Origin of the sequence: Youngiibacter fragilis 232.1, from assembly GCF_000495435.3 — a bacterium.
Lineage (GTDB): Bacteria > Bacillota > Clostridia > Clostridiales > Clostridiaceae > Youngiibacter > Youngiibacter fragilis.
In genome coordinates this window covers 1-56,090 of sequence record NZ_AXUN02000068.1, presented here as the reverse complement: position 1 = coordinate 56,090, position 56,090 = coordinate 1, and the positions used below count along the sequence as shown (strand labels likewise).

The window sequence follows — 56,090 nt, the reverse complement described above, 5'->3', positions numbered from 1 at the left end:
GAGCTGATTATGCAGGAGGAAATCATCTATGGCAGATAAAAAGTTCTCGGCTGTCTATCCATACTCATTTGCAGAAGCCAAACAGCTTGGCGAGTTAAATGACTGGAGGGCAAGCCACAGGGAAAATATCTCCTGCAAGAATGCCATCGAAGAAGCGATTCGCCGGGATTTTGACGGAATGCATCTGAACAGTGACTGCGCCCAAAGTGTCATTAACCAGTTCGGCTACCACCGGGTGTCTTATGTTCTGGCAAACAGCTTGCAGTGCAAGGATTATGACGGGCGCTTTTCCCGCGGTAACCACGATTGGGCAAAGCAGACTTATATCCCAGTCGACAAGGATTCGTACAGTAACCGCAATCTGGAGTTTGCCGTGGACAGCCACCCGGCCGTGCTGGACGGCTTTGTCAACCAGTACCGCAGAGCATATCAGGCGCTTGGGCTGTTTGACCATACGCACTGCCTGACTGACACGGAAAAGCAGGATTTTGAGGGAAGGGTGATTGTACTTTCACCCAAAACGCTGAAAGAAAGCTGCCTGACTGTACAGGATCAGCTCTGGCTGTGTACCGGGGGCTTCGGCGCTCATGCCGGAGCCAACGGCCGTGCTGTCTTTGCCGTAAACCTTGCGGACGGCGAGGAAACCCGCTGGAACAGAACGGATTTTACCGGAGTTCTTTCCGAAAGCCATCTTCCCGATTGGGCAAAGGAAAAGCTCTCGGAAATACAGGAGCAGAAGCAGGCATCCTCCGCTATGGGAGGGATGACAATGCAGTAAGGAGGCGGTACCATGCCGGGAATCACCCTGAAAAACGGCCTCATTTCCTACTATGGAAACCCGGCCGGATATACAGAAAAAGAAAAGGCGGTGGTGGACAGCATCTTCCAAAATGACGAGCTGACCGCATGGCTGAAAAGCCGCAGCTTGACCCCGCAGTGGACGGACGGCGTGATGGAGCGCCTTGCCGCTGGGGAACGGATGGGCGGCATGGACGAGTCCGCCGCACCGCTGAAAAATGTGCGCATCTGGCAGCTGAAGCCGGAGACGGACGTGTATATGAAGTTTATCTCCTATGAGGAAACGGTGCGGCAGTTCGGAGAGCCGTCCCCGGAGTATTACCATGTCGCCTATGACGGGCAGCTGGATACAAACGACCTCGAAGCTATCTACACAAGGTGCAATGTGAATCACCCGCCCGGCTATGGCGGACACTCCCTGTCCATGTCCGATGTGGTGGAACTGTATGATGAAGGCGGCAGCGAGTTCCACTACTGCGACCGCTTTGGATTCCAGAAAATCAGCTTCGGTGAACCGGAGCAAACCCAAACCATGGGCATGCGTATGTAGGCAGCCGTCGGCTGTCTTTTCTCATGCCCTCACTTTATGAAGGAGGCCAAAATGAAAAATCTATTTTGCAAGCTGAAGAACAAGCTCGGCGCGGCTGCTGTCAAAAGCCGCTCCATCCTCACGGAGAATGCCGGGGAAGGCTACATTGACACCGCAATCAAGATCCTGATTGCCGTGGTTTTGGGCGCGCTGCTCCTTGCGGGGCTGTACGCCCTGTTCGGGGAAACGGTGCTGCCCACCCTGGTACAGCGCATCAAGGAGATGTTCAACTACGCCGGTTAACAGTGCCGGACATTTTGAGAAGGAGGAAAAATCATGCCTAATAATATGACACCGGCTGTCCCCAAGTACGATGTGAAAATCCATTCCATCCGCCCGGAGGGAAGCTGCAGGGCCACCGCCTCGGTCAATGTCTACGGCGATTTTGCCGTGCGGGGCATCAAAATCATGGAGGGCTCCAAGGGGCTGTTTATCTCCATGCCCAGCTATAAAGCCGGAAACGGTGAATACAAGGATATCTGCTTTCCCTGCACCAAGGAGGCCAAGGCGGAGTTTGACAAGACGGTCCTCGGAGCTTACCAGCAGGCGCTGACCCAGGGGCAGACCGCCGCACAGAAACAGGAATCCCCCACCCAGCAGCAGGAGCAAGGCCAGCCCGTCATGGGTGGGATGTAGGAGGTAGGCCGATGAACAAGAAAATGAAACGGCCGCTGGGCCTCGCCCTCACTGTCTGCCTTGTGCTTTCCCTGCTGGCAGGCAGCGCCTATGCGATAAACCGGTATTTTGAGGACGCCAAGGGGCATTGGGCGGAGGAAGCCATTCAAATCCTGACGGAAAAAGGCGTCATCAGCGGCTATCCCGACGGGCTGGCACACCCGGATGAAATCATTACCAGAGGGGAATTTGCCGCTCTGGTTGCCAGAACCATGGAGCTGCCGGAGCCGGAGGAAAGTGAGGTCACCATTCACTTCACCGACATTGCCGGTCACTGGTCTGAGCCGCACATTGAGGCGCTCATCATCGCTGGAATCATCCAGAAGGACGATTTCGGCACAGAATTTCAACCGGATCAGCCCATCACCCGTATGGAAATGATCCGTATGCTGGTGCGCGCCATCGGCAAGGGTGACCATGATGCCTCCTGCCCCTGCGTCACCGGATTTTCCGACGACGGCACACTTTCCGAGGTGGACAAATCCAGCATCTGCACCGGCAAGGAATATGGAATTGTAGACGGCTACCCGGACGGCACAGTCAAGCCGGACGGCAAGGCCACCCGCGCCGAAGCCTTTGAAATGCTGGTGGATACGGAAAAAGCCAAGGAGCAGATCAAGAAGGAAGAACCGCCCAAGCCGACTGTTCCTGCCAAGCCGGAGGATCAACCCTCCGATGGGAATTCCGGCGGAGGCAGCTCCAGCGGCAGCGGTTCCGGTGGGGGCGGGTCTTCCTATGTTCCCGCCCCGCAGTTTTCTTTTACCTTGCCAAAAACCGCCTATACCGCCGATGAAATTGAGATCAAGCCGGAAAGCCATTCTGTCAGTAGCGTAACATGGTCAGCCCTGAAAAACGGTCTGCCCACGGGGCTTTCCGAGCTGACAGACGGTACCCTTGACCACAACGGCGGCAAGGTGAAATTCACACAGACCGGCAGCATCACCCTGATTGCCACAGCAAAAAACAGCCGGGGTGTCACGGTGACCCATGAGCAGACCATCAGCATCTATCCGGTTGTAACAGCTGCTTTCACACTGCCTGAAACCACTCACACCGACAAATCCGTGGCGGTGGAGCTTTCCACCGAAAACCTCGGTTCCAATGCGGTGGTGTGGTCGCTGGAAAAGGACGGTTCCGCCGTCGATGTCGAAACGGCTCTCGCCGGAACGCTGGATTCCACCGGCGGCACGGTGCTGTTCAAGGAAAAGGGCAGCTATACGCTGACGGCCTCTATCACAGACGAGCTGGGTAAGGTTATCACCGCACAGGATAGCATCACGGTCTACCCGGTAGCGGAGGTCAAGCTGACACTCCCAGCCGTCTCCCATACCGATAAAACCGTGGCGCTCAAGACAGAAACAAAAGAAACGGACGGCCTCACAGTGGCCTACACCCTGACCCGGAACGGCGAGCCTGCCGAAACCGACACATGGATCGAAGGAAATCCTGCTGACGGTAGCATCCGATTCAAGGAAAAAGGTGTGTATGCGCTGACCGCCTCTGTCACCGATGATACCGGCAGAGTGTTTGCCGATACCGTAAATATTACCGTTTACCCGGTAGGCTCTGCGGGCTTCTATCTGCCAGAAATCTTCCACACCGACAGCACCGTGATGGTGGAGGCAGTGTTCGGGGAAATCGGCAGCCATACCGCAAAATGGACGCTGCTCCGTGACGGAAAAGAAGTATCCCTCACCGATACGGTGGAAGGCACGCTGGGCAACAACGGTGGGGAGCTGAAGTTCCGCACCAAGGGCAGCTATGTCCTGAAAGCGGAATTCACCGACGATGGTAGCAGAACCTACCATTACGAGCAGGGTTTCAAGGTGTATCCTGTGCCCGCCGTCCGCTACAGCCTGCCGGAGTATGTCCACACCGATACGGATATTGCGGTCAAGACCGAAACCGCTGATTTGGACGGACTCACCGTTGAATGGCTGGTGGACAACACCTACGGATTTCAGGACTGGCCGACCTATGTGGACGGAACGCTCACGAACGGCGGCGGCACGATCCGCTTCAAACGGGCCGGTGTCTATGAGCTGGCCGCCAGAGTCACCGATGAAACCGGCCGGGTGTTTCTGTACGAAAGCCATGACAAATGCGAGGTTCTGCCTGTGCTGACCCTCGGCTTTGAGCTTCCCGAATTTGCCTATACCGATACTGCCATCGACCTCAGAACCCACGGCAACAATCAGGTTCTGCCGGTGGAGTGGTCCGTGACAAAAGACGGCAAGAGCATTCCGCTCTCCGAGGCGTTTAGCGGAGAACTCACCGCACAGGGCGGCAAAATCACCTTCAAGGATGACGGCGAGTATGTCCTCACCGCAACTATGACCGATTACCTGAAACGCAGCTATTCTCACAGCGAGAGCATTCGCATCCTTCCTGTGGTGCAGTACGCATTCACCATGCCGCAGACTGTTCACTATGGCACAGAATTTGAGGTTGCCGCAAAGGATGTTCAGTATCTTGGCAGCTATGCCGTGGTTTGGACGCTGGAAAAGGATAAAAACGCCGCATCGTATCAGGGAAGCCTGGGCAATGATGGTGGGAAAATCGCTATCCGCGACACCGGGGCATTTACTCTGACCGCCTCCGTAACTGACCGCGCAGGGCGTGTCACCACCTATTCGGAGCGCATCACGGTCACCAACACCGCGCCGAATGCTCCTGTGGTAGAGGCCGTTCCCACCCGTACTGCCAAGGACGGCAAGTTTCTTGTGAACATCACCGCCAGTGCCACAGACCCCGATGGGGATGCGGTGACCTTGGAGTATGCGGATACTGCGGCCGACAGCTATTATGCGCCGGGTACTCACACCATCCGTGTCCGGGCAAAGGATATCGCCGGAGCATATTCGCCATGGACAGAAAAGACCTTTACCGTGACCAATGCCGCGCCCACCGGGACCCTGACCGCCGAACCGACCCGTACCGTCAAGGACGACAAATTCCTTGTAAACATCAGTGCGACAGCTACCGATGCGGATGGCGATGCCACCACGTTGGAGTGGGACAACAAGGCGGCAGACGGCTACTATGCCCCAGGCACCCATACCGTAAAAGTCCGTGCGAAAGACATTGCCGGGGCGTATTCTCCTTGGGTGGAAAAGACGTTCACCATCACCAGCTCCGCGCCCACGGTCACCTTGACTGCCACCCCCACCCGCACAGCGAATAATGGCAAATTCCTTGTGAATATCAGCGCAACAGCCGCTGATGCGGATGGTGACGCCACCACGCTGGAGTGGGACAACAAGGCGGCAGATGGCTACTATGCCGTTGGCACGCACACTGTCCGAGTCCGTGCCAAGGATGCTACCGGGCTGTATTCGGAGTGGGTGTCCAAAACATTCGCCATCGCAAACTCCGCCCCGACAGCGCCAGTCATTACCCGAACGCCAAACGGCAACAGTGTGGCACCCGGAACGCCGGTTACGATTACGGCAGCCAGCTCCGACCCGGACGGCGACCCCGTCGCCCTGATTTGGGAGGGCAGAAACGCCGAAACCCAGACCTACCCTCGCGGAAAGAACGTAGTCCGTGTCAAAGCGGTGGATTCCACAGGAGCCGAGTCGCCCTGGGCCGCTATCGTTTTCTTTGTGGCGGATTCCAACGGCGGCGGTGGCATGACCCTCACCGGTCCCGATTCCGTCATCATGGAAAACGGCATCGAAGGCGCCACCATCACCGAATATACCTTTACCGTACCTCCCGTCAGCGGACACAGCGGCTCCGATTTCGGCAGGGTGCGCGGCTACAACAAGCTGACCGGACAGTGGGATCAGCTGGACTACGGCACCACCTCCAATGGCATCACCTTCACCCGTACTCTCGGCGCAGGCGTGTATACGCAGCTGGAGTTTTATTATTACACCAATCACAACTGCATGTACAACAAATCCAACATCACCTACTCAGTGACCTACCATTTTGAATAAGGAGGGAATCCATGAAGCATCTCATTTGCAAGCTGAAAAGCAAGGCTGTCATGACTGCCGCCAGAGCCCGCCACATCCTTTCCGGGAGCCGCGGGGAAGGCTACATTGACACCGCGATCAAAATCCTGATTGCCGTGGTTTTGGGGGCTCTGCTCCTCGCGGGGCTGTATGCCCTGTTCGGAGAAACCGTGCTGCCCACCCTTGTGCAGCGCATTAAGGAAATGTTCAATTATGCAGGCTGATAGCATCGCTGGGGCGGTGCTTTTTTTCTGTCTGCTGCTGGCGGCTTCTGTGTGGGATCTCCGCAAGCGGATTATCCCGGACAGCATCTGCCTCCTGATCGCATTGACGGGGCTGATGGATTTCAGCCCCGTCAGGCTTTGGGGCGCCCTTGCGGCACTGCCGCTTTTGATTGCCGCCCTCTGCAAGCCGGAGGGCATCGGCGGCGGGGACATCAAGCTCACTGCCGCCGCAGGGATTGTTTTGGGATTTTGGGGATGCACGGTCGGGCTGCTGCTCGGTCTGACAGCGTCCCTCTTTTTTTATCTCACAAACCAGCTAATCAAGAGGCTCTGCAAGCTGGAGCCGCAGAAAGCGTCGCAGGCGTCCCTGCCTATGGCGCCGTTTTTGTCCCTCGGCTTTTTTGCCGTAACCATTTCAAAAATTTTAGGAGGAATGATCTCATGAAAAAAATCCATATCAGCAGAAAAAAGGCCCTCGTCGCTGCCGGGATCGCTACCGTTGCGCTGGCTGCCACCGCCCTGATCCCCAAGGCCGTGAAAGCGGTGAAACACCGCAGATACAGCTCCAGCTTCTAAAATCACAAAGAAATCAATCAGGAGGAAAAATCTATGAGCCTTTTCAAAAACCGCACGGTGGTCGGCGTGATCTGCATCCTTTTGTCCTTGCTCATCTGCTTCGGTGTAACACCGCTGTTCAACAAATCCGTCAGCCAGAAAACCGAAATTGTCCGCGTCGTGAAGGAAATCAAGGCAGGCGAGGAAATTACCAAGGAGATGGTGCAGACCGTGGAGGTGGGCGGCTTCGGACTGCCCGAAAATGTTCTTCACCAGAGCGAATCCGTTGTGGGCAAGTACGCCACCGCCGACCTTTCCGTTGGTGACTATATCTTAAATACCAAGCTGTCCGATACCCCGGCTGCGGAAAATACCTACCTTTACAATCTGGACGGCACCAAGCAGGCCATGTCGGTCACCATCAAGAGCTTTGCAGACGGTCTTTCCGGCAAGCTGGAAAGCGGCGACATCGTGTCGGTGATTGCCCCGGACTACAAAAAGCAGGGTTCCACTGTTATCCCCGCCGAGCTGAAATATGTGGAGGTCATCGCCGTCACCGCAGGCAGCGGCTATGACGCCAACCAGCGTGACGCTGGACCCGATTCGCCTTCGGCGGAGAATGAAAAAGAACTTCCTGCAACCGTGACCCTGTTGGTGTCCCCGGAACAGAGCAAGGCGCTGGCGGAACTGGAGTCAGACGGCAAGCTCCACCTGTCCCTTGTTTACCGCGGCACGCCTGCCAACAGCGCCAAGTTTATCGAGGCACAGGACAAGGTGGTGGCGGCGTTGTATCCCACAGAACAGCCCGGCTCCGCTGAACCCAAGTCTCAGGGATCGGAGGAAAACACGGCATCCGAAGCGACTGCGGAAAGCGGGGTGCAGTGATGCTGAACTTCAAGAAAAACGGCATCTTCACCCGCCAAGCCCCAAGGGAGGATGCCCCGCCGAAGCAGGAGCCGCAGGGCGGCATTCTTGCCGTTTGGGGCTCCCCCGGCAGCGGAAAGACCGTCACTGCCGTAAAGATCGCAAAGCACCTTGCCGACCGGAAGAAAAACGTGGTGCTTCTGCTCTGCGATATGACCGCGCCCATGCTGCCCTGCATCTGCCCGCCCTCCGATTTGGAGAGTGAGCATTCGCTGGGCAGTATTCTTGCCGCCGCCCATGTGACGGAGCCTCTCATCAAGCACAATCTGGTGACGCTGAAAAAGCACAAACACCTCACCATCCTCGGCATGAAAAAGGGTGAGAACGAGTACACCTACCCGCCCTATGAGCAGCTACAGGCGCAGGAGCTGATGGATGGGCTGCGGGAAACTGCTCCCTTCGTGGTGGCGGACTGCGGCAGCTATATTGCCAACGATATTCTCTCCGCCGTGGCGCTTATGGAGGCTGACAGCGTCCTGCGCCTTGCAAACGCCGACCTGAAATCGGTGAGCTATCTTTCCAGCCAGCTCCCATTGCTCCGGGATTCCAAATGGGATGCGGAGAAGCAGTACAAGGTTGCCGGGAACGTAAAGCCCCGGCAGGCCGGGGAGCAGATCGGGCAGGCGCTGGGTTCTGTGGCCTTTACTCTGACCCACTCGCCGGAACTGGAGGAACAGTACCTTGCCGGGAATCTGCTGGCAGATTTGTCCTTAAAGGACAGCCGTCAGTTTAGAAAAGAAATAGAAAAAATCGCAAAGGAGGTATTTGGCGTATGAGTTTGGGTAAAAAACGAAGCGCACCGGCATTTCAGAATAAGGCGGCATGCACAGAAAAAAACGGCGGTCAGCCGCTATCCACAGAACCGGAGCTGATCGCCGAAATGGGCAATATCTCCGAAACCACAGCCGAGAGGTTTGCAAACTTGCAGTTCGGTCCCGATGTGGATATTTTGAATCCGCCGGATGAGCAGGACGCCGCGCCGTTGCGTGACAACCGCACACTGCGTGCCCACGGACTGTTCTTTACCCCGGAAACGGAGGGAAAGGACTTCTCCTCAGTGCTTGCCGAGGTACAGGCGTATATTTCCGAGCATTACAGCACCCTCATCACCGAGGGCGGTGAGGACGCCAAGGCGCAGATGAAGCGGTATATCCAAAAATTTCTGCAGGACAACCGCATTTCCGTGGGTGGCATGAGCGGCGACAGGCTGGCGGACGCCCTTTACACCGAAATGGCGGAGTTCGGGTTTCTGACCAAATACATCTTCGGCACCGGGATCGAGGAAATTGACGTCAATTCATGGAAAGACATTGAGGTGCAGTATTCGGACGGCCGCACCGTGAAGCTGGAGGAACGCTTTGAAAGCCCCCAGCACGCCGTGAATGTGATCCGCAGGATGCTCCACATCAGCGGCATGGTTTTGGATAACGCCAGCCCCATTGTGCTGGGACATCTCAGCAAAAATATCCGTATCGCCGCCCTGAAAAGCCCTATTGTGGACGAGGATGTGGGTGTGGCGGCCTCTATCCGTATCGTAAACCCGCAGAGCATGAAAAAAGAGGACTTTGTCCGAAGCGGCACGGCTACAGACCCGATGCTGGATTTTCTGTCCCTCTGCGTCCGCTACGGGATTTCGGTCTGCGTGGCGGGCGCCACCAGCTCCGGCAAAACCACTGTGGCAGGCTGGGTGTTGACCACCGTCCCCGACAATAAAAGAATCTACACCATTGAAAACGGCTCCCGTGAGCTGGCTCTCGTCAGAGAAAAGGACGGTAAGGTGGTCAATTCGGTCATCCACACCCTGACACGCGACAGCGATAACGACCGCCAGCGCATCGACCAGACCAACCTTTTAGACTATGCACTCCGCTTTAACCCGGACATCATTGTGGTGGGCGAAATGCGCGGCGCTGAGGCAAACGCGGCACAGGAGGCTGCCCGAACCGGCGTGGCGGTGCTGACCACCATCCACTCCAATTCTTGCGAAGCTACCTATCGCCGCATGGTGTCCCTGTGCAAGCGCGCCGTGGATATGTCCGATGCGACCCTCATGGACTATGTCACCGAAGCCTATCCCATTGTGGTGTTCTGCAAGCAGCTGGAAAACAAGCAGCGCCGCATGATGGAGATTCAGGAATGCGAAATCCTGCCCGACGGCACAAGGCGTTTCCGTTCGCTGTTCCAGTATGTCATCACCGAAAACCGCATGGAGGACGGAAAATTCATCATTGAGGGGCACCATGAGCAGGTCAATACCATCTCGGGCAGCCTTGCCAAGCGGCTTCTGGAAAACGGGATGCCGCAGGCGGTCATTGAGAGCTTGCGGAGAAAGGAGGAACAAATCGCATGACGACGGTACTGTTAATCGCCTGCATCGGCATGATTGCAGGATTTTTTATTTTATTGGGCATCACCCCTATGGAGTTCACCAATTCGGTATTTGAAAAGCTTACCGACAGGCCCAAGTCTCTTCGCGATGAAGTGGGTGAATTTACCCGCAGGAAAAAGCAGTCCTATCTGCGCCGGGAGCTTGCCGAGGTGCAGTCTATTCTCAAGGTCACCGGCAGATCGGCGCGCTTTCCTATGCTCTGCGCCTTGTCCCTGCTGTTCTTTGCCGTGGGGGCGTCGGTCGCCGTGATGCTCTCGAACTTTTTTCTGGTTCCTGTCATGGCGGCGGGCTGTATGCTCCTGCCGTTCTGGTGGGTAAAGCTCACAGCCAGCCACTTCAAAAAGGACATTGCGGCGGAGCTGGAAACGGCGCTCTCCATCATCACCACGGCCTACCTTAGAAACGAGGACATTTTGACAGCGGTGGAGGAAAACCTCCCGTACCTGAACCCGCCGGTGCTGTCGGTATTTCAGAGCTTTGTATCCCGCGTCCGGCTGGTGGACCCCGATGTGACAGCAGCGCTCCATGATGTGAAAACGAGAATTGAAAATGCTGTGTTTCAGGAATGGTGCGACGCCCTCATTGCCTGCCAGCATGACCGCAGCCTGAAAACCACCCTGACGCCCATTGTCAGCAAGCTCAGTGATATGCGGGTGGTCAACGGCGAGCTGGACACCATGGTGTTTGAGCCGAGAAAAGAATTCATCACCATGGTGGTTCTTGTCATAGGCAACATTCCGCTTCTCTATTTCTTGAATCAGGACTGGTACCATACGCTGATGCACACCCCGCTGGGGCAGATCATCCTGACCATCTGCGCCGCTGTGATTTTCATTTCCACGGCGTTTGTCATTAAACTCACCCAGCCTATCGAATACAGGAGGTAGCCGATGACAATCTATTTGTTCTTATTCGGAGTTCTGCTGACGGCGGGGCTCTTTTTTGTTGCCGCCGATCTGCTGCGGCTGCCCACCCTTGCGACCCAAAAGGCGATGCTGGCGGCGGGAAAGCAGGCCAAGGCAAAGCCGAAAACCACCGATGCTCTGCTGCGGAACGCCGCCGTCCGGCTCTCCCGGTATATCCGTATGGACGAATATAAGAAAAGCCGGATGGCAAATGTGCTGTCGGCGGCGGGGCTTTCCGACTCGCCGGAGCTGTTCGCGGCAACGGCTATTACAAAAGCGGGGGCTATCGGGCTGTGTATCATTCCCTGCCTGATTGTTCTGCCGCTGCTGGCGCCCATTGTGCTGTTTACCGCCGTGCTGGTCTATTTCAAGGAAATCCGTAAGGCAGATGAAGCACTGGCAGCCAAGCGTGGGAAAATCGAACAGGAGCTGCCCCGTTTCGTTGCGACCATTACCCAGGAGCTGAAGGCCAGCCGGGATGTTCTGTCCATGCTGGAGAATTTCAAGAAAAACGCAGGGGAGGACTTTGCGGCGGAGCTTGACATCCTCACGGCGGATATGCGCTCCTCCAGCTATGAGGCGGCGTTGACCCGTTTTGAGGCAAGGTTCAATTCACCCATGCTCTCGGATATTACCAGAGGGCTGATTGGCGTACTGCGCGGGGACGACGGCGGAATGTATTTTCAGATGCTGGCCCACGACATGAAGCAGCTGGAGCTTCAGCGGCTGAAAGCGCAGGCCATGAAGATCCCGCCTAAAATCCGGGTGTTCTCCTTTGCCATGCTCATGTGCTTTCTCATGACCTACATGGCGATTATTGTCTATGAAATCATCACATCCCTCGGTGGGATGTTTTAGGGAGGTGTAAGCCAGATGACAGAACAGGAAATGATGACGCTTCTGCGTAAAAAGCTGGACAGAGGCATGGCGCAGTATCAAAAGGAATGGCAGCAGAAACCGGCCTCCGAGCTGGTGGAGCTGGCGAGTGAAATTGCCGCTGTGAAGTTTGTGTATGGAGAATTATCCGCAGGCGGCTATTACGCCGAATATATGGAGTATCTGCTCCGCTTTGAAAATCCGCTGGAGGTGGTAAAGGATCAGTGGATATCTGAGCAGAACGTTGATTTCAGCGAGGAACTCACCCATGCGCTCTGGACGCTGTGGGACAAGGGCGAATCGGAATCAGAGTATACCCTCGACCCGGAATATGCGCCTGTTTCCGCAGAGGAAGTGAGAATTACCGTGCGGGAATTTATCGAGGCGCACCCGAACGCATCGTTTGATATGATGACGCCCGGCGGGTATGTGTACCTGACGCCGGAAACCGCACAGCTTCTGCTCTCCGGCCAGAGTGTGAAAGGGAATCCCGGCAGTGCTGAATTTGCCAGAGATGTCCCCGCGGAGGAACTGCTGGATCAGGAAATCTGTACCGCTGATTTCAGTAAGGGCGCATGGCGTGTGTTAAGTGACCACAACCCGGAACCGCAGCAGGAGCAGGGACCCTTTGAGCAGGGGGTGACCCTGTGCTGAGAAAAATCCTGAGAAGCAAGCGCGGCGAGGGCTATATCGACGTGGCGGTGCTGGTGCTGTGCGCCATGCTGGTCATTGCTCTTGCCGTGAAGGTGTTCCCCGTCTACATCCAAAAGCAGCAGCTTGACACCTTCGCCACCGAGCTCATCCGGGAGGCCGAAATCGCCGGACAGGTGGGCAGCGAAACCAGCCGCCGGGAACAGCTTCTGCGGGAAAAGACCGGGCTTTCCCCTGCGGTATCGTGGTCTGAAACCGGCAGAATCCAGCTGAACGAGGAAGTCACGGTAACGGTCACCTACCAGACCAACATCGGACTGTTCGGCGGCTTCGGTTCATTCCCCATTACGCTGAGATCGGACTCGGCGGGAAAGAGCGAGGTCTACTGGAAATGATGGATAAAATCAAGCAAATTTTACGGGGAAAAGGCGGCACAGGCTTTCCTCTCATTATCGCAATCACTCTGTCTCTGGTCATGATCTTCACCGGCATTTCGGAATATTTCCGGCTGATGATTGTGGCGCAGGGTGTGCGGGATGCGGTGCAGGCAGCGGTTATTTCCACCGTGGTGGAGAATTACGATGATGTGTACCACGGTGTGCGGGAGGGCTATTCGGGCGCTTACCAGCCCTATGCCGGAGATTTTGAGGAAAGCCTCGATTACGGCGATATTTATGAACGGCTGGACGGCATCCTTGGACTTTCCTATAGCAACGGATATCATGAAAAGCGCACGCCGGACGGCAAGCTGGAATTTAAGGTCTGGAATCTGGATGTGGACATTCGAAACGCGCCCCTTGCATCGGGCGACCAAGCCTCCGCCCGCTTTGAAGCGGACAGCACCATCCTGCTGGAGGTTCCCGTATCCTTTGGCGGAAAGCTGCTGCCGCCCATGACCATCAAGGTCAAGACCAGCGCCGGATACACGCCAAGGTTTTGACTGTTATCAAAAGTTTTTCTATCATATAGATAGACTTTTTGAAAACTTCGTGGTAGGGTGTGAAATAACAAGAGGCTTATCAAAATATGGTAAATAGGAGGATACTCTTATGAAAAATATGAATCCCAAAATGAAGAAGTGGCTGGCTGTCGCTGGTGGCCTTGCCCTCTGCGTGATACTGGTGGTGCTGATCGGGCAGCGGTTTCAGACGCCCAAGCCGGTGGATGCGCCCCTTTCGTCCCAAAGCTCCGAGGTAAGCAATGTGACGGTAGACCCGTCCGAGCCGGACAGCACAGAGAAAGAAAAAGAGGTCACCGTAACCCCGCCTGATACCAGCCAGCCGGTGAGTACCGACAACGGCGCGGTTTCCAACGGTACCGAACAGACCATTCAGGGTGATGTGAGCAAGGAGGAATATACCGAGAAACAGCTCCAAGACCCCACGCAGAAGCCCAACGGCGAAAAGGTCACTGAGCCTCCCACGGCTGTGGATCATGACAAGGTGGAACAGCCAAAGGAAACGCCGAAGCAGGAAGCCTCATCTAAAACCAGCAGTGGTGGAAACAGCATCCCTGGCTTTGATAATGTGCCGGATGGCGGTGCAAACACAGTTATTGAAGTGGATGGAGATGGTGATATCAACAAGCAGGTCGGTATCATGGGCGAATAAGAAAATGCTTTTTAAGGGCACGGTTGAAAGATACCGTGCCTTTTTCTTTTGCAAAAAAAGGAGGTCAGGATGAAAAAAATACTTCTACGGGCCCTGCCGCTACTCCTCATATTTTGCCTGCTTTGTCCGATGTCCGCTTTTGCGGACACGGGCGGCAGTGGAAACATTGACGGCGGTGGCGGTGGGATGGGTCAGGGAACCAGCACCAATTCATGGAATAGCGGCAACGAGGGTGTGCGGGTTACTGTGGTTCGTGCAAGCGACCATACGGTAGTTACCACACCCTTTGACTTTACAAATAAAGCTCCTTCATCCTCAATTTATAATTTTGGAAAGGTCAGCAAACTGCAATATAACAGCGGAACAAACCTAACTCCTATAAAGGGTGGTTATACCGCTATTAAACCAGCTCAAACCATGCCGCGCATCATCAGTACCAATGGCAGCAACAACATTGAGGCCATCAAAAAATACTTATGCTCCGAATACGTGGTCAAGCGCATAGCGGATATCACAGGCATGGACTATGATGTTCTCATCGGCGGTGAGTATAAAATCCTTTTGGAGCCGCTGGCTTACTACAAATTTGAAGGAAATATGTTTGCCACCACCGCCACAGAAGCGGCGCTTTATGATGAGCAGACAAGCGGCCTACTGCGAAAAAGGATGGTATCCCTCACCCACAAGAATCTCCCTCTGGCCATGTTCTTGGAAGTAAGCGATCTCGGCTATCCCGCATGGGGAGGCAGCAAAACCAGCGCCGCAACCAATGCGGATATCAAATCCAGCCTTGGGCTTGGCATCGTCCGCTTTGAAGAAAAGCCGGAGGAACCGCAGATTGAAGCCTACGACTATGAGTACCGGGTCAACACCGACGTCATCACGGCGGCGCGGATCAGCGGCGGACAGTCAGATCCCGACAGCCCCACCCGTGTCAGCTTTAACATTGGCGGCCAGACCTACAGCGTGGGCAATGTTTATTACCCTGAAGGCGACAGCCAGCTTGCGTGGGTGAAATGGAAAACCCCGAATACCGAGCAGAATATGACCATTGAAGTGACGGTGTCCGGTCCCGGCAGCACGGCGAAAACGACCCTCAACGTGAAAATCGTTGACCTTGATAAGAACCCGCCGCCAAATCCTGTAGCTGATGACCGCAACGACAGCTTCTCCTGTGCTTCCGTTCCAAGCAGAACGGTGAAAAGCACAGCAAGCTGGAGCATTTGGCGTCCGTGGTGGCAGGAATATTGGGTATGGCACGGAGATGACGAGGACGGATATTGGTGCGATCACGGGTGGTATGAATTTGATCTGGATCGCTACAGCGCCAGTCTGACCGCCGATATGAGCATCATGTGCGACAGCAAAAATCCCACCGCCAGCGGAACGGTAATGAAGTCCGGGTACGGCATCAATCAGACCGTCACCGGGAGCATCAGCTCCAGCCAAAGCTCGGCGGTAACCCAGCCGCAGAATGCGGTCAGCTATTTCCCTGAATTCGGCTACGAAACCTACTGGCGGCTCTTGGAACGGATGGGATCGGGACGGTTTGAGTTTCAGAAAAATCCCTATTCTACCTACAAGAATCGGACTCATTTCAGCCCCATCTGGATGCCGGACGGCGCCTATACCGTCAACACGTGGCTCATAGATGCGTGGACCCCCGATGGAATGCTGTCCGCCAACCTTACCGCCAGCCTGACCATTCGCGGCAATCTGTGGCAGGATTGGCATGCCGGTCCCATTCAGCCGTAAGGGAGGGACGAGGATGGCATATGAACGCATTGAGGCTCCCAAAGGCAGCCTGTACCACTACACGAAAACGGATCGGCTGGAGGCAATTTTCAAGGATGGCCGCATCCGGCGGTTCGGAGATCGGGAGTGCTGGTTCTGTACCTCTCTTGCGGATACCCTGCGGCTTATGGAAATGACCGTCATGCTGGAGGGGCATCCTTACGTTGATACACAGGGCATCTGGCGGAAATATCCCGCTTTCGTGCCGGAGGATTATGTGATCCTCCAGCTGGAGCCGCGCTATCAGAACGGAGATTGGGTGCGCTGGAATCAGGAGCTGCCGCCCGGCAGTTCCGCTGAGCTCCTTGCGCAAGCGAAGGAATTCAGCGAGCTGAAAAAAGGATTCCGGGGCGACCTGAAATTTTACCAGAATCCGCAGGTGCTTGCGGTTGCTCCGCTTTTGGAGCAACAGACTCCGGGCATGGACATGACCATGCAGCTATAAAAGCAGAAAAAGAACAAGGCCGCATGGGGTAAACTCTGCGGCCTTGTTCCTCATTTCGGAAAGGTGGTTTTTATGAAAAGATGTAAAAAAATCGCGCTGGCGCTCACGCTCGTTCTCATGGTAAGCCTGCTGTTCAGCACAACTGCTTTTGCGGCAAACGGCGACGTGGCCGGGGCAATTGAGGGAACATGGAACGACGCCTCCGGGCAGATCAAGACGGTGGTCAACAAGGTGGTGTTCCCTGCAATCGACCTGATTTTGGCGGTGTTTTTCTTCGCAAAATTGGGGACGGCGTATTTCGACTATAGAAAACACGGACAATTTGAGTGGGCCGCGCCAGCGATTTTGTTTGCCTGTTTGGTGTTCACCCTGACGGCGCCGACCTATATCTGGCAGATACTTGCATAAGGACGGTGAAAATAGAAAGAGGGCAACTAAGCCGATAATGGCGAGGTTGCCCATACTTTCGTAGTAATTAAGCTTGGCTTTAGCAAGAGCTACAAGGCTCATATCAATCACATGCTCATAAACTCATTGGCAAATTGGAATTTTGAAGTATGACCTGTACCCAAAAATCAGAGCCGTTTTATACTTTCTTTCGTGTCAAGAAAATTCCGACGATTGCCCCTATAAGGACAATTGGTGCTAATCTGACAAACAGCCATTCAAATGCGTGAAAAACAACTCCGACAACGGCAGTTTCAGGAGCACTATAATCCCATCCTAAGTAAGGACTGTTTAATGCAATTAAAACTGCAGAAATTGTTACTATGACCACACACAATGAGATAAGTAGCCAATGAAGCGTTTTTCGTTTCGTAGTATTCCTTTGTGCGAGCTGTAAGTTTATAATCTCCAGTTTTTCAGAAATCACTTTCAAGTCATCGACCTTCGACTCAGTAACAGTATCTCCAAGCAAAGTGCTTACAGGTATTTCAAACACTTCCGATATGGAGATTAACATTTCAGAATCAGGAACTGACAATCCTTGCTCCCATTTAGAAATGGTTTGTCGCACCACATTCAGCTTGATAGCAAGTTCTTCTTGTGAAAGTCCTTTTGATTTTCTAATAGCTTTAATGTTTTCGTTTAACATAGCAAATACCTCCTTTGATTGCCATTTAATTATAATAGATATTTGCCCGTTGCCACAAGCAACGCAAATTAACAATGACTGTTTTTATGCTAAAGGGTATATAAATTGATTGGACGATTTTAGGGATGTAGTGAAACAAACTATTTTTTACACACAGCTCCCAAACAGAGAGAAAACATTTTGCAGCAGCAAAACAAGGAGGGCGGCAGAACCGCTCTCCTTGCTTTTTGCAAACGGGCTATGCTATTTATCGTTGTCGTCGGGCTCCGAATCTCTTTTGAGCTCCACAATAACGCCGTCATCGCCGGAGATAAAAAGCTCCTCCGTCTTTTGCTGCGCACGCTGAAGCAGCGAGATGGCATCCGTCACATCGTTGAACAGCGAATCATACATTTTTTTGTAATCTGCCACGCAATTGACCTCCTTTTCCTTATTTCGGCGGCCACCGTTGTGTGGTATTGAAGCTCTGAATGGGCGGATTGTCAAGTCGTTTTTGAAGTTTTCTAAATCTTGGCTCTCTGCCCGAAATCCGTTCAACCAGATACGCAGGCACACCGCATTTTATTTCATTGTGTGCCTTTTTATTTCCACGGAAAGGGGTGAGAATCCAATGTTCATATGGGACTTTGTCCTTGGAACCGTCATGGATCAGATCATCGAATGGCTCTACGGACAGGTGGTCGGCTTTCTGGCCGACTTTTTTGCACAGATGGGAAACATGGGCGTGGAGCTGTTCGAAATGAGCTGGGTGCAGTCCATTGTTCTGTTTTTTTCCTATCTGGCTTGGGCGCTGTACGGAACCGGGCTGGTGGTGTCGGCATTTGAAACCGGCATCGAGTACCAGCACGGCCGGGGCAGCATCAAGGATACCGCCTTAAACGCCATCAAGGGCTTTATGGCGGTGTCCCTTTTTACCACCGTGCCGGTGGAGCTGTTCAAGCTCTCGGTCGATCTCCAGAGCAGCCTCACGGCGGGCATCACCGGCTATGGAACCAGCTTCGGCGACCTTGCCGGGAACATCATTTCCGAGCTTGGCAGCTCGCCTGATATGGTTGGCGCCATGGGCTCCGGCGTGTTCGGAGGGCTGGCTGTCATTACAAGCCCCATCCTGCTGCTATTTATGATCATCATGATGGGGTACGCGGTCATTAAGGTGTTCTTTGCCAACCTGAAGCGCGGCGGCATCCTGCTGATCCAGATTGCCGTAGGCAGCCTGTATATGTTTTCCGTTCCCCGCGGCTACATCGACGGCTTTACCCAGTGGTGCAAACAGATCATCGGTCTGTGCCTGACCACGTTTTTGCAGGCGACCATCCTTGCGGCGGGGCTTATGGTGTTGCGAACCCATGCCCTGCTGGGGCTTGGTCTGATGCTGGCCGCAGGAGAAGTGCCGCGAATTGCCGGAGCCTTCGGACTGGACACCAGTACAAAGGCCAATGTGATGAGCGCCGTGTACACCGCACAGGCAGCTGTCAACACCACCCGCACCATCGTACAGGCGGTAGCGCCGAAATAATCACGAAAGGAATTTGCCCATGAAATTAATCTATGTGGCGTCCCCTTATGCCGGGGACATCGAACAGAACACCGCATTTGCCAGGAAAGCGTGCCGCCATGTGATGAACGAGGGGCACGCTTTTTTTGCGCCCCATCTGTTATACCCGCAGCTCCTTGATGATTCCAATCCGCAGGAGCGTCAGGCGGGTCTGGATATGGGGCTTGCCATGCTGCCCCGCTGTGATGAGCTGTGGTGCTACGGTGACCGCATCTCCCATGGAATGCACCTTGAAATCGAGGAAGCGGCCAGAATCGGAATCCCGGTTCGCCGGGTAATGGAACAGGAAAACGGCTTTGTTATCGGCAGGGCCAAAGGCACCGAACCGGCCGAAGCTCCCCAGCAGGCGATGAGGATGGCCTGATGATGACGATGGGGAGCCTCTTTGATGGGATCGGAGGTTTTCCATTGGCGGCTATCCGCAACGGTATCACTCCCGTATGGGCCAGTGAAATCGAAGCCTTTCCCATTGAAGTGACGAAAATCCGATTCTCAGAAATGCTCCATGTCGGGGATATTACAAAGCTGGACGGAGCGAAGCTGCCGTCTGTGGACGTCATTTGCGGCGGCAGCCCGTGTCAGGATTTGTCGGTTGCTGGCCAGAGGGCTGGCTTGGCGGGAGCACGTTCCGGCTTGTTTATGGAGCAGACCCGAATTGCAAAGGAGATGAGAAAAGCCGATGAGCAACGAAACGTACCAGCTCACCTTGTTCGACCTCGATACCTCGTTTGGGAGAATGTCCCCGGAGCCTTCAGCTCCGCAGAGGGGGAGGACTTCCGGGCGGTCATTGAGGAAATTGTCCGCATTAAGTACAGTGCCTGTGATGTGCCTCGACCTGAGTCCGGGCGCTGGGAATCTGCTGGGGCTGTCCTTTTGGGAGATGAATTCAGCCTGGCTTGGCGTGTCATGGACGCTCAATTCTGGGGAGTCGCCCAGCGCCGCCGTCGCATCTTCCTTGTCGCAGATTTTGGAGGCACAACCGCACCCGAAATACTATTTAAGCAAGACAGCCTGTTTGGGAATATTGCGCAGAGCGGAGGCCCGCGGCAAGGAACTGCCGCCCCAACTGAGGGATGCCTTGATGATACAGGCGGGGCTTGCCTGACCCCATGGGACGTCCAAAGTCGCCGCATTTTTGAGGAAGCCGGAACTTGGCTCGCCCTCTACGGTGGTGAAGGCGGCGGGCACGGATATATCCAGACAGAAGAAAAAACACCGATTGCTTTTGCCGCCAACCAGCGTGATGAAGTGCGGGATTTGCACGATATTGCAGGGGCGGTACAGGCCCAGCCGGGGATGAAGCAGCAGACCTTTGTGGCACAGCCGCTGTTCTGTTTGAACGATCAGGGCGGCGAACGGATGGATGTCACCGAGGATGTGACGTCCACGCTGCGCGCCGGTATGGGCGGACATCCGCCACTTGTATCCCAGCCCAATTGTATGAACGGCTGGGATACCCAGCAAAGCCGTGTGTTCACGCCGGAGGGTGTGGCACCGACTCTTTCCGGTGCAGACGGCGGCGGGGGCAGAAACCCGGCGGGCCTACTGCTTACCGCAGGCTTCTGCGGTAATGCCAGCGCCGAGGCCAGAGGAATCGGCTACCAGATGGAGTGCTCACCCACCATTAAAACGGGCACAGCGCCATCGGTGATCTGCCTCAATGATCAGGGCGGTAGCCAGATGCACTGCACCGAGGATATCGCAGGAACACTCCGCGCGCAGGAACACGGACACCAGCCGCTGGTGTTTGACAACCACGCACAGGATTCCCGCTTTACCGGACCGGTGGCTGTGTCGCAGACAGTATCCGCAGGCTTCGGGCAGGGCGGGAACAATCAGCCGCTGGTCATGGCGACCCAGCAGGGCGGTGCTGAAATTGGCGAGGGTATCTGCCCGACCATTACGGCAAGTGCCGGAATGAGCGGAAATAACCAACCGGTGTTGTTTGAAAATCACGGCATTGACAGCCGCTACACAGGCCCCCATGCAGTAGCACCCACCATGTCCGCCCGGATGGGAACCGGAGGTAATAATGTTCCGCTGGTGGGCAGTGCCGTTGCCTTTTCGTTGGATTCCAAGGAATCCAACAGCATGAAATCAGCAAATCCCCATTCGGGATGCCGGGAAACGGACGTTGCCAGAACCATTGACACCACCAGCCCCGACCCCAGCAAGAACCAAGGCGGTATTGCGATTTTGCAGGAAACCATCTGCATTGCGGGCAACACCATCGACCGGAAGCCGGAAAACGGCGGCAACGGTCTCGGCTGTCAGCCGGACATCAGTTACACCATTACAACCAGCGACCGCCACGCAGTGTGTGAACCATACCAAGAGGTGGTGGGCGCGCTTTGTCGTGGAGATGAGAAAGGCATCGGCAGCCAGTATGTCAGTCAGAATAAATGCATCGTGGAAAGGCGCAACCTCATCCGCAGGCTTACCCCGCTGGAATGCGAACGGCTCCAAGGTTTTCCCGATGGCTGGACGCTGATTCCCGGCGCATCCGACAGTGCCCGGTATAAAGCTCTTGGAAATAGTGTGGCGATACCCTGCGTGGACTTTGTCCTCCGCGGTATCGCTTATTTTTTGCGAAAAATCTACGAGGAACAGGAGGAATCACCCCCATGTATATCTACCCCGACAACTTAAAATCCAAGGCGACCCTGTGGCTGTGGGAACTGCGGGACATCGGAATCATCGGCGTCGGCTGCCTGATTTCTGTCTTTGCCCTCTCCCGGCTGGGCTGGCTGCCGCCCATTGTTGTGACGGCGGTCTATGCTTTTTTATCCATCCGCTTCGAGGATGTGAGCATCCTTGATTTTATCCGCTATGCCGCCGCTTTCTTCTTTGGCAAGCAGCAGACCTATGAATGGAGGGCGTGAATATGAACCGGAAAAAGAAACAGGAAACCAGAGAAAAAGCCTCCACCCGCCAGCTCATGGGCATTGATGGCATCACCGGCCACAGCCTTGTAACGCCCCACGGTGAGCTGGTGTTTTTTATGATTAAGCCTACGAATATCAGTGTTTTGTCTGAGAGCAGCGTGGGGGCAAGAATCTACGCACTTATGAATGTACTCAAGGGTATCGCTGAAATTGAAATGCTGTGCCTGAACAGCCGGGAAAACTTTGAGGACAACAAAAGCCACCTCAAAGCAAGAATGGACGCCGAGCAGAACCCCGTCATCCGAAAATTGCTTATGCAGGATCAGACCGCCCTTGACCGTATGCAGGTGCAGATGGCAACGGCGCGGGAGTTTTTAATCATCATCCGGCTGAGAAATGAAAAGGAACGCGATGTTCAGCCCTACCTTTCCCGCATCGAAAAGAGCCTCAAGGATCAGGGCTTCACAGTACGCAAGGCGGCTGAAAGCGACATTAAGCGCCTGCTGGGCGTCTATTATGAGCAGAATGTCACAACAGAACAATATGAAGATTATGATGGGGAGCGTTGGGTCATTTTGAATGAGTGAATTCTATGGAAATGGGAAGCTGGGGTTTTTATTCCCAGCTTCCCATTTTGCTCAACAAGAGAATCCGATAATACTAATAGATTTTTATTGCTTTTTGCTGTATCTGAAGTCGCAATATTTTGCACCCTCAGCTATTGTTTGAGTTCGTTTCAAACTTAATCCCATCATATCCGCCATAACAAAATCTAGCTGGCATAAATACTTTGCAAGTTCAAAGCAGCCTTCATCCTGACACAATTTACAAATTCCACAATCGTGATAGTCATATCCCAAGTCATATTGATCCGTCTTGTCCAGCACGACTACAACCCAGTCATTTTCATATTTATGTAGATGAGAATCTTTCTCCCATTGCTTTCTTTCAGGCATTCTCTTAGGATTTAAATAAGATTCGGCGTCTCCCATTGCAATATGGAATAGCCGATTTGCATATAAGGCATCCTTAAACATGCCATAGGCTTCATCTGGGGGCATTTTTGTCATGCGGCATATGGAAATAAAATAAGCTGCCATGCAATAGGCGCTCAAAAGCTTAGAATTTCCAATATCCTTAGCTCTGAGAATAATAGAAATATACTCTTTCTTAATAGCTTTTATATTATCTTGTTCGCTTTCATAATTCTTTTTGATTTCCTTTTTGCAGGAGCTATGATAAAACCACCCATATAGCTTTGTACTGAAATTACACTTCATAAAATGAATCACCTCCTTAAATTTCTTCTTATTTTCCTTTTATATAAATAACCTGTACTTGAATACATTTTTCCGACACCTTATTATACCTCGTTTTTTTACCAAAGTGAACCCATTTACCAAAAGCCGTCACAAACGTGGCGGCTTTTGCTATATCCAAAATCAAAACCAGAAAGGAAGAAATGCCAATGGCAAGAAAAAAAGCTCACCAAACCCCACCGCAGGAGGATGCCAAAATCAAGGATTTCCTTGACATGATCGCACCGGGTATCATCAAATTCAACACCGACCACTTCCTCTGCGGCAACACATACCGCTGTGTGTGGGTGCTGCGGGAATATCCCACCGCCACGGAGGAACAGGCCATCCTGCGCCACCTTGGAGAAAAGAACGGTGTGACCCTGCGCATCTATACCCGTCAGGTATCGGCGGCCGAGGAAAAGAAGATCATCCACAATGCCGCCAACAAAAACCGTATGGATAAGAGCAGTACCAACGATCTCCAGCAGACCGTCACCGCCGAAAGCAATTTGCAGGATGTGGTCACGCTGGTGGCCTCCATGCACCGGAATCGGGAACCGCTCCTGCACTGCGCTGTTTTTATTGAGCTGACCGCTCACGATTCCGATGCGCTGAAGCTGCTCCAGACCGATGTTCTCACCGAGCTGGTGCGCAGCAAGCTCAATGTGGACCGGCTCATGCTGCGCCAGCGGGAGGGTTTTCTCGCCGTAGGCCCTGCCGGATACAACGTGTTCGCCAGCCAGTTTGAACGGGTGCTGCCCGCAAGCTCCGTGGCAAACCTCTATCCGTTCAACTACAGCGGCAAGACCGATCCCCGCGGCTTTTACCTCGGCAGGGACAAATTCGGTTCCAATATCATCGCGGATTTTGACAAGCGCGACGATGACAAAACCAACGCCAATGTCCTGATACTCGGCAACTCCGGTCAGGGCAAGAGCTATCTGTTAAAGCTCATCCTCTGCAACATCCTCGAATCGGGCAAGTCCGTTCTGTGCCTGGACCCCGAGCACGAATATGTGGAGCTGGCGGAAAACCTCGGCGGCTGTTTCATTGACCTCATGTCGGGCCGGTACCGGATCAACCCGCTGGAGCCGAAAACTTGGGATGAAGGCGGCAGCCCGGAGGATACCGACGCGCCCCAGGCATTCCGGCAGTCCACCAAGCTCAGCCAGCACATCAGCTTTCTCAAGGACTTCTTCCGGTGCTACAAGGATTTTTCCGACCGCCATATTGACGCCATTGAAATTATGCTGGGCAAGCTGTACGAACAGTTCGGCATCAGCGACCACACTGATTTCAGGAGCCTTGCCGCCACGGACTATCCCATTTTGTCCGACCTGTACGCCCTGATTGAAGCCGAGTACAAGGGCTACGACAAAACCAAATACCAGCTCTATCCGCCGGAGTTGCTGCAGGAAATCCTGCTGGGACTTCACTCCATGTGCATGGGTGCGGAAAGCCAATTCTTCAACGGCCACACCAATGTGACCTCCGACCGCTTTATTGTGTTCGGCGTCAAGGGACTTTTGCAGGCCAGCCGGAACGTGAAAAATGCTCTGCTGTTCAACGTGCTGTCCTTTATGAGCGATAAGCTGCTGACCGAGGGCAACACCGCCGCCTCCATTGACGAGCTGTACCTGTTCCTCACGAACCTGACAGCAATTGAATATATCCGCAATTTTATGAAGCGTGTGCGCAAGAAGGAATCGGCGGTGATCTTAGCCTCGCAGAATCTGGAGGACTTCAACATTGAGCATATCCGGGAGCTGACCAAGCCGCTGTTTTCCATCCCGACTCATGCGTTCCTGTTCAATGCAGGCAACATCGACAAGCGGTTCTATATCGACTCCCTCCAGCTGGAGGAATCCGAATACAACCTGATCCGCTTTCCCCAGCGCGGCGTGTGCCTCTATAAATGCGGCATTGAGCGGTATAACCTTGCGGTTCACGCTCCGGCGTATAAGGAGAAATTGTTCGGCACGGCAGGCGGCAGATAATGAAGAAGGGAGAAAAAATCATGAGCAAACTGCAACAGCAGAAAGAAAACAAATCGGGACTCCTCGATGATATGCTGTCCTTCATCCGCTACACCCCGAACCGGGAAGCGGATCTTTTAGCGTTTATGGAGAAATACCAGAAAGCGGACTGTGACGAACGCCCTGCTGTTTTGGAGCAGCTCCGGCGCTGCATGGACGGCAAGGAATACCCCGATCCCTACACCGGTAGCTACCATTATACCCCGGAGGATGTGTCTGTCATGGGGCAGATTCTGGATGAATACATCGACGACCTCACCTTGGCACAGGGTGATCCCGCCGCCGTTTCAGAGTGTGTGCGGGACACGGTGCTGAAAATCAACGCGCTCAATGAGGAATGCGGACGGTATCTCATTGATACCTGGCGTAGGGAACGGCTGTGCGGCTTCATCAACTCCGCGGCGGAGCTGGCGGGGCTGTCTCAGGAAAAAGACCTGACCCTGCAGCACAGGATGTGGTAAAGGCGGTGAGTAAATGGAGATACAGGGTCAGGATTTCGGGATTGAAATTGAAATGACCGGGCTTACCAGAAGCCGCGCCGCCGAGGTCATTGCCGAATATTTCGGCACCACAAAAGAATATGAGGGCAGCTTTTACGACGCCTATTTCGCAAGGGATACCACCGGCCGCAAATGGAAGGTCATGAGCGACGGCAGTCTGGACTGCCAGCGGAAGGAGGGGCGCAGAAAGGTCAGCGCCGACCGGAACTACAGTGTGGAGGTGGTCAGCCCCATCTGTCAATATGGGGACATCGAAACGGTGCAGGAGCTGATCCGCAAGCTCCGGGAGGCCGGGGCGTTTGTGAATTCCTCCTGCGGAATCCACATTCACATCAACGCCGCTCCCTTTGACGCACCCCATCTGCGCAATCTGGTCAACATCATGGCAGCCAAGGAGGATATGATTTACAAGGCGCTGAAGGTTTCGCGTGGGCGGGAAAGCCACTACTGCCGGAAGATTGACCCCGCCTTTTTAGAGCGGCTCAACCGGCAGAAACCCGCCACCCTCGACCGGCTCAAAAGCCTCTGGTATAACGGCAGGGACGGCAGCCGGGAGCATTATCACGACAGCCGCTACCACTGTCTGAATCTACACAGCGTGTTCCAGAAGGGTACGGTGGAGTTCCGGGCGTTCAACGGAGAGCTGCACGCCGGAAAAATCAAGGCGTACATCCAGTTCTGTCTTGCCATGACCGCGCAGGCGCTCAACCAGAGGTCGGCAAGCCCGGCAAAAACACAGTCCAGCAATGAAAAATATACCTTCCGAGTGTGGCTTCTGCGCCTCGGTATGATCGGGGATGAGTTCAAAACCGCCCGCCAGCATCTGCTGGATCATCTGGAGGGCTGCATTGCCTGGAAAGACCCGGCACAGGCCCAAAGGCAAAAGGAACGGCTGCGGGAAAAACGTGAGGCGGAGCGTCAGCAGACACAGGCTCCCCCGGAAGAAGCGGTACCGGAACCCATGATGGAAGCGGAGGACGAACAGTCCCCCGCTTTTACTATGTCCATGTAGAAGGGAGATCGTATGAAAAACAAACTGTATATTGCCTACGGCAGTAATCTCAATCTGCCGCAGATGGCGCATCGGTGCCCCTCCGCCAAGGTGGTGGGGGCATCCGAAATCAAGGATTATGCCCTTGTGTTCCGGGGCGGCCGGAACGGGGCCGTCGCTACCGTTGAGCCCTGCGAGGGTTCGTCTGTCCCTGTTCTGCTGTGGAAGATCACGCCCAAGGATGAGGCGGCGCTGGATCTTTACGAGGGCTTTCCCCGGTTTTATGACAAAGAAATGATGGAGCTGCCTCTGGACGGCCAGACGGTGTCCGCCATGGTCTATGTGATGACGCCGGGTCACCGGCTGGGGTATCCTTCGGATTATTACTATAACACCATCCGTGAGGGCTACGAAACCGCAGGCTTTGACACTGCTGTTCTGGAGCAGGCGGTGGATTATACCGAGCAGCTCATGGAGAGTGAGCCGGAGCCGGAACAGCAGAATCTGTTCGGCTTTGGCGGTCTGAAATGGTGGTGACGGCATGGCAGATCCCGCAACCATCGCAGCGGTTGCAAAGGCCGCCGCTGCCGCACTCTCGGATGAGCGCGCCCGAAAAGCCATCGGCTGGGTAATCGCCGCCGTCCTGTCCCCGCTGATTTTAATGATCGTGCTGGTCTGCTCCCTGCTTTCCGGCACCACCAATCACAACAACACTGCCGTGGAGCTGTGCTTTCACGGCGGCGTCATTCCGTCAAGTATGCCCGCGGAGTACCGGGAGTACATCGGGGATATGCGCCAGAGCTTCACCCTCATAGACGGCGCAATTGCCAGCGTGAACGCAAAAATGGTGGATGGGGACAGCCTTGACGGTTACCGGGTTAAGGCGATTTTTTATTCTCTGTTCTTCGGCGCAGAGTCTCCCTCCCGGCTGGAACACCGCCGCTATGTGGACTGCTTTGTGACGTATGAGGAACGCACCCGCACCGTGGACAACGGCGACGGCACCGCCACGAAGGAAACCTACACCGTAGCCGTTCCCATCACCTCTCTGCCCGCTGTCTACAACAACATCCGCGCGCTGTTCGGCAGAGCCGTCACCTATGAGGATCAGGCTAACGCCAATGAAATCTATTATCGCGCCCGATACGACACCGGCGCACCCATGGAGGATGACGATTCCGGGCTGTGGGAGGACTGGACGCCGGATCAGATAGACGGCTTTTATTCTGATTTGCCTGTCGGAGAAGCGGGTGCGGAGGCTGTCCGGCTGGGGATGTACCGCCTTGGCGACCCCTATTCGCAGGAGCTTCGCGGACAGGGCAGCTACACCGACTGCAGCTATATTGTGCAGTGGGTGTACAAAAAGCTGGGTGTAAATCTACCCGGCACGGCGGCGGCGCAGGGCAAATACTGCGTGGACAACGGGCTGACCATTCCCAAATCCAGCCTTGCCCCCGGTGATCTGGTGTTCTGGAGCCACAAGCCCAATGGCCGCTATCTCAATATTACTCATGTAGGAATCTATGCCGGGGACGGCAAGGTGGTGGACGCATCCTCCTTCAAAGGACAGGTCGTCTACCGGGATTTATTTGATTCCGGCAAGCAGGTGCTGTACGCAAGACCCTACGCCGAAGCCCCGGAAGCCTCCGTCTCCGGCCTGATTTCTCCGCTGGGTAAGAGCTGGCGCTCCATGGTGACTTCCGAATTCGGCGGCAGGACGGACCCACTCACCGGTGAGTGGGCGGGGCATTCCGGCATTGACCTCGGCGCATCAAAGGGCACCTCCATCCGCGCGGCACAGGCTGGGACGGTAAAAACCGTGGTCTATGGCAGCACCGGCTACGGCTATTACCTGACCATTGACCACAGCGGCGGGCTGGTCACCTTATACGGTCACTGCTCTGAGATTCTCGTCCGGGAGGGGCAAACCGTGAAAGCCGGGGAAACGGTTGCCAAGGTGGGCTCCACCGGCCGCAGCACCGGAAACCATCTGCACTTTGAGGTGCGGGTGGACGGCGTGAAGCAGAATCCGAGAAACTATCTTCCGTAAATAAAGAAAGAAGGGATGATTTTATGAGTGAAAACAGGATTAAGGTACTCAAAATTGAGCCGGGACAGACGCCCCAAGTCAAGGAAATTCAAAATGACCTTGCCAGTCTGCAGGCAGAGGTAGGCGGCCTGATTGAATGCATCAGCTTTCCTAACGGCTGCGTTGCCGTCTGCAATGAGGAAGGCAAATTAAACGGAATGCCGCCCAACAGGCGGCTGGGCGCGGACATCATCTGCGGTCCGTTTTTTGTCTGCGACACCACCCGTGACGGTGAGTTCGCCTCTCTCAGCAAGAGCAAAGTCGCAGAATACAGCCAGCTTTTTGCTGACATTCCCGAATTCACCGGGCTGGAACCGGAGCTGGAGCCCGGCTTTACCTTTATGGGATTTCGATTTTAAGGAGGGCACTCAGATGAAAAAAGAAAGCATTACCGTTCAAATGGACGGAGAAAAGCTCCGTGCGGTGAAGCGCTACATGGAGAAAAAGGATGCGGATCTCACGCAGGAGCTGTGCGATTCTCTGCAAAAGCTCTATGAAAAATACGTTCCGTCTTCCGTCCGGGAATATATTGACGAGGGCTGTGAGGATGCTCCCGCCACTGCTTCGCCCAAAAAGCAGAAGGAAAAAGAGAAAGCCGCTCCTGCTGCTGACAGCACACAGGACAGGGCGGCACATTAAGGCGCATGCCCGTCCCCCAGCGTTGCCCCCTGTTCGCCCCTGTGTGCCGCTTTGACAGGCGGGGTGGCACCCTGCACCCATCTCACTCTAAACGGCAATGTGAGGGCTTTGTGCCGAGCACTGGGAAAAGGCTCTCTGCACCCCGAATACGGCAGCTCCCCACGGTCGAAAAAAGAGCAGGAGAAAGGCGGGTGGTCGCAAGCGCCCGCCCGCCGTCCACTTCGCCCAGCAGTGCTGGGCGTTTTTCGCACCTTGCCATGAGGTGGTCGGATTGGGGATTTGTCACGGTCAGGGTGGTCGGAAACTGCAAAAGCACAGGGAAACAAAGGAATTTGCACGGTCACCTCGCAGGTGTACACGCACGAAATGGAGGTTTTCACATGAAAAACAACAAGGAACGAACAGCGGTCTGGCTGTATCCCGAAACCATGGAGCGGCTGGACGGCTGGCTCATACAGGATAACTGCAAAAGCCGCAGTGAGTTTATAGAAAAGGCACTCTGCTTTTACATGGGCTACCTTGGCACGGAGGACACCTCCTCGTATCTTTCCAAGGCATTGCTTTCCTCCATAGAGGGAACCTTGCAGAAAACGGAGAACCGGGTGGCCAGCAATCTCTTTCGCCTCTCGGTGGAAATCAGCATGATGATGCATCTGCTGGCGACGACGTTGGATGTCTCGGATGAGGAACTGCACCGGCTTCGCGGCCGGTGCGTTACCGAGGTGAAAAAGACTAAGGGGAAAATCCGGCTGGATGATGCGGTAGAGTTTCAAAGCAGAGCGGATGATGAATAATGGCGCGCATTATCGTCAAGAACGGTTACCTTAAGGGCGGCAGTGAAAAAACAGCCGCCCATCTGAATAACCTCGTCAAATATATCGCTACCCGTGACGGCGTAGAAAAAATAAAGAGCGGTCATGAGCTCTGGCACTCCACCAAAAAACAGCAAACACTCATAGATGAAATCCTTCGGGAATTTCCTGATGCCAAGGAAATGTTCGAGTATGAGGACTATCTCGCAAATCCAAACCGGGAAAACGCTTCGGAATTTATCACCATCGCTCTGGAACAGCATCTTGATAAAATCGGAGATCGGGAAAAATATCTGGACTACATTGCAAACCGTCCTCGTGTTGAAAAGTTTGAAAGCCACGGGCTGTTTACCGCCGGGGATGCGCCGCTGGTGTTATCTCAGGTGGCGGAAGAAGTGGCCGCCCACACCGGAAATGTGTGGATGCCGATTATTTCCCTGCGCCGGGAGGATGCCGCACGGTTGGGTTATGATCATGCCACTGCATGGAAAGCGTTGCTTTCCTCCAAGGCGATGGAGCTGGCGGAGAATCTAAAAATTCATCCGGACCACCTGAAATGGTACGCGGCATTTCACAATGAATCGCATCATCCGCATATTCACATGATCTGCTACAGCACCGACCCAGGGGAGGGCTACCTCACCAAACAGGGCATCCGTAAAATGAAGTCCGCTCTGGCAAATGAGATTTTCCGTCAGGAGCTGATTCCGCTCTACGGAGAAAAGACCCAGCGGCGGGATGCGCTGAAGGAACAGGCCGCCGAAGCCATGACAGACCTGATCCGGCAGATGAGGGGCGGTGTTTTGATCAGTGAGCGCATGGAGCAGCTCCTCACACACCTTGCCGAACGTCTGCAAACGGTCTGCGGAAAAAAGCAGTACGGCTACCTGAAAGCAGACCTGAAAAATGTGGTGGACGAAATTGTGGAAGAGCTTTCCAAGGACAGCCGCATCGCCGAAGCCTACCGCCTGTGGTGGGAGGTCAGAGGCAGAATCGAATCCATCTACACCGAAACACCCTCCGAGCCTCCGCCCCTCTCCCGTTGTGAGGATTTCAAGCCCATCCGCAATAGGGTCATTCAGGAGGCAGTGAACCTTGGCGGTGGAGTCATGACCTTTGAGGAACCGGCGTCGGTGAAAACCGCTCTGCCGGATGCCGACCCGGATGCCGATACCCCCTCCGTGGAGGCTGCACCAGAGAACACACCCGCTGAGCTGGAGGAAGATTTTGAACCGCCGTCCGCTCCATCTTTCCGCAGCGGGGAGAAAGCCTCTGCATCATGGTGGACGGACGAATACAAGCTGGCAAAACAATATCTGCACGGCGATGAAGATGCCGAAATCCCGCAGGATTTTGAAAAAGCCCGTGAACTTTTCCTCGTAGAAGCGGAGGAAGATAATCCCCTTGCACTCTATGACCTTGGCCGCATGTCCGCCGATGGGCTTGGGTGCGAAGCGGACACCGATAAAGCCTATTACTGGTACGAAAAGGCTCTCACGGTGTTCCATGCCGCCGAAGAAGAAAAGCCTTGGAAATACACCGAATACCGCATCGGAAAAATGGTTGCCGCGGGGCTTGGCACAGAGCAGGACTATTTACAGGCGGCGGACTGGCTTACCTTATCTGCGAACGAAAAATATAAGTATGCGCAGTATTCCCTTGGCGGTCTGTATTACCACGGCAAGGGTGTGGATCAGAATCATGAAACCGCCTTTGCCCTCTATACCAAATCTGCAGACCAGAGCTTCCCCTATGCCAGCTTTGAGCTTGGTAAAATGCTGCGGGATGGAATCGGCTGTGTGAAAAACCAGCCGGACGCTGATCATCGTTTTGAGGAAGCCTTTCTCGGCTTTGTCTCTTTGGAGGAAAAAGGGCACGATGATAAGCTCCAGTACCGGCTGGGCTGGATGCTTCTGAACGGCGTGGGGACGGAAAAGGATGAAGCCAAAGCCAAGGAATACTTTGAAAAGGCGGCGACGGTGGGAAATCCCTTTGCCTGCTACCAGCTTGCAAAGCTCATTCTTTCCGATGAAACAGCGCCGCCGCAGGAGGTGGAAAAAGCCCTCGGTTATCTCCGGCAGGCGGTGGAGGCTGAAAATCCCTATGCCGCCTATTTTCTCGGCAAGCTCTATGAAAAGGGGCAGCACGTCCCGCAGAACACGGCCGAGGCAGTACGGCTCTATACCCTGTCGGCGGAGCAGGACAACGACTTTGCCGCATACCGGCTGGGAAAGCTGTATCTTGGGGGCGGTGGCGTCCTTAAGGATGTGGAAGCCGCAATCCACTGGCTGACCTTTGCCGCCGACCGAAAGAATTCATTTGCAGAATATGCCCTCGGCGTTCTCTATCTCAATGGAGAGGATGTTCCGAAGAACGTGCCCAAGGCATTGGAATACCTGAAACGCTCCGCCGGTCAGGGCAACCAATATGCTCAATACCGGTTGGGCAAAGTTTACCTTATGGGCGGGGATGTGCAAAAGGATATTCCCGCTGCCCTGCAATTCTTGACAGCCGCCGCCGAACACAAGGTGAATTGCTCCGAAGGAGCAAGAGAGGGTGGCCTGGGCCAAGGGAATCAATACGCGCAGTACACCCTCGGCAAGCTGTACCTGATGGGAAAAGACGTCCCAAAAGACAAGGAGGCCGCCGCCCGCTGGTTCACCCTCTCGGCGGCCCAGGGCAATCTTTACGCGCAGTTTTTCCTTGACCATATGGATGAGTTCAAAGACCCCTCCGTCCTATTGGCGGGTACACGGCTCCTGCATCACATGAGCCGTGTGTTTGCAGATAACGCTCCGCCCTTGAAATCGCCCAGTCAGCGCATCGACCGCAAACTTCTGCGCAGGCTCCGTGAGAAGAAGCAGGCACAGGGTCATGCGCGGGACGACCACGAACAGACCATGTCACTCTAAAAACGATGGGAGGATACCCGTGAAAAAGCAGAAAAAGAAAATCGGGCAGATGCCCGTACTAAAAACTCTGTACCCAAAGCAATGCCGTCCTGTAAAAAGGGCGGCATTTTTTCATCGAACCGGCAATCGCCACAGATAGGAGGTGCGCCCATGGGTGCGTATGTGTATTTTACGGACGAGCAGAAATACCGTGCCAACAATGTGGAGCTGGCAGACTTTCTCCAGCGGCGCGGGGAAAAGCTCCTGCCCAGCGGACGGGATAAGCGGCTCGCCTCCGACCACAGCATCACCGTCCGGGGAAACGAGTGGTACGATCACTCCGCAGAGAGCGGCGGCTATGCCATTGATTTCGTGCGGAAGTTTTATGGATGCTCGTATCCTGAAGCCGTGACCCTGCTTCTGGGCGGTGAGCAGGGCGAAAGCTATCGGCCTGCCTCGCAAAAGGAGCCGGAGCCGAAAAAGCCCTTTGCGCTCCCGCCGATCCACACGGATATGCGCCGGGTCTATGCCTATCTGGTGAAAACCCGGCACATCAGCCGGGAGGTGGTGAGCTTCTTTGCAAAAAAGAAGCTCCTCTACGAGAGCTGCGAAAAATCCAAGGATGGAACGAAGGAATATCATAACGCAGTGTTTGTGGGTTTGGATGAAAACGGAGTTGCACGCCATGCCCACAAGCGCGGGATTTACACCTTGGGGCAGGCGTTCAAGGGGAATGTAGATAGCTGCGATCCCCGGCACAGCTTTCACTGGCTTGGCGAAAGCGATGCACTGTATGTGTTTGAAGCACCGGTGGATATGCTGTCCTACATCACCCTGCATCCACAGGACTGGCAGCGGCACAGCTATGTGTCCCTCTGCGGCGTCGGCGGTCAGGCCATGCTGTGGATGCTGGAGCAGTACCCGCAGCTCCGACAAGTGTCGCTATGCCTGGATAACGATACAGCCGGACACAAGGCCAGCGAACGGCTACAACAGCAGCTTGCGGAACAGGAATATCCTTCACAGCGGCTGATTTCTCAGGGGAAGGACTGGAATGACGATTTAGCAGAAGCGGCGCAGCAAAGGCAGAGCGGCTTTGAAATGAGGATGGCATAGAAAACTGGAGCAGCCAGATGCCTGGCTGCTCCATAAAAAATCTGCCATGGATAGATAAATTATAATGTGTCCACTATGTGTTATGCCCAAAGTGTCAATAAATCACCTTTATAGCGATAGAATCAAGAAACAGGTGTCTTCTACAGGGCTTTCATAATAAGGTGCAGTTTCTATAAATCCTAAATGCCTATAAAGCCTCCTGGCATTTTCCATGGTAGACAGCGTATCCAATACAATTGATTTATATCCAATGTCTTTTGCATCAAGAATTACCTGCTCGGCAAGCATTTTTCCAATATGGCAACCGCGGAATTGACTGCGGACGTATAACCTTTTCATTTCAGCTCTTCTGGCATCCAATTTCCGTAAGCCTATGCAGCCGGCAACCATTCCATCAACATACGCGGTATACAATCTTCCAGTGGGCTTGGCGTACTTACCGGGCAACATTGAAAACTCTTCTGCGTAGTTCTGATAAGTTAAATCTATGTCGAGCAAGGATGTATATTCCTTAAAAAGTATTTTTATATCCTCAATATTAGAGTAAGATTCTCTTATTTCAATGCTCATGGTTAACCTCGCATTTTATAAATAATCTACAGTTAAACGTGCTTAACAAACTTCTTATAGAACACCACAAAATACACCAAACCGAAAGGAGTTTCGCTATGACCTCTCAAGTTTACATCTTATTCGCAGTGGCCGCCGTGATGTTTCTCGTCATCGGCGGCCTTTCTCTTTTGGCCCATTATTACACCCTCAACGGAATTAAATCCCGGACGGTGGGTGACGGCCAGCATGGAACGGCGCGATTTTCCACCAAGCAGGAAATCAAAAGCATCTACAAGCACATTCCTTTCCAGCCGGAGCTGTGGCGGCAGGGAGAAAGCCTCCCCGCTGTTTCAGAGCAGGGTATCATCCTTGGCAGCACGGGAGCGAAAAACAAGATCACGGCGCTGGTGGATACCGATGACGTCCACTGCCTCATGATCGGCGCATCCGGCGTGGGCAAGACGGCATTCTTCTTGTACCCCAATCTGGAATATGCCTGCGCCAGCGGTATGAGCTTTCTGACCACCGATACCAAGGGGGACCTGTTCCGCAACTACGGCGCCATTGCCCATGACCATTACGGCTACCATGTGGCGGTCATCGACCTTCGAAATCCCACACGCTCCGACGGAAACAATATGCTCCAGCTGGTCAACACCTACATGGATTCGTATCTTGCCGACGAAAACAACCTTGTGGCAAAGGCCAAGGCGGAGAAATACGCGAAAATCATCTCTAAGACCATCATCAATGCCAGCGGCGAGAACTACGGACAGAACCAGTTTTTTTACGATGCCGCCGAGGGGCTTCTGTCCTCCATCATCCTGCTGATCGCTGAATATCTGCCGCCCACCAAGGTGGATGGCAAAAAGGTGGACTGCCGCCATATCATCAGCGTGTTCAAGCTGGTGCAGGATTTGCTGGCGCCCAGCAAGGTAAAGGGCAAGAGCCAATTCCAGCTCCTCATGGAAAAGCTGCCGCCCGACCACAAGGCCCGCTGGTTTGCCGGAGCCGCACTCAACTCCGCGGAACAGGCGATGGCTTCGGTGCTGTCCACTGTACTATCCAGGCTCAACTCCTTTATCGACAGTGAAATGGAGCAGATTCTCTGCTTTGAAACCGCCATTGACGCGGAGAAGTTCTGCAATGAAAAATCTGCGCTGTTTATCGTCCTGCCCGAAGAAGATCTGACCAAATATTTCATGGTCAGCCTGATGATCCAGCAGCTCTACCGGGAAATCCTCGCGGTGGCGGATGAGAACGGCGGTAAGCTGAAAAACCGGGTCATGTTTTACTGTGACGAGCTGGGTACGCTCCCAGCCATTGAATCGCTGGAGCTGATTTTTTCGGCCAGCCGCTCCCGCCGCCTTTCCATGGTACCCATTATCCAATCCTTCGGCCAGCTTGAAAAGAATTACGGCAAGGAAGGCTCAGAAATCATCGTGGACAATTGTCAGGACACCATCTTCGGCGGCTTCGCGCCAAACAGCCAGACTGCCGAGGTGCTGAGTAAAGCGCTGGGCAGCCGCACCGTGATGAGCGGCAGCATCAGCCGGGGCAAAAACGATCCCAGCCAGTCCTTACAGATGATGGAGCGTCCGCTCATGACGCCGGATGAACTGAAATCCATTCCCAAAGGAAATTTTGTCGTGATGAAAACCGGCACTCATCCCATGCGGACAAGACTGCGACTGTTCCTTGATTGGGGTATCCGCTTCGGAAAGCCCTATGCTGTGGAGGAAAAGGCACATCGAAAGGTGATCTATGCCGACAAGCAGACGCTGGAGGAAAATATCGTCCGCAAGCACACGGCCTGCCTAATGGTGGATGAAGAAACCGGCGAAATCCTTGAACCGCTTACCGGTACCGGCGCACTCCACACCCCCGTGACAGAGCCTCCCGCAGAGCCGCTAAAACGGCGCAGTCATGTCAGAACGTAAAGGAGCTGATAGTCCATGAGCTATTTTAACCACATCTATACCGCTCCGCCCGATGAACTCCCTCATCGGGCGAGGGCGGTTTATATTTACCTCCGCGACCGCACCGGAAAGGGCGCGGACTGCTGGCCCGCAGTAAAAACCATTGCCTCCGACTTGCAGCTCTCCCGCAGCACTGTCAAGCGTGCCCTGCATGATTTAGTTCATGCGGGGCTGATTGAAAAGGAATCCCGCTATCGGGAAAACGGCAGCAACACCAGCAACCGGCTGATTCTGAAAAAATAGCCGAATCGCGGCAATGCAAAAAAGACGGATTTCCCGCCAAGGGGATTTTCCGTCTTTACGCAGAACCCAGGTGCGGTTCATGATGGACCCACCAGAACCTCTCACTCTAAGAATATTTATGACAGAAAAAAGAAATTATGTGTGTCATTTCTGAGGAAGCAATTTTTGAAATCCATAGTAGGAGGCGGTGCTTAAAACGTTAACCACCTCTGTTTCGGTAAGGCTTACCTCATTTCTTAGCCACTTTATATAGGCGGATATGAGACCCGCAGAATAAAACTCCGCATACATATTTAATTCATCTTTTGACACATTGATTGCACCGGACATGGATTCTATTACCACACTTTTTGAAATATCCTTAATTTCCTCCCAAAAGGAGGCATAGGAGGGCATTTTTGCAATATGCCGGTAAAGTTCTATGTCACGCTGAGCTAAGATATTGAGCGATTGAAATAAGGCCAAAACATCAAAGGACCGGTCAAAAAAGTCATTCTTTTCTAGTATCAAAAGGAAATCATTGATTAAGCTTTTATAAAATTCATCCTTAATTGCCTCCGGAGAATCGTAATGGAGGTAAAAGGTTTTACGGTCGATATTTGCACGGTTCGCAATCTCAGTAACAGTAATTTTTGAAGATTTATTGTCTTTTATAATTGAGAAGAAAGCTTCTCGAATTGCCGTTTTTGTCTTTGTAATTCTTCTATCCTGAGCCATAAAATCCCCACTTTCTATATTTGTGTGTAATATTCCACAACAGTCGATACGTTGGCAATTGATTCTCTGCCTGCACGTATTATAATACATATATATAGATAAATCAACATATGAGGAATAAGTAGGAGGTGATTTTTATATATGATGTCAAATAAGCAGGATTTGCTTATTGAAACTATCGTAGGACAACTGTGTGAAAACTCGCGTTTTACACAGACGGCGCAATATAAGCAGCATGGGAAAACAAGTGTCTATGAGCATAGCATTGCCGTAGCGTACACGAGCTGTTGGATTGCTGGAAGACTCCACGTTCACGTCGATTATATATCCTTAATCAGAGGCGCACTGCTTCATGATTATTATTTATACGATTGGCATGACAAAAGTGACGGTCATCGGCTGCATGGCTTTTTTCATCCGCGAAGGGCTCTGGAAAACGCTTGTGAGGACTTTGAACTAACGGCAAAAGAAAAAAATATGATACTTCGGCATATGTTTCCGTTGACGCCAATTCCACCATATTATTTGGAAAGCTGGATTGTATGTGCTGCGGATAAGCTTTGTGCTATGAAAGAAACATTTCGAATGACAGAATTACAGCACAAAAAAACAGGAGCGTACCTTTATGAATTTAAGTGAGTTATTCCTGTGTTTCTTTTTCTACAGTTTTTTGGGATGGCTTTATGAATCTCTCGTTTGTTCCATTTTTGGAGAGCGGCGGTTTATTAACAGGGGATTTTTGTTGGGACCGTACTGTCCAATTTACGGAACCGGCTCAATTTTGTGTTGGCTTGTATTAAAAGATAATGCGAATATGTTAGAAGTTTTTGCGATTGCGGCTGTTTTATGCTGTGTTGTAGAATACATTACTTCATTCTGTATGGAGAAAGTGTTTCATGCAAGATGGTGGGATTATAGCAGCCTGCCCTTCCAACTGCACGGCCGGATTTGCCTATACGGCGGGATTATTTTCGGTGGCGGGGTTGTCATTGTCAAATTTTTAATACAGCCGACGCTTCTACAAATGACCACTCAATTAAACCAAAGTCTGTTAGATGTGCTTGCTGTTGTAATCTTTGCAGTGGCTGGAATTGATATCCTTGTTACACTTGGGAGCTGGAAGGGACTGAATAAGCATTTAAGTATCATTCATAATGCCATTTATGATAAGGCAGACGGTACATTTTCCAAGCTGACAGATAAATTTTGGGATACTCCCATTTCATCTGTTGTTGAAAAGGGACATGGGATTTTTATCCGTGTACAGAATATAAATGTTAGACTGTCATCAAACGAATTGCATTTTTTCCGGGCTTTCCCCAATATACATATTCCTGCCTATGAGGAAATTATAAAAAGGCTAAGCATAAAAGAAAAAATGAAAATGAATTCCGAAACCAAAGAACATCAGGAAGTGGATTGCACTCCGGATACCAGTGTTGAGGATGTGATTCAGTAAAAAAGAAAATAGGTGATAAAAATATGAATCAGATAAGTGTGCCAAATCATTTGGCAATTATAGTTGACGGTAACAGACGATGGGCGAGAAAACATCATATGCCAGCATTTATGGGACATAAGCATGGATTTGATCGTTTGGAAAAAATAATTGACCATGCAGTAAAATCAGGTGTTTCATATATCAGTCTCTTTGTATTTTCAACAGAAAATTTTAGAAGAGATGCAAATGAAGTGGATTATCTGATGGAGCTTTTTTGCAAGAATTTTTCTGAGATGGCTGCGAAGATGAAGCGTAAAAATATAAAGGTTGTTTTTTCAGGCAGAAGAACGAACCTGATCCCTTCGGTAATAGACGCAATGAATTATTTGTCTTCTGAAACACAGGACTGCACACAGTCGATTGTTAATTTCTGCCTTAATTACGGTGGAAGGGCAGAAATTGTGGATGCGTGCAAAGCAATCTCCGCTGACGTAGATGAAAACACTTTACAAATCGAAGATATTAATGAAACGACCTTTACCCGATACCTATATCAAGATTTACCGCCGGTAGATTTTCTGGTGCGTACTAGCGGAGAAATCCGTATCAGCAACTTTATGCTATGGCAGCTTGCTTATGCTGAAATGTATTTTACAGATGTTCTCTTTCCTGACTTTGATGAGGCATGCTTTGATGAAGCACTCAGAGTTTATCAATGCCGCAGCCGCCGTTTTGGTGTAGATTAATTCAAGTAAGGAAAGTTTACGATAAAGTTCTTTGATTTGCCGCAGCTTTAAGCAGAAAGGAGAGATTCGGCTTGTACAAAGAAAGATGCATTACTTCATTGATCGAAAAAGTAAGCATGAAAAATCCGATCACACCAATGGTGAAATTAAAATGACAGAGGATGGTCTTAAAACAAAGGGTATTGGCTTAGTCTTAGAAGGGGGCGCACTCAGGGGAATATTTACAGCGGGTGTATTGGATTATTTTATGGAGCGGGGATTAAAATTCCCTTATGCAGTCGGAGTATCTGCCGGGGCATGTAATCTGCTGGGGTATGTTGCAAATCAAATTGGATATACAAAAAGCTGTATGATCCCAAAAGATGCGAAAAACCAGTACTTTGGAGTCAATCAGCTGATACATAATAAAACCATTATTAATCTGGACCGCATCTTCTATGAATACCCTTACAATCAGCTTCCTTTTCACTTTAAAACGTTTTTTGGTTCTGGAATACAGACAGAATTCGTTGTTACAAATTGCGATACCGGAAAGGCGGAATACCTCCATGAAAACGGTAATGAACATCGGCTCGGTACTTTGGGCAAAGCCTCCGCCAGTGTCCCGCTATTTTCCAAAATGGTAGAACTGGACGGAAAAAAATACTTGGATGGAGGCTTGGCAGATTCCATACCCATTGAACGTGCCATTACGCAGGGCTTTCTAAAAAACGTGGTCATTTTAACCCGCACCCGTGGGGCTGTTCCCACATTGAATTCATACCAGCGTATCCTGTATCAAACCTTTTACAAGGATTTTCCACAGCTGGTCCAAGTAATACTTAATCGGCCGGCAATGTACAAGGGTCAGCTTGCTTTGCTGGATTGTCTTGAACAGGAGGGAAAAGTATTTGTAATACGGCCAAGGCTTCCGGAAATCAAGCGGTTTGAGACAGACCCCGCCACACTGGAATCCTACTATCAGCATGGTTTGCAGATTGCAAAATCCTGCTGGGATGAATTGCAGAACTATTTATTTCGTTCCGCTATACCCACCTAATTTACAGGCGTTTGTGCTTCATACGTATATATAAGTTTAGTTTGCAAAGGAGAATCAATTATGAATTTTAGTGATAAGGCAAAGGCCTTTGGTTTTGATCAGGCAGTTAAATATTTGGAAAAGGACCCGGCCGCAAATATCCCCAAGCTGGCCGCGCTGGTAGACCGTTTTCTACCCAAGGAGGAATTTGCGCCCCAGCGGGAAGCTATTCTGTCGGCAATTGATCGGAAAGACAACTGGTATCAGCTGATTATGAAAATCTATGAGCTGGATGCCGGAGCGAGAATTACCTTCTTCCGGAATTTTATCCTGAATGAAAATTTCTTCGGCTGGCCGGAGCAGGAGAGAAACCGTGAAAAATATGGCTGTAATATCCCTTGGGCAATTCTTTTAGACCCTACCTCTGCATGCAATCTGAAATGCACCGGCTGCTGGGCGGCCGAATACGGACACAAGCTTAATCTTTCTTATGAGGACATCGACTCGATTATTGAGCAGGGCAAGGCGCTGGGAACCTATCTCTACATCTATACCGGAGGCGAACCGCTGGTACGCAAGAAGGATTTGATACGCTTGTGTGAAAAACACTCGGATTGCATGTTCTTGTGTTTTACAAACTCCACATTGATCGACGAGGACTTCTGCAAGGAACTGCTGCGGGTGAAAAACTTTATTCCTTCCATCAGCTTGGAAGGGTTTGAGGAAGCGAATGACAGCCGCCGCGGAGAGGGCGTTTACGCAAAGGTCATGAATGCAATGCGGCTTTTAAAAGAAAACAAACTACCCTTTGGGCTTTCGGTTTGCTACACCAGTGTCAACTGGGATGATGTAAGCAGCGAGGCATTCTATGACCAGATCATTGAGATGGGTGCACTTTTTGTATGGTTCTTCCATTATATGCCGGTAGGACAGGGCGCTGTTACGGAGCTTATGGTGACGCCGGAACAAAGAGTAGAGCTACGGGATCGCATCCGTGCGCTCCGCAAAACAAAAGCAATTTTCTCCATGGATTTTCAAAATGATGCCCAGTACGTGGGCGGCTGTATCGCAGGAGGAAGACGCTATCTACATATCAATGCAGCAGGAGATGTCGATCCCTGTGTGTTTATCCATTACTCCAACGCAAACATTCATGACTGTACTCTGCTGGAAGCATTGCAATCTCCCATTTTTATGGCCTACCATGACGGGCAGCCGTTTAATGACAATATGCTTCGCCCCTGCCCAATGCTGGAAAATCCTGAATTTCTGCCGGAAATGGTGAGAAAATCAGGAGCGCATTCAACAGATCTTCAATCGCCGGAAAGCGCAGAAGAATTGTGCGCTAGAACCGCGGAATATGCAAAGCGCTGGACACCAGTGTCGGAGCAGCTTTGGCATGATTGCGGTTCCTGCGCAGGCTGTGCAGAGCGTTCCGCAGGAAAGCAGAGTGTATTGTGAACCCCTACCAAATCATCACAGACGCCACGGCCGATATGGATTGGAAGCTGTGGGATACCATCGTAATACCAATGGAAGTACGTCTCAATGAGCTGGTCTATCTATATGGCCCCAATGGGACAATTCGTACCGAAGATTTTTATCAAGAACAGCAGACCGGGGGCAAAACCAGCACGTCGCAGATTTCACCGGCTGAATTTCACAAGGTATTTGAAGAATCCCTTTCACGGGGGATGGATGTTTTGTATTTGGGCTTCTCCTCCGGCATGTCAGGCACATTTCAAAATGCAAGTCTGATTACTGCCGAATTAAGGGAGCGGTATCCACACAGGCAAATTGCCTGTGTGGATACGCTGGCAGCCTCCGTGCTGCAGGGATACCTGGTATATGAAGCTGCCAGAAAAAAGGCGGAGGGAATCCCCTTAGAAGAACTTGTGGTTTGGGTAAAAAAACTGCGGGAGCAGGCCTACTGTCGGTTTGTAGTAGATGGCTTAGACGCACTGAAACGCGGCGGTCGCATTTCAGCGGCTACCGCTTTCGTAGGTACAACCCTTCAAATCAAACCGGTTTTAAAGATAAATGAAAAGGGTTTGTTGCAGATTATTGACAAAAAGCGGGGAAGAAAGAAGTCCATCCATGACTTGTTAGAGTATTACCAGACACAAGATAAAAAAACAGCCAATGGCGTTGTTGTCATTGGACACGGAAATTGCCTGAAAGATGCTAAGGCACTGAAAGAGGCGCTGCAAGAGCAATATCCCAATACAGAGGTAATCCTCACCGAAGTCGGTCCTGTAATAGGCGCCCATACAGGGGCAGGTATGTTAGCAATTGCCTTTTCCTGAGTGAAAGGTAAAAAAGGTTTCAATTAATTAGCGACAGAATCAACAAAACAAGTTTCCACCCTCCCGCTGTCTGCCCCGATTCGGCGGATGGCGGGAGGCTTTTAAAGCCAGTACAGAAAGGATATCGAAATTCATGTATAACAATATAGTAGCGTTTGGCCCCATTGTGATCCATGGATATGGGCTGATGATAGCAATCGGTATCATCTGTGCACTGTTTCTCTTTGAAAAACGTGCAAGCGCCAGAGGGTGTGACAAGAACAGCATTTATAACTTGAGTTTGATTTCTTTGCTCTCTGGCTTTATTGGAGCAAAATTACTTTACTGTATTGTAGAATTTGAAACGATATGGGATAATCCGCAGTTAGCTTTATCAGGAAGTGGCTTTGTAGTCTATGGAGGCATAATCAGTGGTATCGCTGCGGCAATGATATATTGTAAACGAAAGGACCTTCGTTTCCTCTCGTATTTTGATTTAGCGGCACCGTCCATCGCTCTTGCCCAGGGGGTTGGCCGAATCGGCTGTTTCCTGGCAGGGTGCTGTTATGGCCGTGAGACAAACAGCGCTTTTGGCATTGCGTTTAAACAATCCTTAATTGCTCCGAATGGCGTTAAATTAATTCCTACCCAATTATTATCCAGCGCAGGTGATTTCATGATTGCTGCCATACTGCTGCTCTACACCCAGAGAGAGCGAAAACAAGGACAGGTTGGTGCCTTGTATCTCATCCTGTATAGCACCGGAAGATTTTTAATTGAATTTTTAAGGAATGACAATAGGGGCTATATGGGTCTGCTGTCAACATCGCAGTTTATTTCTCTCATTGTCCTATTCTTCATAGCAGTGGCGCTTTTCGTGAGTAACAAATCAAAAAGAAGTATGGTTTGAATATAAGCCGTTGTATATAAGGAGAACACTGAATGACAATAAATCAAAAAAAGAATTTTATTATCAACATAATATATTTTACGCTAATTGCGGGTATTGTCTATATCTTTATTAAGCATATTTTAATTCTTATAATGCCTTTTATCATTGGGTTTGCGGTAGCACTTATATTAAGGCCGGTAATCAATTTTGCCTCTAAAAAATTTCATCTTCCGCAAAAGGCCACGGCCGTTGTACTGGTTTTGCTGTCTTACGCGGGGGTAAGTTCGTTGGTGGCGTGGACAGGAATGCGCTTTGTCGCTTTGGTAAAGAACAGCATTGTCAGACTCCCGGAAATCTACGCACTTCAAATTGAACCTGCAATTCGTGACATTTTTGAAAATGTCGAAAGAGCTTCTGAAAAACTTGATCCGACGATGGTTCAAATGGTTCAGGATATGGCTGTGTCTGTATCACAGTCAACAGGCTCTGTGGTTAGCAAAATTTCTTCAACCGTCATTGAGTCAATCTCTTCCTCCGTATCGTTTTTACCGGGTTTGTTTTTAGGCGTTATCTTTGCGGTTATTTCCTCTTTGTTTTTTGCCATGGATTATAGCAAGATTACTGCTTATCTATCAAGTCGGCTGCCATCCAACAATCCAGGTCTCTTTACGGAAATAAAAAAACTGGCTACCGGTATAGGGTTTAAGTATGTAAAAGCATATGCGATATTAATGGCGGTCACATTTGGCGAGCTCGCTTTGGGACTGCTTCTCCTGAGAGTAGATGGAGCGATTGAGGTTGCTGCGCTGATTGCCGTGATTGACTTTCTCCCTGTACTTGGAACGGGGGGTATCGTTATCCCTTGGATTCTGATCGAACTGGTTCAAGGTAACCTGCCGTTTGCCTTGGGATTAATGGCACTATATCTAATTATAACGGTAGTCCGAAATATATTGGAGCCCAAGCTGATAGGTGAACAAATTGGGCTCCATCCCCTTATCATGCTAATCAGTATGTATGTAGGGGTTAAAATCTTTGGGTTCGTGGGACTGGTTGCCCTGCCGGTTACAATTGTGGTTATAAAATATCTGTACGATAATAATAAGATTCACTTTTTTAAACCGGAGAAAAACCTATGAACACAATCGTATCAAACTATAGAAATGCCGCCTGACAATTTATTATAAACTGCTGTATTTTAAATATTTTTATTCAAAGGAGGCCTAAGGGGATAACATGCTGGACTTTGTTTCCATTCCGATGGGATTTATTTTAAAAATTATATACGATAGCTTAGCTTTTCAAAATTATGGAATTGCACTTATCATTTTTACGGTAGGCGTAAAGACATTGCTGCTTCCCACGACAATCAAGCAGGTACAATCAACTTCAAAGATAAGTGAGATCCAGCCTCAAATGCAGGAGATACAAAAGAAATACAGGGATGACAAAGAAAAGCAAAGTGCGGAACTGATGAGGTTGTATCAAGAAAATAAAGTAAATCCGGCAGGAGGCTGCCTCCCTCTTTTGATACAGATGCCGATATTGTTTTCTCTATATTATGTAATTTCCCAGCCTTTAAAGTATATGGTGGGAAAATCTCCTGAGATTATCACGCAGCTTTATTCACTGGTACCTCAGGGGAGTGGAAACATAAATCAAATGAAGGATATCAGCGTAATCACTTATTTTAGCGCTCACCCGGAACAGCTTTCGCAGGTATCGAACCTGTTAAAGCCGGAGGAATTATTGAACATGAGTTTTTTAGGAATTAATTTAGGTGCGGTACCCAATTGGAATCCTGCCAGCTATATCACCTCAGGGTCAGAGATACAAAGTTATCTTTTGCTGCTGATTCCGGTATTGTCGGCACTGACATCTTTTATTTCTATGAAATACTCAATGAGAAACACACCCAAAACAAGCGAAACAGAAATGCAAACTTTGATACAGAATAATATAGCTTTACTTTCGCCCATCATGAGCGGAATAATTGCTTTTACCGTTCCTGCAGGGCTGGGACTGTATTGGATTATCGGAAACATCTATCAGCTTTTTCAGCAGATATTTATTGATCTATTTGTGTTAAAAAAATATAAAAAAGCGAATGATCCAGCCGTTAGGAGAGATGGAGAATGAATATTGTAAATTATGCAGAAACGCAGATGGAAACCTTTAAAGCTAAGAAATTTAATCTGGTGGATAGCATGGTTTTATCTCAGTTTGTGTATCTTCATTTTAACAACATTGTACCGGGACTCACTGACACGCAAGAGCCTGTGCGAATCGGTGAATTGCTGAAAGCAGAGCATATTCATCATATGCTGCATCATGTCCGAGATCCGAAAAGCAATCGAAGACTCTTGCTTGCCCTTGGAATGAGTTCCAGGTATCGGGCTATTCGAATGTGTTGCTATGCTGACAGCTTAAACATATCGGAGCAAAAGCAGTTTGCAACTGTTACCTATCTGATTGATGAAGAAACAGCCTATATTGCTTATCGTGGAACCGATTCAATGGTTGTAGGCTGGAAAGAGGATTTTAACATGGCGTATATTTCTCCAGTACCTGCACAGCAGGAAGGAGTTGCCTATTAGAATGCAGTTGCTGAGAAGTTTGAACAAGCTTTTATGGTGAGGGGACATTCTAAGGGTGGAAACATCGCAGTTTATGCTTCCATGGAGTGTCATTCGACCACTCAGGATCGTATTGTCAGTATTTACAGTCACAATGGCCCCGGATTTAGGGATGAAATATTTGCTACTGGAAAATATGCGAGGATTAAAAACAGGATACATAAAACATTACCTCAATTCTCTTTAGTGGGGATGCTTTTGCAACATCAAGAGGACTATGTAGCGGTTGAAAGCAATCAGTTCTGGTTTATGCAGCATGATCCCTTTTCGTGGGTAGTGAATCAAGGAGATTTTCAATATACGCAAGGTATCACAGGAGGAGCGGCACAGGCCAATACAGTAATTAAGCAATGGCTCCTATCCCTGGATGACGAAAAACGAGAGCTATTTGTAGCCACATTATATAGTGTAATTGAATCAATGGGTGTAGTAAATTTCAGTGATTTTACAGAAGATTGGCATGAAAAGCAGTTTCGGCCATGGAAACCGCAAGAGGTATTGACTCAGAAACCAAGCGTTTTGTCTTTGAAACCGTTAAATTGCTTTTAGCATTATATATAAAGAATTTGCGCTTTCCTCAATAATAATCAAATTTTTGTATTGCCATATTTCATTGACGGGAGATGAAGAAATGATATTTCATGCCAGAGCTGAACTGCTGGATGCAATTGTTTTAGCTGTGATTTTTAAAAATAGTGAAGGAAATTATGGATATAAAATAGCTCGGGATGTCAGAGAAAAAATCGATATATCAGAATCTACGCTGTATCCAGTGTTAAGGCGTCTGGAAAAAGACAACTTTCTTGAAGTTTATGATATTGAATATAAAGGAAGGAACAGGCGTTATTACAAGGTAACAGCCCAAGGTAATGTTCAACTCATATCGTTCTGTGAAGCATGGAGAGGCTATTCAAAAAAGATAGATAAAATTTTCATGGTTGCAGAGCAGTAATATTAAGGAGTGTGAAATGGTAGAAAAGCCGCTGTATGCTTTAATGTATGCAGCAATTTTTTGGCCCTTTTAGCAAAACCAACGGCAGTATTCTGCTCTCACTGAAAGAAAGGATACCATAAAATGTCACGCGGGTTTGCCATTACTTACAAATAAATAATTATGTCAAGGGCGAACCTGTTAAAAGCCGGGGGCGCAAAGCCACAGGGTCTAAGGCGTTTTCGGACGTTATGATAGTCTGGCTGCCAAAAACCGCGCAGGGCGTGCCCTCTCCAAACAGAGGGCACGCCCTTGCTCTTTCTTACGGCTTTTGACGGATCATTTGGATATCGGGATACCGGCTTTCGCCCGCCACGGAAGAAAGAGGTATTTCTATGGAAAACAACAGCCGCCCTCCCGCACGGAGGTGGAAATAAAGACGGCGCTGTCCGTCTATGCCACCTTTTACATATACAATTTCATATTCAGCTTCTAAAAAAGTCAGTATTTTGCCAATGGCAATCTACTGACTTTTTTTATTCGACAAAATTCTCGTTTATTTTACAGATAATTCCAAGCATCCGGTCTGGTAGCTACACAAGATTCCAGCCTCGTTGCCGCTCTCCTCCGCTTCTGACATTTTGACTCACCATCAAAATTTCAGAAAACGGAGGACAAGCCATATGGCAGAAAAGAAAGAATATCAAATCAAGGTGCAGGGTCAGCTTGTGCCGGTCAGTGAGGAAGTTTATGTTACCTATCACCGCATGAAGCGCCGTGAAACCTATCTGGAGGAAAGGGACACGGCAAACGGTGTTTTTTATTACAGTGCCATGGATACAGCGGAAACCACAGGCGAGGATGGGATTCCGGATCTTGCGTCTCCCCGTGTGGAGGATGTGGTCATGGACAAGTTTATAGCAGACAGGCTCCATTGGTGCCTCGACCAACTTAGCAAAGAGGAACAGGAGCTCATTTTCACTCTGTTTTTTCAGAACAAAAGTGAGCATCAGCTATCTCGTGAAACAGGAATCGCTCAGAAAACCATTCACAACCGTAAGGTTCGGATTTTGGCCCAGCTAAAAAAGTTGATGGAAAAGTAAAATAATATGGCTCAACCCCCTCACGAAATCGGCTTAGTAGTGAGGGGGTTTTCTATTCACCCTCATTGCTCTTTGAAAATTTCATATCCGACGACCTGAATACGTTAGCTGACGGACCCCAAAAGGGAAAGCGACTTCGGAAGATGCGCCAAGACCACCTGTAGGCAGGCAGTAAGAAAACGAAAGCTCTTATTTTTGTTCGTTTGATTCTTTCTGCTCCTATCAAAGACGGCCAAATAAGGTGCAAAGCGATACCCATCCGTCCGAAAAGCAGGCTGTGGCAGCCTGTTTCGCAATGACCCCGTCAGCCTATCATGATACTTCTGTCCAGTCACAGCCCCCCTTGACCGGGGGACCACGCAATGAGGGCAGCCAGCGGAGATCCCGGTGGAGGTGAGATTCCTATGATGCGGTGAAGCCAACCGCAGTTCAGGCCGTCGCCTTTTGAGCTCTTATACACCAGAGCTCTGCGTGCTTGGGGAGTAGTGTCGAATTAAGCACAGAAGAAAAATCTTAATGTCAGAAGCGATGGGGATCGCTCTGCCTATACAGCAGGGCGATCCCTATATTTGTGCCATTAAGAATACCGGCATAAGAAAAGAGGTGTGTATTTGAAACAGTTCCAAAAGGTCATTTTACGGGGCGACATCTACTATGCAGACTTAAATCCCACGGTCGGCTCGGAACAGGGCGGGGTGCGGCCTCTGGTCATTTTGCAAAATAACGTCGGAAACCGCTACAGCCCCACCGTGATTGCCGCCGCCATAACAGCCAGCCCCAAAAAGACGCTCCCCACCCATGCGGCCATTGGTCATGCCTGCGGACAGATGAAGGAATCCTTTGTGCTTCTGGAACAGATACGCACCATCGACCGCAGTAGGCTGCGGGAATATGTCGGCAGGCTGGATGAACAGGAAATGAAGAGAATTGACGAGGTACTGGCAATCAGCGTTGGACTGGCTCCGGTGCCTATTCTATCAGGGAGGGAAACGCCATGACAAACGCACAGGTATCCGATAATCTGATGTACGCTGCCGCTCTGCAGCAGCTCACACGGCTTGCAGCTGCCAAGAACATGACAGATCAGGAAATAGAAAGCGTCAGAAAGGACTTGGAACGCAGGCTGCGCCCTACCATCATCGCTCCCTGCTGAGTCCCGGAATTGTTTTCTGAATATTATCAACTATTCAGTAGCTATATACCGGGAGGTGTGGTAGTGTATGTCGTTGAAAGGAGGGAAAAAAGATGTATCAATCCAATTCAACATCGGTGGAAGCGCCTAAAATCACATTGATACAGGCGCGAAAGCCGGAAACTGCGAAGCTCCGTGTGGCGGCATATGCCCGTGTGAGCAGTGATTCGGAGGATCAGCAGAACTCCTACATCGCACAGGTGGATTATTACACCCGGCATATCGCCGCGCAGGAGAGCTGGGAGCTGGCGGACATTTACGCAGACGAGGGCATTTCCGGCCTTGTGGCAAGCAAGCGGGATGAATTCAACCGTATGATACAGGACTGCCGGGACGGAAAAATTGACCGCGTCCTCGTCAAATCCATCTCCCGCTTCGCAAGAAACACCAAGGAATATATCCAGTATGTGCGGGAGCTTCTACGGATGGGCATCTCCATCCACTTTGAAAAGGAGAACATCGACACCGGCAAAATGACGTCGGAGCAAATTGCCACCATCTACGGTGCTTTTTCACAGATGGAGTCACAGAACCACTCAAACAATATGCGCATCAGCGTCCGCATCCGTATGGAAAAGGGCGACTACCTCTCGCCGTCCGAGCCTTACGGCTACAGGTTGGAGAATCGCACGCTTATCATTATCCCCGAACAGGCAGAGGTAGTGCGCCGCATTTATGCCGCTTATCTCAGCGGTCAGGGAAAGAATGACATCGCAGATGAGCTGAACAAGGCAGGCATTTCCCGCACCAAGGGACGAACCGTCTGGCACCCAAGCACAGTAGCCTACATCCTTACCAACATCGCCTATACCGGAGATATGCTCTGGCAAAAGAGCTTCTCTACCAATGAAATCCCGTTCCGGCAGGTGCGAAACAAGGGTGAGAAGCCGAAATACTTTGTAGAAAACTGCCATGAGGCGATTATTCCCAGGGAGGACTTTCGGCAAGTGCAGGTACTGATGGAAAGCCGCCGAAATCACATCAACGGACCGGGTTCTTCCACACTGCTGGCAAGGAAAATCCACTGCGAAGGCTGCGGTACTCTGTTTCGCAGAAAACTCGTTAATGAAAAGGTCTACTGGACTTGCCGGAGGCATGACCGTAATAAGGACCTTTGCCCCACCTCACAGGTACCAGAGGAACAGATTGTCACGGCAATCCTCCGTATGTACCATAAGCTAAAACGGTATCACGCGCAAATCCTCTCCCCGGTTTTAATCCAGCTGACCGAGCTTCGGGAAAAAGAGCTCCGCTCCAACTGCAGAATCAATGATATTGACAAAGAAATCGCCCAGCTCACAGAGCAGAATCTCGTTCTTGTTCGACTTAAGTCGAAGGGATACGTAGATTCTGCTCTTTATTTATCCCAAACCGGGGAAATAGACTTTAAGCTCCGGGAATTGCGCCGTCTGCGCCGCCGCATCATGGAAGCCAACGGCGAGGACAGCCAGATCAGAGCCACCCAAGCGATGCTGGACTATTTGGAGGACAGCCCCGAATATCTGGAGGAGCTCACGGAGGAAATGTTTGAAACAATGGTGCAAAGTATCAGCATCGCCTCGGAAACCGAGATGAATCTCAATCTCTACAACGGCCTGATGCTGAAAGAAACCATGGAAAGGACGGTGCGGTAAATGGCATGGCAGAGAAAAATCCCCTTTGGATACACCATGAAACAGGGCGAGATACAATGCAGCCCCACGGAATCAGCGGCGGTCAAAGAGATTTTCAGGCTTTATGCTGACGGCATGGCATATAGCAAAATCGCCGCTGAAATGATGCGTCGGGGGCTTCGCTACCACAGCCGCACGGCTGAATGGAACAAGCACATGGTCAAGCGCATCCTCGAAAACGAACGCTATCTCGGTGAAAAGGAATATCCCCCCATCCTTGAACCGGAAGCCTTTCTGCGCGCCCAGCTTGTCAGGGGAGGAAAGAATACGCATACACCCTGCCCGGATTACATCAGACCCATCCGTGAAAAGGCAGTCTGCGGCATGTGCGGCGGCAGGATGCTCCGTGATACCAGAGCTGAGGGAAAGCCCCGCTGGTACTGCGAAAAGGACGGCTGTGCCAACCGCCGCTACATAGAGGACGAGGACATCCGGACAGCTCTTTCCGAGCGGCTGGATGTGCTGGCACGGACCCCAAACCTCTTAGACTGGCCTCTGCCGCAGAATACAGATGAACCGACGCTGGAGGCAGTGCGCATCCGTAACGAGGTCATCCGGGAATTGAACAAAGCCGAGCCGGGTGCGGAATATACCAAAATGCTGATACTGGCCTGCGCCGCCGAGCAATACAGTGGGCTCCCCGATGCCACGCCCTATTATCAAATACGGAGGCTAAGAAATAAAATCGGCGGACAGCCCATGGATGAAATACTCCGCGAAGAAATTTTCAGAACGGCAGTGCAGGAGGTACATTTTACAGCTGACGGCGGTCTCCGCTTACGGCTGATCAACGGAAAAACCCTTGAAGAAGGTGGAAAGGAGGATGCAAAATGCACCAAAGCGCAGTGAGAAAGGTTACGGTGATTCCGGCCGATCCGACATACGATCAGAAGGACATCCGAAAAAAGCATCTTCGTGTGGCGCCCTACTGCCGTGTTTCCACTAACTCCGAGGAACAGCTTGACAGCTATCAGGCGCAGATTGAATACTACACCGAAAAAATAGCCGCCCAGCAGGAATGGACGATGGTGGATATGTTTGCAGACGAGGGCAAGACCGCAACCTCCACCAAAAAGCGTAAGGATTTTCTGCGAATGATTAAAGCCTGTGAAAAAGGAAAAGTAGACCTTGTCATCACGAAGTCGGTATCCCGGTTCTGCCGGAATACGCTGGACGGCCTCGATTATGTCCGCAGGCTCAAGCGCATGGGCGTTGGGATTTTCTTTGAGAAGGAAAATGTCAACACCCTCTACATGGACAATGAGATGATTCTCACCTTTATGATGAGCCAGGCACAGGCCGAAAGCGAGTCTATGAGCGGCAACATCCGCTGGGGGCACCGCAAGAATTTCAAGGACGGCAAGGTTTACTTCCACTATGCCGGATTTTTAGGCTACCGCAGAGGTGAAAACGATCTCCCCGAAATCGACCCGGAAGAAGCGGAAATTGTCCGCAGAATTTTTTCACGGTATCTGATTGGGCATAGCGTGGCCAAAATCATCACAGACCTTGAGTCGGACGGCATTAAAACGGCGCGTGGGCATAAAAAGTGGAATGACGGCGTGATACGGGGTATGCTCCGAAACGAAAAATACATGGGGGACGCCCTGCTCCAGAAAACTTATATCGCAGACCTTTTCACCCGACAGACCAAGAAAAACACCGGCGAACTCCCCCAATATTATGTGGAGAACAGCCATCCCGCCATCATCGACCGGCTGACCTTCCAGCAGGTGCAGGAAGAAATGGCACGGCGCTCCAGCCTAAAAAAGGTCAGTGCCGCCGCCAAAACCGAGCTTGCCAAATACAGCGGCAAATATGTGCTGACGGAACTGTTATCCTGTGGGAACTGCGGCAGCACCTACCGCAGGGTGACATGGAGCAGACCGGAGGGTAGGAAAATCGTCTGGCGGTGCATCAACCGTCTGGAGAACGGAAAAAAGTTCTGCAAGGACGCTCCCACGCTGGAAGAAAGCCGGATTCACACAGCGGTGGTCAGCGCCATGAACGAAATGTTCAGCCTAAAGAGCATGAAAGCAATTTTGCAGGACAGCATCCGGTCTGCCCTTGTGCCAAAGGGCGGTGAAACCAGCCTCACAGCCATCGACAGCAGGCTCTCCGAACTGCGAGAACAGCAGTACAGGCTCCTTCAGCTTGCCGCCGCTGTGGGAGCGGATTCCACCCAATACGATGAGGAACTGAAAAAGGTCAGTATGGACTTCTCCGCACTGGTGGCAAAACGGAGCGAGCTGGAAAAAAACCGGCAGGATACCGAACAGGCGGATGAGCGTGTCGAGCAGCTTACCGCCGAACTGGAAACGGTGGACACCGGCATCACCACATTTGACGAGGTCACCGTGCGACAGCTAATCAGTGCCATCACGGTACTCAGCGAAGAAAAACTGCTCATCCGTTTCAAGGACGGAACGGAAATCGAGCAGATTATATGAGGGCAGCAGTAATCAGGTGCGGGAAAATATCCTGCACCTGATTTTCTATACAATATAATTTTTATCAGGAGGAATTAGTATGTTTTTCGATTACCAAAAAGCACAGCGGATGAAGGAACGGTATCCCGGCGGAACCCGCATCCGTCTCGACAGCATGGATGACCCTTATGCCCCCATCGCGCCGGGCACGGAAGGGACGGTAAATTTCGTGGATGACATCGGCACACTTCACTGCACCTTTGACAATGGACGCACCCTCGGTGTCGTTCCCGGTGAGGACAGCTTCTCGGTGCTCTCGCGTCCGGAATCGTCTGAGCCGGAGGAAAGTCCCTCTGAGCAGTTCGGCATGAAAATGGAATAAAAGGAGGATGTGCCATGAAGCGGATTACGACAGATGAGCTTCGCACCATGACAGACCGTGAGGGACTGATTCTTCAAGGCTGCGGCGGGGAGCTTTCAGAATGGGTGAACGGCATCAACGAGTTGCTGACACAGGAAGGTATCCTGCAAAACGGCGATGCCTTCAAGGAGGTTTTCGCTTTTGAGCATAACGGCTGCACCAATCTGCTGTTTCCTATGGAAAATGTAGATTTGCATATGGGAAAACTCGCCATATGGCGTTTGCAGTCGCACAGTGCTTTCGGCGGCACATGGTTGAGTGACTATCTCCCAAACCGGCTGGGCGTTTCTATGGACGAACAGCCTACGCAACAGGACAGCGGTCTTGAAATGAAACAAAGCTACTAATTCCAAGCGTTCCACCGGCAGATTCAGCTCTGCCGGGTACATAAAAAAACAGGCTCCTACGGAGCCGGAAAGGAGAAGTCTATGAAAGCGTTGAAAAAGAACAGTACCCTGTATCTGGAGCAGATTGCCTCTGCGGTAGCTGAATGTTATGAAAGAGATGAGAAGCCCTGCAACCGGGTACTGCTGGAGCTTTATACGTTGATCGGCCAATGTGTTTGCCGTCAGGGAGAAAAAGCGTTTATCCCGCATTTGGCTGGAATGCTCACCAACCGGTTTCCATCGCTGAAGGGCTTCTCCCTTCGAAACCTCCGCAGGATGCGTGACTTTTACCGCACCTATGAAAACGCCCCTGCTCTCATGGGCAGGGGCGCAGTCCCTTGGCTGGACGCAAAATATTGCTATACTGGAGTGCTGCGAAACCGGTGAGCAGCGTTCTTTTTATATTGAGTTTGCGGCAGAACGGAACCTCTCCAAACTGGCGCTCATGAAAGCCATTCAGGAGGATGCCTTTTTCACTGCCCTGCATACGGAAAACTGCTCTGAAGGAATGGAACCCAGCTTCGCCCCTGTAAACGATAGCTGCCCCGATGAAGCCGTAGACACCACTGCACCCGCTGAAACGGCTTGTGAGCCATTTGTGACAGCGTGTGAGCCTCCGCGCCAAGGGGATGCTTTGCACCGAAGCATTGACAGCGGCTACAGCGAACCCCTCACTATGATCTCAACCGACAGAAGAATAAAAAATATGCTCAACGACCCTTTTCTACGCTGGCAGGCCTACCCGTTTCCGATGCGCTTCATATCACCAAACACATTGGTGCAGATCGGCATCATTCATCTGAAGCCACCGCCCGACATAGTTCAGCCGAACAAGTTCCCACCGTCTTTCAGCAGAAATCAGGCCCGGAGTTATCAATGGAAAGTACACCGAACGCAAACAGCCGCATAAATGTTTGCACTCAATCGTGAAAAAGTTGAGGATTTATGGTATCATAAAATTGATAAACGGCTGCGGAGAATCTGATTTATTTTGAGGACTTGGCGCTCTCTTTGGAGAAAGATAAGAAATCTTTTTTCCACGGTGTCCACACAATTTAATCCAATCCTTTTTCTCAATGAAAGATGGTTGGATTTTTCACTTACAGAGCTGAATTTTCGAGAGTGTAGAAAATTTTGT

At 51.4% G+C, this 56,090-nt stretch carries 63 protein-coding genes, 1 pseudogene and 1 riboswitch (1 of these 65 running past the window's edge); of the genes and pseudogenes, 59 read left to right on the top strand and 5 right to left on the bottom strand.

The window, feature by feature from the left end; all coding sequences use genetic code 11:
* The 21 genes from T472_RS04770 to T472_RS04675 form a co-directional block, all read left to right on the top strand.
* Window positions 1-39, top strand: partial view of a hypothetical protein gene (locus T472_RS04770; RefSeq protein ID WP_023387535.1) — the final stretch only. 501 nt of this gene lie to the left of the window's left edge; only the last 39 of its 540 coding nucleotides appear in the window; its start codon lies off the left edge, out of view; the stop codon is at window positions 37-39.
* Window positions 29-778 carry a DUF3849 domain-containing protein gene (locus T472_RS04765; protein ID WP_023387536.1) on the top strand — a complete coding sequence of 250 codons (750 nt, stop codon included), beginning with the start codon at window positions 29-31 and terminating at the stop codon, window positions 776-778. Before T472_RS04770 ends, T472_RS04765 begins: the two co-directional genes overlap by 11 nt.
* A 12-nt stretch (window positions 779-790) precedes the next feature.
* Window positions 791-1,348 carry a YodL domain-containing protein gene (locus tag T472_RS04760; protein WP_023387537.1) on the top strand — a complete coding sequence of 186 codons (558 nt, stop codon included), beginning with the start codon at window positions 791-793 and terminating at the stop codon, window positions 1,346-1,348.
* A gap of 51 nt (window positions 1,349-1,399) precedes the next feature.
* Window positions 1,400-1,630 carry a DUF6133 family protein gene (locus T472_RS04755; protein WP_023387538.1) on the top strand — a complete coding sequence of 77 codons (231 nt, stop codon included), beginning with the start codon at window positions 1,400-1,402 and terminating at the stop codon, window positions 1,628-1,630.
* Between the two features lie 33 nt (window positions 1,631-1,663).
* Window positions 1,664-2,023, top strand: a complete 360-nt coding sequence (locus tag T472_RS04750) for a SpoVG family protein (RefSeq protein ID WP_023387539.1) — start codon at window positions 1,664-1,666, stop codon at window positions 2,021-2,023.
* An 11-nt stretch (window positions 2,024-2,034) separates the two neighbouring features.
* The gene (locus T472_RS04745) at window positions 2,035-6,006 is read left to right on the top strand and encodes an S-layer homology domain-containing protein (RefSeq protein ID WP_023387540.1); all 3,972 of its coding nucleotides are present in this window, start codon (window positions 2,035-2,037) and stop codon (window positions 6,004-6,006) included.
* 50 nt (window positions 6,007-6,056) lie between these two features.
* Window positions 6,057-6,248, top strand: coding sequence for a DUF6133 family protein (locus T472_RS04740; RefSeq protein ID WP_439334302.1), 192 nt, complete (start codon window positions 6,057-6,059; stop codon window positions 6,246-6,248).
* Complete coding sequence (locus tag T472_RS04735) at window positions 6,238-6,693, top strand: prepilin peptidase (protein WP_023863362.1); 456 nt, start codon at window positions 6,238-6,240, stop codon at window positions 6,691-6,693. Before T472_RS04740 ends, T472_RS04735 begins: the two co-directional genes overlap by 11 nt.
* The gene (locus T472_RS20485; RefSeq protein ID WP_023383221.1) at window positions 6,690-6,824 is read left to right on the top strand and encodes a hypothetical protein; all 135 of its coding nucleotides are present in this window, start codon (window positions 6,690-6,692) and stop codon (window positions 6,822-6,824) included. Before T472_RS04735 ends, T472_RS20485 begins: the two co-directional genes overlap by 4 nt.
* Window positions 6,825-6,857: 33 nt before the next feature.
* Window positions 6,858-7,688, top strand: coding sequence for a Flp pilus assembly protein CpaB (cpaB, locus tag T472_RS04730; RefSeq protein WP_023383220.1), 831 nt, complete (start codon window positions 6,858-6,860; stop codon window positions 7,686-7,688).
* The gene (locus T472_RS04725) at window positions 7,688-8,503 is read left to right on the top strand and encodes a CpaE/TadZ family protein (RefSeq protein WP_023863361.1); all 816 of its coding nucleotides are present in this window, start codon (window positions 7,688-7,690) and stop codon (window positions 8,501-8,503) included. Before cpaB ends, T472_RS04725 begins: the two co-directional genes overlap by 1 nt.
* Window positions 8,500-10,077: a type II/IV secretion system ATPase subunit gene (locus T472_RS04720; RefSeq protein ID WP_023383218.1), complete on the top strand. Its 1,578-nt coding sequence runs from the start codon at window positions 8,500-8,502 to the stop codon at window positions 10,075-10,077. Before T472_RS04725 ends, T472_RS04720 begins: the two co-directional genes overlap by 4 nt.
* Window positions 10,074-11,003 (top strand): type II secretion system F family protein, encoded by a 930-nt coding sequence (locus T472_RS04715; RefSeq protein ID WP_023383217.1) that lies wholly within the window; start codon window positions 10,074-10,076, stop codon window positions 11,001-11,003. Before T472_RS04720 ends, T472_RS04715 begins: the two co-directional genes overlap by 4 nt.
* Before the next feature lie 3 nt (window positions 11,004-11,006).
* On the top strand, window positions 11,007-11,879 hold the full coding sequence (locus T472_RS04710) for a type II secretion system F family protein (RefSeq protein WP_023383216.1): 873 nt from the start codon (window positions 11,007-11,009) through the stop codon (window positions 11,877-11,879).
* A 15-nt stretch (window positions 11,880-11,894) separates the two neighbouring features.
* Window positions 11,895-12,551 (top strand): hypothetical protein, encoded by a 657-nt coding sequence (locus tag T472_RS04705; RefSeq protein WP_023383215.1) that lies wholly within the window; start codon window positions 11,895-11,897, stop codon window positions 12,549-12,551.
* Window positions 12,548-12,943, top strand: coding sequence for a DUF4320 family protein (locus T472_RS04700; protein WP_040906689.1), 396 nt, complete (start codon window positions 12,548-12,550; stop codon window positions 12,941-12,943). The genes T472_RS04705 and T472_RS04700 overlap by 4 nt, the downstream gene beginning before the upstream one ends.
* Window positions 12,943-13,488, top strand: coding sequence for a hypothetical protein (locus tag T472_RS04695; RefSeq protein ID WP_040906687.1), 546 nt, complete (start codon window positions 12,943-12,945; stop codon window positions 13,486-13,488). The genes T472_RS04700 and T472_RS04695 overlap by 1 nt, the downstream gene beginning before the upstream one ends.
* A 109-nt stretch (window positions 13,489-13,597) precedes the next feature.
* Window positions 13,598-14,158: a DUF6550 family protein gene (locus T472_RS04690; protein ID WP_023383212.1), complete on the top strand. Its 561-nt coding sequence runs from the start codon at window positions 13,598-13,600 to the stop codon at window positions 14,156-14,158.
* A 69-nt stretch (window positions 14,159-14,227) separates the two neighbouring features.
* Window positions 14,228-15,913, top strand: a complete 1,686-nt coding sequence (locus T472_RS04685; protein WP_023383211.1) for a DUF8193 domain-containing protein — start codon at window positions 14,228-14,230, stop codon at window positions 15,911-15,913.
* Window positions 15,914-15,926: 13 nt separating this feature from the next.
* Window positions 15,927-16,397, top strand: a complete 471-nt coding sequence (locus T472_RS04680) for a hypothetical protein (protein WP_023383210.1) — start codon at window positions 15,927-15,929, stop codon at window positions 16,395-16,397.
* Window positions 16,398-16,469: 72 nt separating this feature from the next.
* Window positions 16,470-16,805: a DUF3852 domain-containing protein gene (locus T472_RS04675; protein ID WP_023383209.1), complete on the top strand. Its 336-nt coding sequence runs from the start codon at window positions 16,470-16,472 to the stop codon at window positions 16,803-16,805.
* Between the two features lie 178 nt (window positions 16,806-16,983).
* On the opposite strand, the gene T472_RS04670 is transcribed toward T472_RS04675, so the two are convergent.
* Both T472_RS04670 and T472_RS19880 read right to left on the bottom strand, forming a co-directional pair.
* A complete protein-coding gene (locus tag T472_RS04670) occupies window positions 16,984-17,493 on the bottom strand; it encodes a helix-turn-helix domain-containing protein (RefSeq protein WP_023383208.1) in 510 nt (169 codons plus the stop codon).
* A gap of 243 nt (window positions 17,494-17,736) precedes the next feature.
* Window positions 17,737-17,904: a hypothetical protein gene (locus tag T472_RS19880; protein WP_023383207.1), complete on the bottom strand. Its 168-nt coding sequence runs from the start codon at window positions 17,902-17,904 to the stop codon at window positions 17,737-17,739.
* Between the two features lie 199 nt (window positions 17,905-18,103).
* On the opposite strand from T472_RS19880, the gene T472_RS04665 reads away from it, so the two are divergent.
* From T472_RS04665 to T472_RS04645, 5 genes are read left to right on the top strand one after another with little or no spacing between them, the layout of a single operon-like run.
* Window positions 18,104-19,009 carry a conjugal transfer protein TrbL family protein gene (locus tag T472_RS04665; RefSeq protein ID WP_023383206.1) on the top strand — a complete coding sequence of 302 codons (906 nt, stop codon included), beginning with the start codon at window positions 18,104-18,106 and terminating at the stop codon, window positions 19,007-19,009.
* A gap of 19 nt (window positions 19,010-19,028) precedes the next feature.
* Window positions 19,029-19,412: a DUF7768 domain-containing protein gene (locus tag T472_RS04660; protein WP_023383205.1), complete on the top strand. Its 384-nt coding sequence runs from the start codon at window positions 19,029-19,031 to the stop codon at window positions 19,410-19,412.
* On the top strand, window positions 19,412-21,697 hold the full coding sequence (locus T472_RS04655) for a DNA cytosine methyltransferase (protein WP_023383204.1): 2,286 nt from the start codon (window positions 19,412-19,414) through the stop codon (window positions 21,695-21,697). The genes T472_RS04660 and T472_RS04655 overlap by 1 nt, the downstream gene beginning before the upstream one ends.
* A complete protein-coding gene (locus tag T472_RS04650; protein ID WP_023383203.1) occupies window positions 21,673-21,930 on the top strand; it encodes a hypothetical protein in 258 nt (85 codons plus the stop codon). Before T472_RS04655 ends, T472_RS04650 begins: the two co-directional genes overlap by 25 nt.
* Window positions 21,918-22,520 carry a hypothetical protein gene (locus tag T472_RS04645; protein ID WP_023383202.1) on the top strand — a complete coding sequence of 201 codons (603 nt, stop codon included), beginning with the start codon at window positions 21,918-21,920 and terminating at the stop codon, window positions 22,518-22,520. The genes T472_RS04650 and T472_RS04645 overlap by 13 nt, the downstream gene beginning before the upstream one ends.
* Window positions 22,521-22,604: 84 nt before the next feature.
* Here T472_RS04645 and T472_RS04640 read toward each other — a convergent pair whose 3' ends face one another.
* The gene (locus T472_RS04640; protein ID WP_023383201.1) at window positions 22,605-23,213 is read right to left on the bottom strand and encodes an L-2-amino-thiazoline-4-carboxylic acid hydrolase; all 609 of its coding nucleotides are present in this window, start codon (window positions 23,211-23,213) and stop codon (window positions 22,605-22,607) included.
* Between the two features lie 182 nt (window positions 23,214-23,395).
* Here T472_RS04640 and T472_RS04635 point away from each other — a divergent pair, with 182 nt between their 5' ends.
* The 10 genes from T472_RS04635 to T472_RS04590 all read left to right on the top strand — a co-directional run bounded on the left by T472_RS04635 (window position 23,396) and on the right by T472_RS04590 (window position 34,308).
* A complete protein-coding gene (locus T472_RS04635; protein ID WP_040906674.1) occupies window positions 23,396-25,231 on the top strand; it encodes a VirB4 family type IV secretion system protein in 1,836 nt (611 codons plus the stop codon).
* Window positions 25,231-25,731, top strand: a complete 501-nt coding sequence (locus T472_RS04630) for a hypothetical protein (protein ID WP_023383199.1) — start codon at window positions 25,231-25,233, stop codon at window positions 25,729-25,731. Before T472_RS04635 ends, T472_RS04630 begins: the two co-directional genes overlap by 1 nt.
* Before the next feature lie 13 nt (window positions 25,732-25,744).
* Window positions 25,745-26,782 (top strand): amidoligase family protein, encoded by a 1,038-nt coding sequence (locus tag T472_RS04625; protein ID WP_023383198.1) that lies wholly within the window; start codon window positions 25,745-25,747, stop codon window positions 26,780-26,782.
* Between the two features lie 12 nt (window positions 26,783-26,794).
* Window positions 26,795-27,298 carry a gamma-glutamylcyclotransferase family protein gene (locus T472_RS04620; RefSeq protein ID WP_023383197.1) on the top strand — a complete coding sequence of 168 codons (504 nt, stop codon included), beginning with the start codon at window positions 26,795-26,797 and terminating at the stop codon, window positions 27,296-27,298.
* A gap of 4 nt (window positions 27,299-27,302) precedes the next feature.
* Entirely contained in the window at window positions 27,303-28,811 is a 1,509-nt protein-coding gene (locus T472_RS04615) for a peptidoglycan DD-metalloendopeptidase family protein (RefSeq protein WP_023383196.1), read from the top strand.
* A 23-nt stretch (window positions 28,812-28,834) separates the two neighbouring features.
* Entirely contained in the window at window positions 28,835-29,209 is a 375-nt protein-coding gene (locus T472_RS04610) for a DUF3846 domain-containing protein (protein WP_023383195.1), read from the top strand.
* Window positions 29,210-29,222: 13 nt separating this feature from the next.
* Window positions 29,223-29,489, top strand: coding sequence for a DUF6103 family protein (locus tag T472_RS04605; RefSeq protein ID WP_023383194.1), 267 nt, complete (start codon window positions 29,223-29,225; stop codon window positions 29,487-29,489).
* A 380-nt stretch (window positions 29,490-29,869) separates the two neighbouring features.
* On the top strand, window positions 29,870-30,283 hold the full coding sequence (locus T472_RS04600; RefSeq protein WP_023383193.1) for a hypothetical protein: 414 nt from the start codon (window positions 29,870-29,872) through the stop codon (window positions 30,281-30,283).
* The gene (gene mobP3 / locus T472_RS04595) at window positions 30,283-33,213 is read left to right on the top strand and encodes a MobP3 family relaxase (protein ID WP_023383192.1); all 2,931 of its coding nucleotides are present in this window, start codon (window positions 30,283-30,285) and stop codon (window positions 33,211-33,213) included. The genes T472_RS04600 and mobP3 overlap by 1 nt, the downstream gene beginning before the upstream one ends.
* A gap of 150 nt (window positions 33,214-33,363) precedes the next feature.
* Window positions 33,364-34,308 (top strand): DUF3991 and toprim domain-containing protein, encoded by a 945-nt coding sequence (locus T472_RS04590; protein WP_023383191.1) that lies wholly within the window; start codon window positions 33,364-33,366, stop codon window positions 34,306-34,308.
* Between the two features lie 108 nt (window positions 34,309-34,416).
* Here the strand turns inward: T472_RS04590 and T472_RS04585 are convergent, their stop codons facing one another.
* Window positions 34,417-34,878: a GNAT family N-acetyltransferase gene (locus tag T472_RS04585; RefSeq protein ID WP_023383190.1), complete on the bottom strand. Its 462-nt coding sequence runs from the start codon at window positions 34,876-34,878 to the stop codon at window positions 34,417-34,419.
* 98 nt (window positions 34,879-34,976) lie between these two features.
* Between T472_RS04585 and T472_RS04580 the strand changes: the two genes are divergently transcribed.
* On the top strand, window positions 34,977-36,800 hold the full coding sequence (locus T472_RS04580; RefSeq protein ID WP_023383189.1) for a VirD4-like conjugal transfer protein, CD1115 family: 1,824 nt from the start codon (window positions 34,977-34,979) through the stop codon (window positions 36,798-36,800).
* A 15-nt stretch (window positions 36,801-36,815) separates the two neighbouring features.
* Window positions 36,816-37,082 (top strand): helix-turn-helix domain-containing protein, encoded by a 267-nt coding sequence (locus T472_RS04575; protein ID WP_023383188.1) that lies wholly within the window; start codon window positions 36,816-36,818, stop codon window positions 37,080-37,082.
* A gap of 144 nt (window positions 37,083-37,226) precedes the next feature.
* On the opposite strand, the gene T472_RS04570 is transcribed toward T472_RS04575, so the two are convergent.
* On the bottom strand, window positions 37,227-37,799 hold the full coding sequence (locus T472_RS04570; RefSeq protein ID WP_023383187.1) for a TetR/AcrR family transcriptional regulator: 573 nt from the start codon (window positions 37,797-37,799) through the stop codon (window positions 37,227-37,229).
* A gap of 141 nt (window positions 37,800-37,940) precedes the next feature.
* On the opposite strand from T472_RS04570, the gene T472_RS04565 reads away from it, so the two are divergent.
* The 21 genes and pseudogenes from T472_RS04565 to T472_RS04470 all read left to right on the top strand — a co-directional run bounded on the left by T472_RS04565 (window position 37,941) and on the right by T472_RS04470 (window position 55,862).
* Entirely contained in the window at window positions 37,941-38,438 is a 498-nt protein-coding gene (locus tag T472_RS04565; protein WP_023383186.1) for an HD domain-containing protein, read from the top strand.
* Complete coding sequence (locus T472_RS04560; protein WP_023383185.1) at window positions 38,425-39,258, top strand: putative ABC transporter permease; 834 nt, start codon at window positions 38,425-38,427, stop codon at window positions 39,256-39,258. Before T472_RS04565 ends, T472_RS04560 begins: the two co-directional genes overlap by 14 nt.
* A gap of 23 nt (window positions 39,259-39,281) precedes the next feature.
* The gene (gene uppS, locus T472_RS04555) at window positions 39,282-39,986 is read left to right on the top strand and encodes a polyprenyl diphosphate synthase (RefSeq protein ID WP_023383184.1); all 705 of its coding nucleotides are present in this window, start codon (window positions 39,282-39,284) and stop codon (window positions 39,984-39,986) included.
* Window positions 39,987-40,071: 85 nt separating this feature from the next.
* Window positions 40,072-41,025, top strand: a complete 954-nt coding sequence (locus tag T472_RS04550) for a patatin-like phospholipase family protein (protein WP_023383183.1) — start codon at window positions 40,072-40,074, stop codon at window positions 41,023-41,025.
* Window positions 41,026-41,085: 60 nt separating this feature from the next.
* Entirely contained in the window at window positions 41,086-42,465 is a 1,380-nt protein-coding gene (locus tag T472_RS04545; RefSeq protein WP_023383182.1) for a radical SAM protein, read from the top strand.
* Window positions 42,462-43,310, top strand: a complete 849-nt coding sequence (locus T472_RS04540; protein WP_023383181.1) for a DegV family protein — start codon at window positions 42,462-42,464, stop codon at window positions 43,308-43,310. The genes T472_RS04545 and T472_RS04540 overlap by 4 nt, the downstream gene beginning before the upstream one ends.
* A 133-nt stretch (window positions 43,311-43,443) precedes the next feature.
* Window positions 43,444-44,199, top strand: coding sequence for a prolipoprotein diacylglyceryl transferase (gene lgt, locus T472_RS04535; RefSeq protein ID WP_023383180.1), 756 nt, complete (start codon window positions 43,444-43,446; stop codon window positions 44,197-44,199).
* A 32-nt stretch (window positions 44,200-44,231) separates the two neighbouring features.
* The gene (gene ytvI / locus T472_RS04530) at window positions 44,232-45,320 is read left to right on the top strand and encodes a sporulation integral membrane protein YtvI (protein ID WP_023383179.1); all 1,089 of its coding nucleotides are present in this window, start codon (window positions 44,232-44,234) and stop codon (window positions 45,318-45,320) included.
* Window positions 45,321-45,417: 97 nt separating this feature from the next.
* Window positions 45,418-46,320, top strand: coding sequence for a YidC/Oxa1 family membrane protein insertase (locus T472_RS04525; protein ID WP_023383178.1), 903 nt, complete (start codon window positions 45,418-45,420; stop codon window positions 46,318-46,320).
* Window positions 46,317-47,366, top strand: a pseudogene (locus T472_RS04515) (Mbeg1-like protein). The gene T472_RS04525 and the pseudogene T472_RS04515 overlap by 4 nt, the downstream one beginning before the upstream one ends.
* Window positions 47,367-47,448: 82 nt before the next feature.
* Complete coding sequence (locus tag T472_RS04510) at window positions 47,449-47,769, top strand: PadR family transcriptional regulator (RefSeq protein ID WP_023383177.1); 321 nt, start codon at window positions 47,449-47,451, stop codon at window positions 47,767-47,769.
* A gap of 160 nt (window positions 47,770-47,929) precedes the next feature.
* Window positions 47,930-48,019, top strand: a riboswitch (cyclic di-GMP riboswitch).
* 412 nt (window positions 48,020-48,431) lie between these two features.
* Window positions 48,432-48,851, top strand: a complete 420-nt coding sequence (locus T472_RS04505; protein WP_023383176.1) for a sigma-70 RNA polymerase sigma factor region 4 domain-containing protein — start codon at window positions 48,432-48,434, stop codon at window positions 48,849-48,851.
* A 611-nt stretch (window positions 48,852-49,462) separates the two neighbouring features.
* Window positions 49,463-49,849, top strand: a complete 387-nt coding sequence (locus T472_RS04500; protein WP_023383175.1) for a type II toxin-antitoxin system PemK/MazF family toxin — start codon at window positions 49,463-49,465, stop codon at window positions 49,847-49,849.
* Window positions 49,846-50,004 carry a hypothetical protein gene (locus tag T472_RS19875; RefSeq protein WP_023383174.1) on the top strand — a complete coding sequence of 53 codons (159 nt, stop codon included), beginning with the start codon at window positions 49,846-49,848 and terminating at the stop codon, window positions 50,002-50,004. The genes T472_RS04500 and T472_RS19875 overlap by 4 nt, the downstream gene beginning before the upstream one ends.
* A gap of 92 nt (window positions 50,005-50,096) precedes the next feature.
* Window positions 50,097-51,677, top strand: a complete 1,581-nt coding sequence (locus tag T472_RS04495) for a recombinase family protein (RefSeq protein WP_023383173.1) — start codon at window positions 50,097-50,099, stop codon at window positions 51,675-51,677.
* Window positions 51,678-52,565: a recombinase family protein gene (locus T472_RS04490; protein WP_023383172.1), complete on the top strand. Its 888-nt coding sequence runs from the start codon at window positions 51,678-51,680 to the stop codon at window positions 52,563-52,565. It begins immediately after the preceding gene.
* Complete coding sequence (locus T472_RS04485) at window positions 52,547-54,166, top strand: recombinase family protein (protein WP_023383171.1); 1,620 nt, start codon at window positions 52,547-52,549, stop codon at window positions 54,164-54,166. Before T472_RS04490 ends, T472_RS04485 begins: the two co-directional genes overlap by 19 nt.
* A gap of 79 nt (window positions 54,167-54,245) precedes the next feature.
* Window positions 54,246-54,527, top strand: coding sequence for a DUF4314 domain-containing protein (locus T472_RS04480; RefSeq protein ID WP_023383170.1), 282 nt, complete (start codon window positions 54,246-54,248; stop codon window positions 54,525-54,527).
* Window positions 54,528-54,541: 14 nt separating this feature from the next.
* Window positions 54,542-54,913, top strand: coding sequence for a hypothetical protein (locus T472_RS04475; RefSeq protein ID WP_023383169.1), 372 nt, complete (start codon window positions 54,542-54,544; stop codon window positions 54,911-54,913).
* A gap of 81 nt (window positions 54,914-54,994) precedes the next feature.
* The gene (locus tag T472_RS20205) at window positions 54,995-55,339 is read left to right on the top strand and encodes a DUF1016 N-terminal domain-containing protein (RefSeq protein WP_242864763.1); all 345 of its coding nucleotides are present in this window, start codon (window positions 54,995-54,997) and stop codon (window positions 55,337-55,339) included.
* Window positions 55,251-55,862: a hypothetical protein gene (locus T472_RS04470; RefSeq protein WP_023383168.1), complete on the top strand. Its 612-nt coding sequence runs from the start codon at window positions 55,251-55,253 to the stop codon at window positions 55,860-55,862. The genes T472_RS20205 and T472_RS04470 overlap by 89 nt, the downstream gene beginning before the upstream one ends.
* Window positions 55,863-56,090 lie beyond the last annotated feature (228 nt).

Coding starts and splice junctions, on each gene's coding strand:
- T472_RS04765 (WP_023387536.1), top strand. CDS start 29: ATGGCAGATAAAAAGTTCTCGGCTGTCTATCCATACTCATTTGCAGAA.
- T472_RS04760 (WP_023387537.1), top strand. CDS start 791: ATGCCGGGAATCACCCTGAAAAACGGCCTCATTTCCTACTATGGAAAC.
- T472_RS04755 (WP_023387538.1), top strand. CDS start 1,400: ATGAAAAATCTATTTTGCAAGCTGAAGAACAAGCTCGGCGCGGCTGCT.
- T472_RS04750 (WP_023387539.1), top strand. CDS start 1,664: ATGCCTAATAATATGACACCGGCTGTCCCCAAGTACGATGTGAAAATC.
- T472_RS04745 (WP_023387540.1), top strand. CDS start 2,035: ATGAACAAGAAAATGAAACGGCCGCTGGGCCTCGCCCTCACTGTCTGC.
- T472_RS04740 (WP_439334302.1), top strand. CDS start 6,057: ATGACTGCCGCCAGAGCCCGCCACATCCTTTCCGGGAGCCGCGGGGAA.
- T472_RS04735 (WP_023863362.1), top strand. CDS start 6,238: ATGCAGGCTGATAGCATCGCTGGGGCGGTGCTTTTTTTCTGTCTGCTG.
- T472_RS20485 (WP_023383221.1), top strand. CDS start 6,690: ATGAAAAAAATCCATATCAGCAGAAAAAAGGCCCTCGTCGCTGCCGGG.
- cpaB (WP_023383220.1), top strand. CDS start 6,858: ATGAGCCTTTTCAAAAACCGCACGGTGGTCGGCGTGATCTGCATCCTT.
- T472_RS04725 (WP_023863361.1), top strand. CDS start 7,688: ATGCTGAACTTCAAGAAAAACGGCATCTTCACCCGCCAAGCCCCAAGG.
- T472_RS04720 (WP_023383218.1), top strand. CDS start 8,500: ATGAGTTTGGGTAAAAAACGAAGCGCACCGGCATTTCAGAATAAGGCG.
- T472_RS04715 (WP_023383217.1), top strand. CDS start 10,074: ATGACGACGGTACTGTTAATCGCCTGCATCGGCATGATTGCAGGATTT.
- T472_RS04710 (WP_023383216.1), top strand. CDS start 11,007: ATGACAATCTATTTGTTCTTATTCGGAGTTCTGCTGACGGCGGGGCTC.
- T472_RS04705 (WP_023383215.1), top strand. CDS start 11,895: ATGACAGAACAGGAAATGATGACGCTTCTGCGTAAAAAGCTGGACAGA.
- T472_RS04695 (WP_040906687.1), top strand. CDS start 12,943: ATGGATAAAATCAAGCAAATTTTACGGGGAAAAGGCGGCACAGGCTTT.
- T472_RS04690 (WP_023383212.1), top strand. CDS start 13,598: ATGAAAAATATGAATCCCAAAATGAAGAAGTGGCTGGCTGTCGCTGGT.
- T472_RS04685 (WP_023383211.1), top strand. CDS start 14,228: ATGAAAAAAATACTTCTACGGGCCCTGCCGCTACTCCTCATATTTTGC.
- T472_RS04680 (WP_023383210.1), top strand. CDS start 15,927: ATGGCATATGAACGCATTGAGGCTCCCAAAGGCAGCCTGTACCACTAC.
- T472_RS04675 (WP_023383209.1), top strand. CDS start 16,470: ATGAAAAGATGTAAAAAAATCGCGCTGGCGCTCACGCTCGTTCTCATG.
- T472_RS04670 (WP_023383208.1), bottom strand. CDS start 17,493: ATGTTAAACGAAAACATTAAAGCTATTAGAAAATCAAAAGGACTTTCA.
- T472_RS04665 (WP_023383206.1), top strand. CDS start 18,104: ATGTTCATATGGGACTTTGTCCTTGGAACCGTCATGGATCAGATCATC.
- T472_RS04660 (WP_023383205.1), top strand. CDS start 19,029: ATGAAATTAATCTATGTGGCGTCCCCTTATGCCGGGGACATCGAACAG.
- T472_RS04655 (WP_023383204.1), top strand. CDS start 19,412: ATGATGACGATGGGGAGCCTCTTTGATGGGATCGGAGGTTTTCCATTG.
- T472_RS04650 (WP_023383203.1), top strand. CDS start 21,673: ATGTATATCTACCCCGACAACTTAAAATCCAAGGCGACCCTGTGGCTG.
- T472_RS04645 (WP_023383202.1), top strand. CDS start 21,918: ATGGAGGGCGTGAATATGAACCGGAAAAAGAAACAGGAAACCAGAGAA.
- T472_RS04640 (WP_023383201.1), bottom strand. CDS start 23,213: ATGAAGTGTAATTTCAGTACAAAGCTATATGGGTGGTTTTATCATAGC.
- T472_RS04635 (WP_040906674.1), top strand. CDS start 23,396: ATGCCAATGGCAAGAAAAAAAGCTCACCAAACCCCACCGCAGGAGGAT.
- T472_RS04630 (WP_023383199.1), top strand. CDS start 25,231: ATGAAGAAGGGAGAAAAAATCATGAGCAAACTGCAACAGCAGAAAGAA.
- T472_RS04625 (WP_023383198.1), top strand. CDS start 25,745: ATGGAGATACAGGGTCAGGATTTCGGGATTGAAATTGAAATGACCGGG.
- T472_RS04620 (WP_023383197.1), top strand. CDS start 26,795: ATGAAAAACAAACTGTATATTGCCTACGGCAGTAATCTCAATCTGCCG.
- T472_RS04615 (WP_023383196.1), top strand. CDS start 27,303: ATGGCAGATCCCGCAACCATCGCAGCGGTTGCAAAGGCCGCCGCTGCC.
- T472_RS04610 (WP_023383195.1), top strand. CDS start 28,835: ATGAGTGAAAACAGGATTAAGGTACTCAAAATTGAGCCGGGACAGACG.
- T472_RS04605 (WP_023383194.1), top strand. CDS start 29,223: ATGAAAAAAGAAAGCATTACCGTTCAAATGGACGGAGAAAAGCTCCGT.
- T472_RS04600 (WP_023383193.1), top strand. CDS start 29,870: ATGAAAAACAACAAGGAACGAACAGCGGTCTGGCTGTATCCCGAAACC.
- mobP3 (WP_023383192.1), top strand. CDS start 30,283: ATGGCGCGCATTATCGTCAAGAACGGTTACCTTAAGGGCGGCAGTGAA.
- T472_RS04590 (WP_023383191.1), top strand. CDS start 33,364: ATGGGTGCGTATGTGTATTTTACGGACGAGCAGAAATACCGTGCCAAC.
- T472_RS04585 (WP_023383190.1), bottom strand. CDS start 34,878: ATGAGCATTGAAATAAGAGAATCTTACTCTAATATTGAGGATATAAAA.
- T472_RS04580 (WP_023383189.1), top strand. CDS start 34,977: ATGACCTCTCAAGTTTACATCTTATTCGCAGTGGCCGCCGTGATGTTT.
- T472_RS04575 (WP_023383188.1), top strand. CDS start 36,816: ATGAGCTATTTTAACCACATCTATACCGCTCCGCCCGATGAACTCCCT.
- T472_RS04570 (WP_023383187.1), bottom strand. CDS start 37,799: ATGGCTCAGGATAGAAGAATTACAAAGACAAAAACGGCAATTCGAGAA.
- T472_RS04565 (WP_023383186.1), top strand. CDS start 37,941: ATGATGTCAAATAAGCAGGATTTGCTTATTGAAACTATCGTAGGACAA.
- T472_RS04560 (WP_023383185.1), top strand. CDS start 38,425: ATGAATTTAAGTGAGTTATTCCTGTGTTTCTTTTTCTACAGTTTTTTG.
- uppS (WP_023383184.1), top strand. CDS start 39,282: ATGAATCAGATAAGTGTGCCAAATCATTTGGCAATTATAGTTGACGGT.
- T472_RS04550 (WP_023383183.1), top strand. CDS start 40,072: ATGCATTACTTCATTGATCGAAAAAGTAAGCATGAAAAATCCGATCAC.
- T472_RS04545 (WP_023383182.1), top strand. CDS start 41,086: ATGAATTTTAGTGATAAGGCAAAGGCCTTTGGTTTTGATCAGGCAGTT.
- lgt (WP_023383180.1), top strand. CDS start 43,444: ATGTATAACAATATAGTAGCGTTTGGCCCCATTGTGATCCATGGATAT.
- ytvI (WP_023383179.1), top strand. CDS start 44,232: ATGACAATAAATCAAAAAAAGAATTTTATTATCAACATAATATATTTT.
- T472_RS04525 (WP_023383178.1), top strand. CDS start 45,418: ATGCTGGACTTTGTTTCCATTCCGATGGGATTTATTTTAAAAATTATA.
- T472_RS04510 (WP_023383177.1), top strand. CDS start 47,449: ATGATATTTCATGCCAGAGCTGAACTGCTGGATGCAATTGTTTTAGCT.
- T472_RS04505 (WP_023383176.1), top strand. CDS start 48,432: ATGGCAGAAAAGAAAGAATATCAAATCAAGGTGCAGGGTCAGCTTGTG.
- T472_RS19875 (WP_023383174.1), top strand. CDS start 49,846: ATGACAAACGCACAGGTATCCGATAATCTGATGTACGCTGCCGCTCTG.
- T472_RS04495 (WP_023383173.1), top strand. CDS start 50,097: ATGTATCAATCCAATTCAACATCGGTGGAAGCGCCTAAAATCACATTG.
- T472_RS04490 (WP_023383172.1), top strand. CDS start 51,678: ATGGCATGGCAGAGAAAAATCCCCTTTGGATACACCATGAAACAGGGC.
- T472_RS04485 (WP_023383171.1), top strand. CDS start 52,547: ATGCACCAAAGCGCAGTGAGAAAGGTTACGGTGATTCCGGCCGATCCG.
- T472_RS04480 (WP_023383170.1), top strand. CDS start 54,246: ATGTTTTTCGATTACCAAAAAGCACAGCGGATGAAGGAACGGTATCCC.
- T472_RS04475 (WP_023383169.1), top strand. CDS start 54,542: ATGAAGCGGATTACGACAGATGAGCTTCGCACCATGACAGACCGTGAG.
- T472_RS20205 (WP_242864763.1), top strand. CDS start 54,995: ATGAAAGCGTTGAAAAAGAACAGTACCCTGTATCTGGAGCAGATTGCC.
- T472_RS04470 (WP_023383168.1), top strand. CDS start 55,251: ATGAAAACGCCCCTGCTCTCATGGGCAGGGGCGCAGTCCCTTGGCTGG.